This window comes from Vampirovibrio chlorellavorus (assembly GCF_003149375.1).
Taxonomy (GTDB): domain Bacteria; phylum Cyanobacteriota; class Vampirovibrionia; order Vampirovibrionales; family Vampirovibrionaceae; genus Vampirovibrio; species Vampirovibrio chlorellavorus_B.
In genome coordinates, this window is record NZ_QFWH01000003.1 from 114,533 (window position 1) to 170,931 (window position 56,399).

General features: G+C 54.3%; 54 protein-coding genes and 1 tRNA gene (2 of these 55 running past the window's edge). 25 read left to right on the forward strand and 30 right to left on the reverse strand.

Going from position 1 to position 56,399, the window contains the following annotated elements; all coding sequences use genetic code 11:
• From DF283_RS05085 to DF283_RS05100, 4 genes are all read right to left on the reverse strand, one after another.
• On the reverse strand, positions 1 to 175 hold the 5' portion of the coding sequence (locus tag DF283_RS05085) for a hypothetical protein (protein ID WP_303673645.1). The gene continues 155 nt to the left of window position 1, outside the view; 175 of the gene's 330 nt are visible here — the first part of the coding sequence; it begins with the start codon at positions 173 to 175; its stop codon lies off the left edge, out of view.
• Positions 176 to 344: 169 nt separating this feature from the next.
• A complete protein-coding gene (locus DF283_RS05090; protein ID WP_303673646.1) occupies positions 345 to 641 on the reverse strand; it encodes a YciI family protein in 297 nt (98 codons plus the stop codon).
• A 17-nt stretch (positions 642 to 658) separates the two neighbouring features.
• Complete coding sequence (locus DF283_RS05095) at positions 659 to 1,234, reverse strand: biliverdin-producing heme oxygenase (RefSeq protein ID WP_303673647.1); 576 nt, start codon at positions 1,232 to 1,234, stop codon at positions 659 to 661.
• 129 nt (positions 1,235 to 1,363) lie between these two features.
• Positions 1,364 to 2,131 (reverse strand): M24 family metallopeptidase, encoded by a 768-nt coding sequence (locus DF283_RS05100; protein WP_303673648.1) that lies wholly within the window; start codon positions 2,129 to 2,131, stop codon positions 1,364 to 1,366.
• A 147-nt stretch (positions 2,132 to 2,278) separates the two neighbouring features.
• Between DF283_RS05100 and DF283_RS05105 the strand changes: the two genes are divergently transcribed.
• Positions 2,279 to 3,409: an aminotransferase class I/II-fold pyridoxal phosphate-dependent enzyme gene (locus DF283_RS05105; protein ID WP_303673649.1), complete on the forward strand. Its 1,131-nt coding sequence runs from the start codon at positions 2,279 to 2,281 to the stop codon at positions 3,407 to 3,409.
• A gap of 79 nt (positions 3,410 to 3,488) precedes the next feature.
• On the opposite strand, the gene DF283_RS05110 is transcribed toward DF283_RS05105, so the two are convergent.
• The 6 genes from DF283_RS05110 to hisH form a co-directional block, all read right to left on the reverse strand.
• The gene (locus DF283_RS05110) at positions 3,489 to 4,505 is read right to left on the reverse strand and encodes a class I SAM-dependent methyltransferase (RefSeq protein WP_303673650.1); all 1,017 of its coding nucleotides are present in this window, start codon (positions 4,503 to 4,505) and stop codon (positions 3,489 to 3,491) included.
• A 14-nt stretch (positions 4,506 to 4,519) separates the two neighbouring features.
• Complete coding sequence (gene pseI / locus DF283_RS05115) at positions 4,520 to 5,596, reverse strand: pseudaminic acid synthase (RefSeq protein WP_303673651.1); 1,077 nt, start codon at positions 5,594 to 5,596, stop codon at positions 4,520 to 4,522.
• A complete protein-coding gene (locus DF283_RS05120; RefSeq protein WP_303673652.1) occupies positions 5,580 to 6,071 on the reverse strand; it encodes a GNAT family N-acetyltransferase in 492 nt (163 codons plus the stop codon). Before DF283_RS05120 ends, pseI begins: the two co-directional genes overlap by 17 nt.
• Positions 6,068 to 7,279 carry an N-acetyl sugar amidotransferase gene (locus tag DF283_RS05125; protein ID WP_303673653.1) on the reverse strand — a complete coding sequence of 404 codons (1,212 nt, stop codon included), beginning with the start codon at positions 7,277 to 7,279 and terminating at the stop codon, positions 6,068 to 6,070. Before DF283_RS05125 ends, DF283_RS05120 begins: the two co-directional genes overlap by 4 nt.
• Before the next feature lie 88 nt (positions 7,280 to 7,367).
• A complete protein-coding gene (hisF, locus tag DF283_RS05130) occupies positions 7,368 to 8,159 on the reverse strand; it encodes an imidazole glycerol phosphate synthase subunit HisF (protein WP_303673654.1) in 792 nt (263 codons plus the stop codon).
• On the reverse strand, positions 8,152 to 8,823 hold the full coding sequence (hisH, locus tag DF283_RS05135; protein WP_303673655.1) for an imidazole glycerol phosphate synthase subunit HisH: 672 nt from the start codon (positions 8,821 to 8,823) through the stop codon (positions 8,152 to 8,154). The genes hisF and hisH overlap by 8 nt, the downstream gene beginning before the upstream one ends.
• Before the next feature lie 285 nt (positions 8,824 to 9,108).
• On the opposite strand from hisH, the gene pseB reads away from it, so the two are divergent.
• The 5 genes from pseB (at position 9,109) to DF283_RS05160 (ending at position 15,182) form a co-directional block, all read left to right on the forward strand.
• Positions 9,109 to 10,095: a UDP-N-acetylglucosamine 4,6-dehydratase (inverting) gene (gene pseB / locus DF283_RS05140; protein WP_303673656.1), complete on the forward strand. Its 987-nt coding sequence runs from the start codon at positions 9,109 to 9,111 to the stop codon at positions 10,093 to 10,095.
• Positions 10,096 to 10,123: 28 nt separating this feature from the next.
• Positions 10,124 to 11,284, forward strand: coding sequence for a UDP-4-amino-4,6-dideoxy-N-acetyl-beta-L-altrosamine transaminase (pseC, locus tag DF283_RS05145; protein ID WP_303673657.1), 1,161 nt, complete (start codon positions 10,124 to 10,126; stop codon positions 11,282 to 11,284).
• Complete coding sequence (locus DF283_RS05150) at positions 11,281 to 12,024, forward strand: cytidylyltransferase domain-containing protein (RefSeq protein ID WP_303673658.1); 744 nt, start codon at positions 11,281 to 11,283, stop codon at positions 12,022 to 12,024. The genes pseC and DF283_RS05150 overlap by 4 nt, the downstream gene beginning before the upstream one ends.
• Positions 12,025 to 12,325: 301 nt before the next feature.
• Positions 12,326 to 14,068 (forward strand): ABC transporter ATP-binding protein, encoded by a 1,743-nt coding sequence (locus tag DF283_RS05155; protein ID WP_303673659.1) that lies wholly within the window; start codon positions 12,326 to 12,328, stop codon positions 14,066 to 14,068.
• A 49-nt stretch (positions 14,069 to 14,117) separates the two neighbouring features.
• Positions 14,118 to 15,182 (forward strand): hypothetical protein, encoded by a 1,065-nt coding sequence (locus DF283_RS05160; protein ID WP_303673660.1) that lies wholly within the window; start codon positions 14,118 to 14,120, stop codon positions 15,180 to 15,182.
• On the opposite strand, the gene DF283_RS05165 is transcribed toward DF283_RS05160, so the two are convergent.
• From DF283_RS05165 to DF283_RS05175, 3 genes are all read right to left on the reverse strand, one after another.
• The gene (locus DF283_RS05165) at positions 15,179 to 16,093 is read right to left on the reverse strand and encodes a glycosyltransferase family protein (RefSeq protein WP_303673661.1); all 915 of its coding nucleotides are present in this window, start codon (positions 16,091 to 16,093) and stop codon (positions 15,179 to 15,181) included. The genes DF283_RS05160 and DF283_RS05165 overlap by 4 nt on opposite strands.
• An 89-nt stretch (positions 16,094 to 16,182) precedes the next feature.
• Complete coding sequence (locus tag DF283_RS05170; protein WP_303673662.1) at positions 16,183 to 16,899, reverse strand: tetratricopeptide repeat protein; 717 nt, start codon at positions 16,897 to 16,899, stop codon at positions 16,183 to 16,185.
• A 285-nt stretch (positions 16,900 to 17,184) separates the two neighbouring features.
• Positions 17,185 to 17,901: an ATP-grasp domain-containing protein gene (locus DF283_RS05175; protein WP_303673663.1), complete on the reverse strand. Its 717-nt coding sequence runs from the start codon at positions 17,899 to 17,901 to the stop codon at positions 17,185 to 17,187.
• Positions 17,902 to 18,761: 860 nt separating this feature from the next.
• Here DF283_RS05175 and DF283_RS05180 point away from each other — a divergent pair.
• The 3 genes from DF283_RS05180 to DF283_RS05190 all read left to right on the forward strand — a co-directional run bounded on the left by DF283_RS05180 (position 18,762) and on the right by DF283_RS05190 (position 21,059).
• Complete coding sequence (locus DF283_RS05180; protein ID WP_303673664.1) at positions 18,762 to 19,103, forward strand: hypothetical protein; 342 nt, start codon at positions 18,762 to 18,764, stop codon at positions 19,101 to 19,103.
• A gap of 233 nt (positions 19,104 to 19,336) precedes the next feature.
• Positions 19,337 to 20,407 carry an AI-2E family transporter gene (locus DF283_RS05185; RefSeq protein ID WP_303673665.1) on the forward strand — a complete coding sequence of 357 codons (1,071 nt, stop codon included), beginning with the start codon at positions 19,337 to 19,339 and terminating at the stop codon, positions 20,405 to 20,407.
• Between the two features lie 157 nt (positions 20,408 to 20,564).
• On the forward strand, positions 20,565 to 21,059 hold the full coding sequence (locus DF283_RS05190; RefSeq protein ID WP_303673666.1) for a DUF2721 domain-containing protein: 495 nt from the start codon (positions 20,565 to 20,567) through the stop codon (positions 21,057 to 21,059).
• Positions 21,060 to 21,076: 17 nt separating this feature from the next.
• Here DF283_RS05190 and DF283_RS05195 read toward each other — a convergent pair whose 3' ends face one another.
• Positions 21,077 to 21,694, reverse strand: a complete 618-nt coding sequence (locus DF283_RS05195) for a retropepsin-like aspartic protease family protein (RefSeq protein ID WP_303673667.1) — start codon at positions 21,692 to 21,694, stop codon at positions 21,077 to 21,079.
• Between the two features lie 295 nt (positions 21,695 to 21,989).
• Entirely contained in the window at positions 21,990 to 23,846 is a 1,857-nt protein-coding gene (locus tag DF283_RS05200; RefSeq protein WP_303673668.1) for a ShlB/FhaC/HecB family hemolysin secretion/activation protein, read from the reverse strand.
• A 539-nt stretch (positions 23,847 to 24,385) separates the two neighbouring features.
• On the opposite strand from DF283_RS05200, the gene DF283_RS05205 reads away from it, so the two are divergent.
• Positions 24,386 to 26,314 (forward strand): autotransporter outer membrane beta-barrel domain-containing protein, encoded by a 1,929-nt coding sequence (locus DF283_RS05205; protein WP_303673669.1) that lies wholly within the window; start codon positions 24,386 to 24,388, stop codon positions 26,312 to 26,314.
• Positions 26,315 to 26,460: 146 nt separating this feature from the next.
• Here the strand turns inward: DF283_RS05205 and DF283_RS05210 are convergent.
• Together DF283_RS05210 and DF283_RS05215 are read right to left on the reverse strand one after the other, a co-directional pair.
• A tRNA-Ala gene (locus DF283_RS05210) sits at positions 26,461 to 26,536 on the reverse strand.
• A gap of 77 nt (positions 26,537 to 26,613) precedes the next feature.
• Complete coding sequence (locus tag DF283_RS05215) at positions 26,614 to 27,030, reverse strand: hypothetical protein (RefSeq protein WP_303673670.1); 417 nt, start codon at positions 27,028 to 27,030, stop codon at positions 26,614 to 26,616.
• A 310-nt stretch (positions 27,031 to 27,340) separates the two neighbouring features.
• Here DF283_RS05215 and DF283_RS05220 point away from each other — a divergent pair, with 310 nt between their 5' ends.
• From DF283_RS05220 to DF283_RS05260, 9 genes are all read left to right on the forward strand, one after another.
• A complete protein-coding gene (locus tag DF283_RS05220; protein WP_303673671.1) occupies positions 27,341 to 28,288 on the forward strand; it encodes an acyl-CoA desaturase in 948 nt (315 codons plus the stop codon).
• Complete coding sequence (locus DF283_RS05225) at positions 28,285 to 29,598, forward strand: NAD(P)/FAD-dependent oxidoreductase (protein ID WP_303673672.1); 1,314 nt, start codon at positions 28,285 to 28,287, stop codon at positions 29,596 to 29,598. Before DF283_RS05220 ends, DF283_RS05225 begins: the two co-directional genes overlap by 4 nt.
• Positions 29,586 to 30,425 carry a DUF1365 domain-containing protein gene (locus DF283_RS05230; protein WP_303673673.1) on the forward strand — a complete coding sequence of 280 codons (840 nt, stop codon included), beginning with the start codon at positions 29,586 to 29,588 and terminating at the stop codon, positions 30,423 to 30,425. The genes DF283_RS05225 and DF283_RS05230 overlap by 13 nt, the downstream gene beginning before the upstream one ends.
• Complete coding sequence (locus DF283_RS05235; protein ID WP_303673674.1) at positions 30,422 to 31,726, forward strand: SAM-dependent methyltransferase; 1,305 nt, start codon at positions 30,422 to 30,424, stop codon at positions 31,724 to 31,726. The genes DF283_RS05230 and DF283_RS05235 overlap by 4 nt, the downstream gene beginning before the upstream one ends.
• Before the next feature lie 25 nt (positions 31,727 to 31,751).
• The gene (locus DF283_RS05240) at positions 31,752 to 32,099 is read left to right on the forward strand and encodes a DUF1475 family protein (RefSeq protein WP_303673675.1); all 348 of its coding nucleotides are present in this window, start codon (positions 31,752 to 31,754) and stop codon (positions 32,097 to 32,099) included.
• Entirely contained in the window at positions 32,092 to 32,910 is an 819-nt protein-coding gene (locus tag DF283_RS05245; RefSeq protein WP_303673676.1) for a DUF1295 domain-containing protein, read from the forward strand. Before DF283_RS05240 ends, DF283_RS05245 begins: the two co-directional genes overlap by 8 nt.
• A 71-nt stretch (positions 32,911 to 32,981) precedes the next feature.
• Positions 32,982 to 34,070, forward strand: a complete 1,089-nt coding sequence (locus DF283_RS05250; protein ID WP_303673677.1) for an SAM-dependent methyltransferase — start codon at positions 32,982 to 32,984, stop codon at positions 34,068 to 34,070.
• 101 nt (positions 34,071 to 34,171) lie between these two features.
• Complete coding sequence (locus DF283_RS05255) at positions 34,172 to 35,479, forward strand: amidohydrolase family protein (RefSeq protein WP_303673678.1); 1,308 nt, start codon at positions 34,172 to 34,174, stop codon at positions 35,477 to 35,479.
• A 154-nt stretch (positions 35,480 to 35,633) separates the two neighbouring features.
• Positions 35,634 to 36,944, forward strand: a complete 1,311-nt coding sequence (locus DF283_RS05260) for a hypothetical protein (RefSeq protein WP_303673679.1) — start codon at positions 35,634 to 35,636, stop codon at positions 36,942 to 36,944.
• 32 nt (positions 36,945 to 36,976) lie between these two features.
• Here the strand turns inward: DF283_RS05260 and DF283_RS05265 are convergent, their stop codons facing one another.
• From DF283_RS05265 to secA, 3 genes are all read right to left on the reverse strand, one after another.
• The gene (locus DF283_RS05265) at positions 36,977 to 37,807 is read right to left on the reverse strand and encodes a hypothetical protein (RefSeq protein ID WP_303673680.1); all 831 of its coding nucleotides are present in this window, start codon (positions 37,805 to 37,807) and stop codon (positions 36,977 to 36,979) included.
• A gap of 112 nt (positions 37,808 to 37,919) precedes the next feature.
• Positions 37,920 to 39,464: a hypothetical protein gene (locus DF283_RS05270; RefSeq protein ID WP_303673681.1), complete on the reverse strand. Its 1,545-nt coding sequence runs from the start codon at positions 39,462 to 39,464 to the stop codon at positions 37,920 to 37,922.
• Between the two features lie 70 nt (positions 39,465 to 39,534).
• Positions 39,535 to 42,645 carry a preprotein translocase subunit SecA gene (gene secA, locus DF283_RS05275; protein WP_303673682.1) on the reverse strand — a complete coding sequence of 1,037 codons (3,111 nt, stop codon included), beginning with the start codon at positions 42,643 to 42,645 and terminating at the stop codon, positions 39,535 to 39,537.
• Positions 42,646 to 42,945: 300 nt separating this feature from the next.
• Here secA and DF283_RS05280 point away from each other — a divergent pair, with 300 nt between their 5' ends.
• Positions 42,946 to 43,158, forward strand: coding sequence for a hypothetical protein (locus DF283_RS05280; RefSeq protein ID WP_303673683.1), 213 nt, complete (start codon positions 42,946 to 42,948; stop codon positions 43,156 to 43,158).
• 161 nt (positions 43,159 to 43,319) lie between these two features.
• On the opposite strand, the gene atpG is transcribed toward DF283_RS05280, so the two are convergent.
• The 9 genes from atpG to DF283_RS05325 all read right to left on the reverse strand — a co-directional run bounded on the left by atpG (position 43,320) and on the right by DF283_RS05325 (position 49,775).
• Positions 43,320 to 44,258: an ATP synthase F1 subunit gamma gene (gene atpG / locus DF283_RS05285; protein ID WP_303673684.1), complete on the reverse strand. Its 939-nt coding sequence runs from the start codon at positions 44,256 to 44,258 to the stop codon at positions 43,320 to 43,322.
• 24 nt (positions 44,259 to 44,282) lie between these two features.
• Entirely contained in the window at positions 44,283 to 45,809 is a 1,527-nt protein-coding gene (gene atpA, locus DF283_RS05290; RefSeq protein WP_303673685.1) for a F0F1 ATP synthase subunit alpha, read from the reverse strand.
• A gap of 67 nt (positions 45,810 to 45,876) precedes the next feature.
• Entirely contained in the window at positions 45,877 to 46,431 is a 555-nt protein-coding gene (atpH, locus tag DF283_RS05295) for an ATP synthase F1 subunit delta (protein ID WP_303673686.1), read from the reverse strand.
• Positions 46,431 to 47,018: a F0F1 ATP synthase subunit B family protein gene (locus DF283_RS05300; RefSeq protein ID WP_303673687.1), complete on the reverse strand. Its 588-nt coding sequence runs from the start codon at positions 47,016 to 47,018 to the stop codon at positions 46,431 to 46,433. Before DF283_RS05300 ends, atpH begins: the two co-directional genes overlap by 1 nt.
• Before the next feature lie 29 nt (positions 47,019 to 47,047).
• Positions 47,048 to 47,494, reverse strand: coding sequence for an ATP synthase F0 subunit B (locus tag DF283_RS05305; protein WP_303673688.1), 447 nt, complete (start codon positions 47,492 to 47,494; stop codon positions 47,048 to 47,050).
• Positions 47,495 to 47,629: 135 nt separating this feature from the next.
• Positions 47,630 to 47,866, reverse strand: coding sequence for an ATP synthase F0 subunit C (gene atpE, locus DF283_RS05310; protein ID WP_303673689.1), 237 nt, complete (start codon positions 47,864 to 47,866; stop codon positions 47,630 to 47,632).
• 81 nt (positions 47,867 to 47,947) lie between these two features.
• Entirely contained in the window at positions 47,948 to 48,640 is a 693-nt protein-coding gene (atpB, locus tag DF283_RS05315; protein WP_303673690.1) for a F0F1 ATP synthase subunit A, read from the reverse strand.
• A gap of 210 nt (positions 48,641 to 48,850) precedes the next feature.
• The gene (locus tag DF283_RS05320) at positions 48,851 to 49,231 is read right to left on the reverse strand and encodes a hypothetical protein (protein ID WP_303673691.1); all 381 of its coding nucleotides are present in this window, start codon (positions 49,229 to 49,231) and stop codon (positions 48,851 to 48,853) included.
• A 25-nt stretch (positions 49,232 to 49,256) separates the two neighbouring features.
• Positions 49,257 to 49,775: an AtpZ/AtpI family protein gene (locus DF283_RS05325; protein WP_303673692.1), complete on the reverse strand. Its 519-nt coding sequence runs from the start codon at positions 49,773 to 49,775 to the stop codon at positions 49,257 to 49,259.
• A 299-nt stretch (positions 49,776 to 50,074) separates the two neighbouring features.
• On the opposite strand from DF283_RS05325, the gene DF283_RS05330 reads away from it, so the two are divergent.
• Positions 50,075 to 50,575: a YajQ family cyclic di-GMP-binding protein gene (locus DF283_RS05330; protein WP_303673693.1), complete on the forward strand. Its 501-nt coding sequence runs from the start codon at positions 50,075 to 50,077 to the stop codon at positions 50,573 to 50,575.
• 242 nt (positions 50,576 to 50,817) lie between these two features.
• Here the strand turns inward: DF283_RS05330 and DF283_RS05335 are convergent, their stop codons facing one another.
• On the reverse strand, positions 50,818 to 50,976 hold the full coding sequence (locus DF283_RS05335) for a hypothetical protein (RefSeq protein WP_303673694.1): 159 nt from the start codon (positions 50,974 to 50,976) through the stop codon (positions 50,818 to 50,820).
• Between the two features lie 461 nt (positions 50,977 to 51,437).
• Between DF283_RS05335 and rimO the strand changes: the two genes are divergently transcribed.
• The 4 genes from rimO to DF283_RS05355 all read left to right on the forward strand — a co-directional run.
• Positions 51,438 to 52,802: a 30S ribosomal protein S12 methylthiotransferase RimO gene (gene rimO / locus DF283_RS05340; RefSeq protein ID WP_303673695.1), complete on the forward strand. Its 1,365-nt coding sequence runs from the start codon at positions 51,438 to 51,440 to the stop codon at positions 52,800 to 52,802.
• Positions 52,803 to 53,120: 318 nt separating this feature from the next.
• Positions 53,121 to 53,489: a hypothetical protein gene (locus DF283_RS05345; protein WP_303673696.1), complete on the forward strand. Its 369-nt coding sequence runs from the start codon at positions 53,121 to 53,123 to the stop codon at positions 53,487 to 53,489.
• Positions 53,473 to 55,419: a peptidoglycan D,D-transpeptidase FtsI family protein gene (locus DF283_RS05350; RefSeq protein ID WP_303673697.1), complete on the forward strand. Its 1,947-nt coding sequence runs from the start codon at positions 53,473 to 53,475 to the stop codon at positions 55,417 to 55,419. The genes DF283_RS05345 and DF283_RS05350 overlap by 17 nt, the downstream gene beginning before the upstream one ends.
• Positions 55,420 to 55,504: 85 nt before the next feature.
• Positions 55,505 to 56,399, forward strand: partial view of a UDP-N-acetylmuramoyl-L-alanyl-D-glutamate--2,6-diaminopimelate ligase gene (locus DF283_RS05355; protein ID WP_303673855.1) — the 5' portion only. It continues 638 nt past the right edge of the window; 895 of the gene's 1,533 nt are visible here — the first part of the coding sequence; its start codon is at positions 55,505 to 55,507; its stop codon lies beyond the right edge, outside the window.

A 56,399-nucleotide genomic window follows, 5' to 3' on the forward strand; every position in this document is an offset into this window, starting at 1 on the left:
AATGTTCGCCCAAAACCTGCACCAGCAGGCTTTCCAGTGCGTCGGAATCGACCTCCCGGTTGCGATCCTCCAGCGGGAGGGTAACGTTCTGATAGAACTGTTCCAGGGCATCCAGGACACGCTCCCGTACTTTTCGCCGACGAAAAACGCTGAGCTTTACCAATGTGGCAACCATGGCCGCACCTCATCCTAACAATAGACGACTGTGATTTGTGCCCATCATTAAAGAACAGCCCGGGACCGGCAACCATTACTCATTGGTCTAGAATTGCCGGGGATGAATTGGAGTGGGGGTTGCTCATTGGTCTAATTTACAGCGGCTATTGTCCAGGCAACAGGCGGGTCTAGGTTTGCCCGCCCAGCCACTCCGCCAGACAGGGCTGGAATTTGGTGGGGGTAAATTCGTAAATGGCGTAATCGGCCACCCCTTCGGTTTGAAAGGGATCTTCCGCCAGAATGTGTTGCAGGTGTTCCCGTGAGTCTGCCTTGGCCAGAATCACCCCGCCCTGTGGGGGATTTTGTCGTCCTGAAAGTAAAAAGACGCCCTGCTGGTAGTACCGATCCAGATAGGCCCGATGGGCCGCCGTGTGGGCTTCCACCACCGGCAGGGGTTGCTTGTAGGTCAAAATTATGGCAAACATACAATCAGGAGTCCTTCTTAATGGTCACTGTCCATCCAGCGTTGCAGGCATTCAAAGGCCTGTGTGGCCGCTGCTACCACCACCGGCTCATCCGTTGGGGTGATGGTGGTATCCAGATAGTCCTTAAACGCTTTCCACTGGCTCATGGTCTGGGAGCCATAGCCCCGGTAGTAGCTTAATCCCTTGTCATCCAGCTGGAGTCTGGCCTGAAGCCGCTTGGCGATAAACTGGGCCCCGTGGGTGGAGCCTTCCATCACGTACATACAGCCCAAAGCCTGAGCCTCCGATTCCGTGGGCGGCAAGTCCTGGCAAAGGGGCAAGGCGTCCAGGGTCTCTTGACTGACGCCCAAATCGGTTAAATCCTGAATGAGCAGAGGCAACTTGAAGCGCTGCTGGTAATGCAGGGCGCTCATCAGGGTGGGGTGCAGACGAAACGCCGCTTCCAGCGGTTGGTAGAAGCCATAAAAGCGGGACAGCATCTCCACGTATTCATCCCGGCTAAAATCCTCACTGCCCAGACGGGTAAACCGCTTGGCGTTCTCAATGGCATCGTGGCAAGCTGCCGTTTCAACCTTCAGGGTTTCGCTAATCATGGCGCAGGGCTCTCTCTCACATTGAATTAGTACGGATAATTAGTACGGAGATAATCAGGACGGAGACGCCCTTACCTTACTCCCCGGCTCCGGTCGGGTCAAGCGGGATTTCAATCCGTCAGGCTGCCGTCATTCGGAAGGAGGGGACCCGGTGATAGTTTCCAGCCCGTGTTCGGTAACCAGCAGGGTGTCGGCCACATGGGCGGCCAGACTGCCATCCTCGGTCAAAAACGTCCAGCCATCCTCCGACACTTTAAACCGTGCGCACCCCAGCGAGAACATGGGCATCAGCGTAAAACACAGGCCCGGGGTCAGGGGAATTTCGGTGTTCAGATCGGCGGGATCATTGGGCACATCGGGGGCCTGATGAAGCTGTTTGCCGATACCCGAGCCACCCAGACCGGCGATCACGCTCAGTCCAAAGTCCTGGGCGGTTTGCGGAATGATGCCCAGCAGTGCGTTCAGTGTTTGCATGGATGGCCCGGCTGCCATCACCCGCTGAATGACCGCGGCGGTACCCCCCACCAAATCCGGGAAATCCGCTTGCGGGGTGGCCCCCACCCAAAAACTGCGGGCCGCCTTGGCGTGAATATTGCGATGCTCGGCGGCGGTGGCAATGCTGACCAGATCGCCCGCTTGTAGTTCCCGCTGGCGAGAGGGCGGGCCATTGACGATTTCATCGTTGATGGACACGCAAATGGCGTGGTTAAAGCCGTTGAAACTTTTAAAGGGGGCGGTGGACCGGTGCTGGGCCAGTAGCTGGTTGGCCAGTCGCTCCAGTTCGATCAGGGGGATACCCGGCTGAGCGTGGGCCTGCAGGGCGGCCAGAACCGTTTGGGTGATTTTTCCAGCCTGCCTGAGCGCCCGTAAATCCGACTGGTTTTTCAAAAGCCCCATGCGCCATCCTCCTGTCCGTGTTCGCCTGTTCTAAACGGGGCGTCCGGGCAAGGCCATCGTCTGGTCTGAAAACTTGTCAAGCGTCTCCAAATAATGATTGCCATTGCCCCTGAGCTTATCCCATGATGGTAACTGAAGTTGAACAAAATGCTCAAGCGCCATTTGCCCATGTTTGCCCCTTTTGAACTGGAACAATACCTTTTAAAGCACGAACCCCGGATGCGTGTTTCCTTGTGCGCCTCTGGGCTGGAAACTTGCTCCCTGTCGGAATTGCTGTCTTCGATGGACACCGAGTCAGAAGCGTTGTGGACAGAAACCAGCCTGGATTATACGCACCCGCAGGGCTCCGTCCCTCTCAGAGAGTCCATTGCCCAGCAATACGAGGCGCTGACGGCTCAGCATGTGGGGGTGTTTGCCGGGGCCGCCGAAGCCATTCTCTGTACCTTGCAGGGCCTGTTGACCCCGGAGGATCACGCCGTGGTGGTGACGCCCTGTTACCAGTCTTTGTTCTCCATTCCGGCCAGCCTGTGTCAGGTGTCCACGGTCAGTCTGCGGGAGGCCACCGGTTGGCAACTGGAGCCGGATCGGGTTCAGTCGGCCCTGAAGCCCAATACCCGGGCTATTATTATCAACTTTCCGAACAACCCTACGGGGGCACTGCCTTCGCTGGCCGTTCTGTCGGAACTGGTTGACATGGCCCGCCAGCGGGGAATTTATCTCTTCTCCGATGAGGTCTATCGCCTGATGGAGATTGATCCGGCGGATCGCCTGCCCCCCGTGGCCACCCTGTACGAGCGGGGCATCAGCGTGTCCAGCCTCTCCAAGGCCTACGGACTGCCGGGCTTGCGGATTGGCTGGGTTGCCTCTCAGGCTCCGGAAGTGTTATCAGGGGCCATTGATGTGAAGCACTACACGAGCATTTGTGTGACCTCACCCGGTGAAGTGCTGGCTACCCTGGCCTTGGGGCAGGGGGACGCCATTCTGGCCCGGAATCTCCAGCAAATGAGGGCCAATTTATCCGTGATGGATCAATTTTTTGAGCGCATGAGCGACCATTGCCGTTGGGTTCGCCCTCGGGGCGGTTGTCTGGGTTTTCCCCGGTATTTAAGGGCGGAAACGACCGATGCCCTGTGTCAAAGCCTGTTAGAGGAAACCGGGGTGATGATTTTGCCCGGCAGCCTGTACGGGCCTTATGCCAGTCACTTTCGGATCGGTTTCGGCAGAAAAGACTGCCAAGCGGCTTTGACCCAGCTGGAACATTTTTTGAGCAGGCCCTGAGCGTTTCTGGCTGCTCCGGTTTCTGTTCCCGGTATGAGGCTTCCGGCATTATTCCCGGTACTGCCGGGGAGAGGTTGGGTCAGCGTTTCTGGGCCACCAGCAGCATGTTGGAGGAAAGTTGATTTTCAATTAAAAAAGTCTGGAAGGCTTGGCCTTTGGTCTCCCAGTCATCAATTAATACCTGTTTCAGGAAAGGCTGCGCTTTGAGGCTGTATTTACCGTCCAAAACCTTGTTCCGAACCAGTTCCGCGTCTAACAGGCCCGGCGTTTGAACCTCAATAACCCGAAACCCACATTGTTCCAATAAAAGAGACAATGACTCCGGGTTAAACAGGTTGATATGCTCGGTGTCCACCGTGTCCGACACTGCGCCCAGAGTTGCCACATCAAAACCCAGCCCGTTGGGGCAAGTGAGAATTAAAATGCCGTCCTGATCCAGCAGACTGGCGCATTGCTCCAAAAATTGACGGGGGGAGAATAAATGCTCAATGACTTCAAAATTGGCAATCACATCAATTTTCTGCTGGTCCGTATTCAACTCATTGACCTGAATGTGTTCAATGGGCTTTTCAATAACCTCCAATCCGCGATCCCGGCAGGTTTGAGCCAGATTGGGCGTCGGCTCCACCGCGATGACCCGTTGAAAGCGGCCTGTTTTTTGCATTTCTTCACAAAACAGCCCAAAGCCCGCTCCGACTTCTAGTAGGGTGTGGGTGGGTAAGTGGTAACGGTCGCAAATTTCCAGCACCCGTTCCACCCGGGGCTTAAAAATCTTGTTACGCCGGACTTCCGCAGAAGCAGGAAAGATACATTCATTCCAGTAAGCGTAATTTTCCGATTCACGGTAATATTCATCCAGATGCTCTGGCAGAGGGCGAGGATTGGCGTATAATGTCTGGCACTGGGGACAAGTCTCAAACGTGATTCCATATTTTTCCAGCATGACAGTGCCCTTAGCCGATTGGCAAGCCGGGCAGGCCACCCGTTGAAAATCTTTTTGGTGGCGCATCAAACGGGCGATGTCGTTGTAATAGCGCTGGGTTTGTTCTGTCATCAAATGTTGAGGACGGATTTCATTTTCATTCAGTACAGTCATGTTGTGATTTCCATTCAGTCTGTTTCAATTAAATTCCAGGCTAGAGGGGTGCCCCGCTTGAGCGATGTTTTGGCTCGCTTACCCAGCACGGCGTCCCAATGCTTGGGAGGTAAACCCAGACCGGGGCGAATGGCTCGGATATTCTGCGGGGTTAGCGTTTCGCCCTTGGCAATATCGGCGGTCACATACAACGATCGGCGAAACACCAGATTCTTGCGCTCGTTCTCGGTGGGGCTGAGCCCCACGCCTCCCAAGGCCCGATGGGCCAGCCGGGTTTCATCCACCAGACGTTTTAACTCGTCTGGTTCCATCGAGAACGCTGAGTCCACGCCGCCTTCCGCCCGGGATAGGGTCACGTGTTTCTCAATGGCCACGGCCCCCAAGGCCACGCTGGCCACGGCGGCGGCGGTGCCCAGGGTATGATCCGACAGACCTGCATACACCCCGAAGCGCTCCTGTATGAAGGGAATGGTGCGCAAATTGCTGTCTTTGGGATCGGCGGGGTAGCTACTGGTGCATTTCAGCAAAATCAGGGGCCCACCGTTGGCCTGCTGAAAGGCTTCGACCGCCTCGGCCACTTCCTGCTCATTGGATAACCCGGTGGACATAATGGTGGGCTTGCCGGTGGCGGCTACCTTGCGAATCAGGGGAATGTCCACAATCTCAAACGAGGCGATTTTAAACAAAGGAACGTTCAGATCCTGTAAAAAGTCCACGGCGGTAGCGTCAAACGGAGAGCTAAAGCCGATCAATCCCTTTTCCCGACACCGATCAAAAATGGGCTGGTGCCAGTCCCATGAGGTATGGGCCTTCTGGTACAGGTTATACAAAGACTCCCCTTTCCAAAGGCTGGTGGGGTCCTCAATAAAAAACTCGCCCTCACTGAGATCGAGCGTCATGGTATCCGCCGTGTAGGTCTGGATTTTTAAAGCATCTGCCCCCGCTTCGGCCACGGCATCCACAATTGCTAGGGCTTTTTCCAGTGAGCCATTATGATTGCCTGACATCTCGGCGATGATCAAGGGCGGGTGATCCGGCCCCAGCGGGCGGGTGCCCACCTGAAAATTCTGCTGATTAGAACCGGTAGACATACTGTAAAACCCCCTGCGCTCCTTGTGGGGACACCGCCTGGTATCCCGCCTTTTCAAACACTTTAACCGAAGCCACATTGGCCGGTACAATCTGGGCGTTCAGTTGCCGAACCGCTGGACGATGAGACAAAAGCCACGCATGCCCCGCTACCAGCAATGGCGCTCCCAGCCCTTGCCCCATCCGTTGCGGCACCAGATACACCGACACCAGCGCTTCCGCCCCGTCGTAATCAGAGCCCGGCCCAGAATTCAGATCATAGCGCAGGACCCCCACCGGTTCACCATCAAGCTGTCCCAGCAGTAGCACCCGCAGCGGGTTTTCAAGCGTGGCTTGCAGCCACTGGCAATGGCTTTCCCTGTCAATGGCATCGGGTTGCAAGGCGAATTGCCTGACCGCTGGATGATTACGCCACTCAAAAAGACGCGATCCATCCTCTAGAGTGACCGGACGCAGGGAAATGGCGCTCTCTGTCACTGAGGAACCGCTTGTTTCTGGAATTCGCTCCATTCGATATTCGATTCCGTTAATGACGGGACGGGGTAGGCGGATGGGGTTCCCCAGATGTTTTCCTTCGTCCACTCGCCACTCGAATTCTTTTGCCAAACGCGGGAGTCTCTGAACGTATCGGCAATGGCGTCAAATTCCGCTTCGGACATGCCGACATACTGCAGCCATCGCAACAAATCCCGGGGTTTGACATGGTCGTATTTTCGCACCATTTCCACCCCTTCCTCGCGGGTCATTTTACCGCTTCGAATGTCCTTGCAAGCGTGATCAGAAGCGCGACCATACCCGAATTTTACAAATTTCAGGTAATCGTGAATGCCGTTCTCGTGCATGTCATCCAGGTTGGAAACCCGCCGATAGGTGCGATCAAAGGGAACCGGTGATTCTTCAAAGCCGAATTTTTTCATGAGTTCGGTTTGTTCATTGCCATCCCAGTTTACAAAATTCCCCAGATAAATGCCTCGGACCTCAATCTCTTCCAGCTCATCATCCGAAGGGTAGCGGGCCCACAGGAGATCTCTGGCTTGAAGTCCCTCTTCCTCCCCTTCTTCCCTATCTAGCATATCAAACCAGTCGTAGCCTCTTTGCGCGTGTTCCAAACGGAATTTGGCCGTCATCTCGATCAGGTCGTTCATGGAGAACATGCCGCCCAAATCGGTATAGCCGTGTTCACCCCATATAATTAACGGAATGCGGTATTTAACGGCCACTTGCACGGGGTAGGTGAAAATCCCGCAATGGGCATGCCAGTTCATGTCGCCCATTTTTTTGAAGCAAAGACGGTTTAACTTGATCAGCGTTTGAGGGCTGGGGGTGAAGAAGTGATGATCCACCCCAAATACTTCCCGCATGCGTTTTAAATTCCGCAAACCCACTTGCAAGTAGTTGTTGCTGTTGTAGGTGACTAGCAACGGGTTTAGTCCCAACACCTCTTTGGCGTACCAGGTCTGATACCAACTGTCTTTTCCGCCACTGACGGGGATGATGCAGTCATAATTGCTGCCGTCTGTTACCCGGTACTCATCGGCGATTTCCTTGATCCATTCTGCGCGTTCGGCCCAGTCAATGGTTTTCTTTTGATCATGAGCCCGGCAGCCCGTACAAACACCATTTTCATCAAATCCTAACGGGACAGCGGAAATGCTGGGGTATACGCAACGGGTACAGTACTGCATTTAAGCCTCTTTTTCTATTTAAACGGGCTGAGCTAAAACATCAAGAGACGGAACGCAAAAAGGGCATGTATTCTGACAGTGGCGGCGTTTAGTTCCTGACATGAATACCCGCCTTCAGCAATTCCTTGCGGGCCCGCTTTCCGCTCAGTTCCGTGAAGTGAAAAATATTTCCTGCGGCCACGGCGTCCGCCAGACCGTCATTAATTCCCTGAGCCAGATGCTTGAATTGCCCCACCCCGCCACAGGCAATCACCGGAATGGAAACCGCTTCGGCCACCTGTCGAATCAGCGCTGTATCGTAACCATTGGCCATGCCATCACGGTCAATGGAATTGAGGAAAATCTCACCAGCGCCGTACTGCTCGGCCTGTTTGGCCCAGGCAACGGGGTGTAAGCCGGTCGGTTGTTGTCCGTGATGGGAGTATACCTCATACTCGCCATTGGCGTTGAGTTTGACATCGATTGAAACCACGATGGCCTGACTGCCGAACACCATGCTGCTTTCAGTGATAAACGTGGGATCGGCCAGCGCCTGGGTATTAATGGTGACTTTATCAGCGCCCCGGCTGATGCGATCGTAAATATCCTGCAAAGTACGGATTCGACCGCCGAACGTGAGCGGCATAAAACAGGTTTTGGAAACCGCTTCCAGAATTTTAAGGATGTCGCTCTCGCTTTTCACCTTCATGTCATCCCGACGAATGTCGTAGTGATCGTCCCGGGTGATGTCGATGTAAATCAGTTCATCCACTTCCCAGGCGTTGAAACGTTCCACCTGATGAATGGCGTTTCCCAGCAGCTGATGCTCGTTGAAGCCCTGACTTCGAACCAGAAAGCCGTTTTTCAGGAACAGGCAGGGAATCAATCTTTTTTTAAGCATGTTCCAAAGCTCCCGGCCGAACTTGCGCTTCTGCGGCCACCATGTAATTTTTTAACAGCCCTAATCCGTTCTTCAGGCTTTTTTCCGGGTGAAACTGGGCTGCAAAGATATTGTCTCGCTGGATGGCCGCCGTAAAGTCCATCCCGTAATCACAAACGCCAATGGCGTCCTCAGGGTGGTTTGGCTTCATGTAGTAGCTGTGTACAAAGTAATAGGACTGCACAGTCCCTGCGGGGCCTAGCAACGGGTTGTCACGCACGGAGCGCACATCATTCCAGCCAACATGAGGGACTTTCAGGGGTTTCCCGTCGAAGGCAAGAGTTTCAGGAAAGCGAACCACTTCCGCATCGATCCAGCCCAGCCCGGTGACTGTGCCGTTTTCATGTCCGGTTCGGGCGAACAGCTGCATTCCCAGGCAAATGCCCAGGATGGGCTTTTTTTGCGTCAGAACCAATTCATTCAAGGTGTCAATCAACCCGAGTCGCTTCAGGTTTCTCATACCATCGCCAAACGAACCTACGCCCGGAAGCACCAGACACTCGGCACGAGACAGAGCTTCCGAATCCCGGGTTAAAACGACTTGAGCGCCCAGTGTTTCAAAGGCGTTGGATACCGAGCGGACATTCCCAAGCTCGTAGTCGATAATAGCGACATTGATAGACATTTGTTTTGTATTTGGGTTCTGTGTTTTTGTAGGGTTACGAGTTATAAAGGGCAACGTTCGTACAACGTGAGCTTATTATATGGGGATACCCGGTGCCAGGCAAGAGAATGCCGACAGGTCAGCTTGTCTTTTCAGGGGCTTTTTGAGTAGGATGAAGCCCAGCGAGCGATCAGAATCCGGCTTTAGCTGTACTGGATTGTAAACCCATAAAAACCGGACTTGAACAATTCATGTCATGCTGCCATCCACTTGGTCAGAGCGAGGTTAGAGACGAGGTTAGAAACATTGTTTAACGATAAAACCATTTTAATCACCGGCGGTACAGGCTCCTTCGGTAAAGAGGCCATACGCACCATTCTATCCCGTTTTACGCCTCGGCGACTCATCGTTTTTTCACGGGATGAGTTCAAGCAGTTTGAGATGCAGCAAACCTTCAATCACCCGGCCATGCGTTATTTTATCGGCGATGTGCGTGATCAGGGCCGTTTGATGCGGGCCATGCAAGGGGTTGACTTTGTCATTCACGCCGCGGCCCTGAAACAGGTACCTGCTGCGGAGTACAACCCCACTGAGTGCGTCAAGACCAACATTCATGGCGCGGAAAGCGTCATCAACGCGGCCATTGACTGCCAGGTGGAAAAGGTTATCGCTTTGTCCACCGATAAAGCGGCCAATCCGGTCAATTTGTACGGCGCTACCAAGCTGGTGTCCGATAAGCTGTTTGTGGCGGGCAATAGCTTGGTGGGCATGGGTAAAACCCGCTTTTCGGTGGTTCGTTACGGGAACGTGGTTGGATCTCGTGGTTCAGTTATTCCGTTTTTCAGGAAAATGATCGCGGAAGGGGCCAAAGAGCTGCCGATCACCGATCCTCAAATGACCCGTTTCTGGATTACCCTGCCCCAAGGGGTGGAGTTTGTCCTGAACTCTTTTTTGAGAATGCACGGCGGGGAAATTTTTGTGCCCAAGATTCCCAGCATGCGTATTACTGATTTGGCGGAAGCCCTGCATCCCGGTATTCCGCACAAGATAGTCGGCATTCGGCCCGGAGAGAAGCTGCACGAGGTAATGTGCCCGGCGGATGACTCTCACTTAACGCTGGAATTTGAAGACCACTTTGTGATTCAACCCACCATCAGTTTCACTGAAACCACAGGGTATAATGTGAACAGGCAAGGGCAAGCGGGAAACCCTGTCTCCCTTGGTTTTGAGTATAATTCCGCCAATAACCCGGATTTTTTAAATCCTGATCAGTTGCGCGCCATGATCGAATAAAATCGAAGAAAACCGAGAGCGAATCCCCATGCCGTCTTTTATCCCCTACGGTCGTCAAAGCATCAACGAGGCCGACATTCAGGCCGTGGTTGAGGTGCTGCGGTCAGATTTTATCACTCAGGGGCCAGCCATCGAGCGCTTTGAGCAAGCCGTGGCTCAATACTGTGGCGTAAAATACGCCGTGGCCGTCAGCAACGCCACCGCCGCCCTGCACCTTGCCTGTCTGGCCCTCGAATTGGGGCCGAATGACATCTTGTGGACGGCCCCCAACACCTTTGTGGCTTCCGCCAATTGCGGGCGCTACTGCGGGGCCAGTGTGGACTTTGTAGACACAAACCCGGCCACCTACGTCATGGACGTGACCGCTCTGGAAGCCAAGCTGAAAGCAGTCCAATCCAAGGGGCAAGCCTTGCCCAAGATTGTGATTCCCGTGCAGTTTGCCGGACAGTGCGTGGAAATGGATCGGCTGAGCCAGCTGGCTAATACCTATGGCTTTGCCGTGGTGGAGGATGCTGCCCACGGCATTGGCGGACAGTACCGTCAAAAGCCTATTGGGAGTTGTGAATATTCCGAAATGACCGTATTCAGCTTTCACCCGGTTAAAATCATCACCACCGCCGAAGGGGGCATGATCACCACCAACCGGGAGGATCTCTACCAAAGGCTGCTGCGCCTTCGCTCCCACGGGATTACCCGGGACGCACGTTTTATGCGCAACCCCGCCGAAGGCCCCTGGTACTACGAGCAGTTGGAATTGGGCCTGAACTACCGCATGACGGATATGCAAGCCGCCTTGGGGCACAGCCAGATGCAACGGCTGGATGAGTTTGTGGCGAGGCGTCACGCTTTGGCTAAACGCTATGACGCCCTCCTCGCTGATCTGCCGGTCATCTGCCCCCAGCAACACCCGGACAGTTACTCCGCCCTGCACCTGTATCCCGTACAGGTCAGTCGCCCGGAGTTGCGCAGGCCGGTCTTTGAGGCTTTTAGAGCGGCCCAGATCGGGGCGAATGTGCATTATATGCCTGTTTATCTGCAACCCTACTACCGGGATCTGGGCTTTGAGCCGGGCTTGTGCCCCAATGCGGAGGCCTACTATCAGCGGGCCATCAGCCTGCCACTGTACTACGATCTCACCGAAGCGGAGCAGGATCGGGTGGTGGAAACGCTGAAAGCAGCCCTGACATGAGTTGCGTGATTATTGTTCAGGCCCGCATGACCTCCACCCGACTACCGGGCAAGGTACTGATGCCGGTCTTGGGAAAGCCCCTTCTGGCTTACGAGCTGGAGCGCCTGCAACGCTGCCAGCAAGCCGACGCCCTGATGGTGGCCACCACCATCAATGCCAGTGATGACCCGGTGGTGGCTTTGTGTCAGGAACTCAACGTGCCCGTGTTTCGGGGCTCTGAGCAGGATGTATTGAGCCGGTATCACGGAGCCGCCCAGCAGATCAAGGCGGAAACCGTGGTTCGGGTCACTGCCGACTGTCCCCTGATTGACCCTGCCGTGGTGGATGCCGTGATTGCCCATTTTAAAGCGGCTCAAAAAGGAACACAAAGCGTGCTGGATTATGCCTCCAACACCCTGGTGCGCAGTTACCCCCGAGGGCTGGATGTGGAAGTTTTCTCGAGGTCGGCGTTGGAAATCGCTCATCAGGAAGCGATGGAGCCGGCTCATCGGGAACACGTCACGCCTTTCTTCTATCAAAATCCACAGCGCTTTCGTTTGGCCAGTCTGGAGGCTCCCAAAAACTGGGGGCATCACCGCTGGACGGTAGACACGCCCGAGGACTTTGAGCTGGCCCGGCGCATTCTTGAGGCCCTGTATCCGATCAAGCCCAACTTTGCCTGTCGGGATGTGCTGGCCTTACTGGAGCAACACCCGGAGTGGGTGGCCTTAAATGCCCACATTGAACAGGTGAAGGTCTAGTTATTTTTCCTGAACTCAATCTGCGTGGCTCGTGACGGCCACCCAAATGGTTTGTTCTTCGTCTGGCCTTTTGTCGCTGTGGATTTCTGGTGGCAGGGAGGCCTTTGGCGTCACTCCGGTTTTAGAAGGCGCAGTGCTATATGCGGGTGGCACCGTAGAAATCTGCACTTTGACAACGCACAAGCCATTCGAAGATAATAGAACTATTTTTCAGGTACATCGTGCTGTTAAAGTACGCGTAAAGCAAGGCTTTGTTATGGGTACTACACTTTCCGGGATTATGCGTGATAAAGACCTTTACATGAGGCTTTTTGCGTACTTGAATCCCTATAAAAAACGGTTTATCATCGGCTTACTGGCCACCGTCCCGGCTGCTTCCCTGAATGGGGCGCTTGCTTTCCTGATTGGTCCTTTTATTGACAAGCTGCTGAACAGCCATCAGTATAGCATCCTGTTTTTAGTGCCCATCGCCATCCTCAGCGCCAGTTTGCTACAGGGTGTTTGTGATTACATCAGCACCTATTACACCACCTATGTGGGCACCTCCATCAGTCAGGATATCCGCCTGCAGCTCTACAAGCATTTGTCCCGGATGGATCAACGCTACATCAACCAAAGTTCTCCGGGTGATTTATTAACCCGTTACTACTCCGATCCCAGCCGGTTGCAGCAGGCCATCGTCAATCATCTGCAAACCTTTATTCTGGAATCTTTCAGCGCCGCGTTTTTGGCGGCGGTGCTGTTCTATCGAAGCTGGCAGTTCGCCCTGGTGGCACTGATTATCATTTCTTTCATCTTCATTCCCATCCGTATTATCAGCCAAAAACTAAGGAAGCTGGACAATCAGACCCAGGAAATTATGGGGTCCATTTACGATGTGTTCAACGAATCGGTTTATGCTTCCAAGGTCATCACCATTTTCAAACTGAAAAAGTATCAATTGAAGCGTTTTGAAAAAGGCCTGGATGATTATTTTGGTGTGTCCATGCGCCTCACCCGGGCAGACGCCATTTTAAAGCCGGTGATGCAAATGATTACGGCGGTGGGTGTCTCGCTGATTATCCTGTTCGGTAGTTTTCAGGTGCAAAAAGGATTAATGACCCCCGGCGAAATGACCTCCTTCCTGGTGGCGCTGGTGCTGCTGTATAAACCCATCAAGAATGTGGGAACGATTATTGGTAAAATCCAGCGTATTTTCGCCCCGGCCGAAAGGGTTTTTGAAAAACTGGATATTGAGCCCAGCATTCAGGAAGTCCCGGACGCGCCGCGCGTGACTGATTTCCAGCATTTAAAGTTTGAAAACGTCAGCTTTGCTTACACTCCAGAGAAGCCCGTCCTCAAGCAGATTAATTTTGAAATCAAGGCGGGGGAGACCATTGCCCTGGTGGGAGAAAGCGGTGGTGGCAAGTCCACGCTGGTTGATCTGATTCCCCGTTTTATGGACCCTCAGGAAGGCCGGATCACGCTGAACGGGCTGGATCTCAAGAGTTTGTCTCTGGATTCGGTATGGGATTTGTTTTCTATTGTGACCCAGGAAACCATGCTGTTTGATGGCAGTATTCGGGAAAACATCCGGCTGGGCAAGCTGGACGCCACGGATGGCGAGATTGAGCGGGCGTTGCAAGCCGCCAATCTGAAGGAATTTGTGGACAGTTTGCCCAACGGCCTTGAAACGTCGGTGGGGACTCGTGGGGTGATGCTGTCGGGGGGCCAGAAGCAACGAATCGCCATTGCCCGGGCCTTTTTGAAAAACGCGCCGGTTGTGATACTGGATGAGGCCACCAGCGCGCTGGATAACGAGTCCGAGGCAGCAGTTCAGGAGGCTATTACCAATATTATGGCCGATAAAACTGTGATTGTAATCGCTCACCGATTGTCCACCATTCGCTTTGCCGATCGCATTCTGGTGATCAGCGATGGAAAAATCGCCGAGTCTGGCACCCATCAGGAGCTGTTAGACAAACAAGGGATTTACAGCCGACTTTATCATCTGCAGTTTCGTCATGATGTTGAACAATTGCAAGGCTTAAAAAATACGGTCTGACGAAACTTTTATCTGGTATAGGGTGTCATCTGGCATTAAGGGCAGTGGTATGAACCTTTTCTCGAAATCAACACTGGATGATTTTCAGCGCCAATCCTTGGAAGTCTTATGCCAAGATAAAGGCTTGGGAAACACAGAGATTTTTCAGCCTAATGGGTTTTATGGACACGCGGCGGTTCTGAAGCAACATGCTGGACTCCCTTTGAGCCGCCCCATGAAGGGGATCATTCAGCATGGTTATGATTTTTTAAGCGAAGATTTTATTTTTGGCGGGGAATTTGAAGCGCCACTGCCTGTTTTTTTTCCGCCTAACCCCACCAGAGCCTGTTTTTACGAAAGGCTTTCAAATGGTAAGCCTGCCATCCCAATCGGCGCTCCTTTTCTCTACGCTCGAGAAATTATAGACAATATTCAGTCTCAGCCAAACCGCACTGGGACTATCGTTTTTCCTGTCCATTCAACCCGATTTATTAAAGCTGAATTTGACCATGCCGATTATGCAGACAAACTGGCACAGCTACCTGAGGCATTTCATCCAATTTCAGTCTCTATCTATTGGCGAGATTACCAGCTTGGAGCGCACCTGCCTTACCTGCAACGTGGATTTGAAGTGGTATCGGCGGGCCATATGCTGGATCCAGGGTTTATCTTCCGTGTCTATTTAAATTGCCGACGTTTTAAGTATGCCTGCTCTAATGAATATGGGTCGTCTTTATTCTACTCTGTGGCCAGTGGTTGCTCTTATTTCTATTATCCATCCGATGATCTCTCTTTCAGTGCTGAGAGTGGTAAAACATTAATTCTGGAAGAAGTTTCAGAAACTCAAAGAAAAAAATTTGAACTTTTATTCAGTCAGCCGTTGCCACAGCCTTCTCAAGAGCAACAGGATTTTGTTTTCGAGCATCTGGGTCTCAGTTCTCTGAAAACGTCTCAAGAGCTGAGAAAGCTTCTTGTTTGGGCTGAATGGCTGGATAAAATCCGGTTTACGCCAATACCAGCGGTTAACAAGCCAGAGGGTTATCCTGACTGGTATCTGCGTTTGCCCTCATACTGGCGGCGTGCGTTAAGAGGTGACAAGTGGTTGAAAAAGCGGAAACAGGCAGTTAGAATCTAACAACCGGAACTGTTTTTCTGCTTCCATTCCAAGGAATCCAGTTTTGTGCTGATCTGCGCGATCAGTGAATCGGTGTCCCCGATTGGATCAGATGTAATCTGGATCATGGATGGATGCCAAATATCATTTGCAGTTCCGGGCCATAGCCGACAATGATTGGCCAGGTAGGGAGAGTTAATCACTCGCCAGGTTTTTTGACCCAAACCGCCAGCCAGCTCGGCAATGTTGGTATCTACTGAAATGACAAGATCAAGTGCTTCAATCAGTGCGGCCAAATTGTCAAAATCATTTTTTAAATCAAGATCAGTCAGGTGTTGTATCGATATGTTAGAGTCTTCAGGTTCTGGCTCAAGTTTATGAATCTCCTGTAGACCATCAAACATGAGGTTAATAAAGGTATAACCCTCTCTTTTCAGCAGTGGTAGCCAGTCTTTGAGTGCTGTATATTCTCTTTCTCGGTATAAAGCCTGGAATCCACTTCGCCAGCACAGGCCGATTTTAATGGTGTCTCCCATGTCATCCAATCGATTTTTCCAATAGGCTACTTTATCTCTATCATTGACTAGATACACTCCCTGCTTCTTGAAATCCTCCCAGCTATTGCGAAAATAATAACCAAGATCGCCAATAAAACAATAATAATCAATGTTGGGGAGTGTTCTAAATAAATCATCATAATTATCCTTGGCAGGAACCCCAAGAAAACTTCTTTGATATTGTCTTGAAAAGGGACGAATATCTACCGTGGGAAATGATCTTTTAAACAGCTTTTCATGCCTTGGATCACAGGTCAAAATGCAATTTTCCGCTATTGCGACCAGATCGTTAAAGGGCGCCAGAAAATAAAGCTCATCTCCTACTCCGCCTTCGGAATAAACCAGAATTGTTTTCCCCTTCAAGGGTTCAAGCATCCAGTGTTTTGCATTTGGAGGTGCTTTCCAGTTGGTGTTACGTCCTCTTGAACGATACGTTTTCCAGGCCTCCTTGAAATTTCCGGCTTTTAAGAGCGGGTATGTTCCAGGACAGAAGCCTTGCTTTTGGGATTTAGACTTAAAGCCTGATCGTAAACGAAAAGGGCCCGTTCATATGAGCCATTTTCTTCCAGTAGCGCTGCCAGTCTTAACAATATTTTCTCAGAGGAAACACGATTCGCCACGGCTTCTTCAAGTAACTGAAGCGCTTCTTTGTACATTCTATTGAGGAAGTAAGATTCGCCCAATTCCTCAATGATTTGGATATGAATATCTGATGACGTATTATGATTGGCCGTCAGAGCCTGTTCCAGATATAAAATGGACTGCTCTAGATGAGAGTGAGTGGCTTCTTCATAGACGCTGGTCGCCCAATATAAATAGGTTTTTCCAATTTCAAACAATAGGCGTGGATCCGAGGGTGCTGATTGCAATTCCCGATGAAAATAAGCGAGGGTTTGTTCAAAATAGAAATTGGCCTCCGCATACGCCTCGCTTTTGAGCGTGGTCTGAATCAAGATTAATAGAGGGCTTTCACGACGTTCGGTAGAATCCCGGAACAAATAGGTTCTGGAAGCCTTTCTTCCTTTCGATAGCCTGATGAGCAGTCTGAAAATTTTCTCTGCGGCATTTTTATTACCTTGCTGTCGCAAGGTACGGACCCATTGGCTTATAACGTTAAAAGGCTTCAGGGCTTTACGGATGCTTTTCAGGTTTTGTTGAATACGTTTCAAAGATTGCGGCATTTGCTGATAGACATTTCCTGATAGAACCTGATAGAAAAAGTTTCTGGCACCTAGATTCCTAAGAACGCAAATAGGGCCAGTTCAAATACCTTTATTCTGGCTTGAATTTCCGGGAATGACAAGAGCCAACCCCTCGGGGACGTTGTTTCATCGACTGGCACTGCCACGGTCCCGAACCGAAAAGCGTTTATCTAATGATGGGGACATCCACGGTGGCGTCTGTCAACAGGGACGACCCAAATTCCCGGGCTTAAGCCAGGCGACCCCTATTACTCTCCTGCAATATTATTCTCCTGCAATCAAGCAATCGACCAGCCGATCACTGATGGGGTAGCCGGTCACTTCTTCATCGTATACAAATACCGGGGTGGGGTTGCCTTCAAAAAACACGTACTCCTGCTCCGGTGTCCGACGCAGGTCAATGCCCGTAAAAACCAGATCCAGGGTGCGGGCCAGCTTCAGGCAGTCTTCGGCAACGGTGGGTGGTAGATCGATTTTGACGCGGGGAGCCTCCGGGTTCTCCCGGAAGTCCAGTGTGCCGCTTTGGATTTCCATGGCGTAAATCTCGTCCCCCAGCACATAGGCACGAATGTCCGTACCCGGAACAAATTCCTGTAACTTGACCGGGGAGTGCGAGAGCCCGGCCAGGCGCTCTGGCGAAAAATCCGCTTCGGTCAGCATTTCCGTATGGGCCCAGCCGCGTACGGGCTTATAAATCACTTGCCTGCCCTGCTGCTCGTAAAATTCTCGCAAGCGTTCAGGATGGTTTGTAATCAGGGTGTCGGGTACCCGGATGCCAGCCTGCTTCAGTAATTTCAACTGGTAACCTTTGTATTTGTGCATTTCGGTGGCTTCCTGGCGGTTGATCCACAGGCAGTCGAAGCAGCGAAAAAAGCTGCCAATGGCCGATTCCAGATTCCAGTAGATCGCTTCCTGCAGCACCGGATCGGTTTCTGATGGTGCCAGGTCTGTGATTCTCCAGCGTTCCAGACAACGATACATATCCGGGAAAGTCCCCTGAGTTAAGCGTTATGACCGCTTCACCCAGTGTTGATATCTGATGGGCAACCCTGTCCGTATGAATATCCTTTGGGCCCAGAATGAGTATCATTGTGTCTTACGGCGCTCCTGAAAAATAGCCAGCCTTTGTTGCCGGTTCGCTTAATCGAGAGTGGTTCGGCAAAACCCGGTGGGAGAATAAACGTTTCGGACAACCGCTGTCACTGCTTGCGGCATTGGGAATTCATCTGCAATATCCGCCTTTGAACTATCGGCCGACGCTTCAGAAACTTGAGGGGTTTGGGTCATATTCTTAAAATGTATTCACCAAATTGCGGAACAGCATCCCCAGACCCGCCATTGGCTTATTCCCGCCACTGGTCCGTGGGGCTTTTTTACAATGCCTGTGTTTTTGGCGACTGTATCTTTTTCGGGACGCCATTCAACACAGCGCAGCGGAAATTAGATTGGCTAATTAACCGGTTTCAGTTAAAATCTCGTTAAAATATCAACGTTTTAAATTGTTATTCCTCCTAAATTTAAACCAGCGTCCTTAAAACTTCGCGGAATGAGAGCCAAGGAATTTGCGCCTTTATAAATAACCGGTCCACATCGATGCCAAGCCTGCTGGCTAAATTCAACCCCGTACGGATGGATCAAGCGTTTCGCAACCGACTGGCAGAGGAGGGCCTTATATCTCCAGCGACCGGTATCGTTTGTCAGCCTCCCGCATTTCGGCACTCGGAAAAAATGAAAAGAGGAGAAGCGTTAAAAGAAGATAAGGGGGATAAGACTCACAGGGCGGGCGATTGAGCGTTTCAACCTTTTTTAGAAGCAGAATCCCAGAGGAGTTTCAGTGATTTATGGCCATTAAATTTGATACATTGGACGAGTTAAAGGCATTTTGCGCCCAGTTTCAACTCATCGAACACGGTGTTGAACCCGCCGGGGTTCCGAAGAAGCGGGGACGTAAACCCGGCAGCAAAAATAAAGTCATCCTGCCCGCAACGCGGGATGCGGTTGAAGCCCCAGCCACAGGGGCACCCAAAAAACGGGGACGCAAGCCCAAGCTAACAGCCAATCTGGAGACGCTCTCACCCGGAACTCCCAAAAAGCGAGGCCGAAAGCCGGGTTCCGTGAACAAGGTAAAACGGGTCAGCGCCGGAAAACGGGGTCGAAAATCTGCCGTGGCCGGAGATCGTTGATACTTCCCGGCCCTTGCTAGGTGAACGTGCTTTTTGGCCATCGTTTGGCGGTGTATACTGCCTGAAATCACCTCGCCTAAAGGGCATGTTGGTTTTTCCTGCCTTGAAAGCGCTTCGTCCACAGGGTCTGTGGGCTGCGTCTTCGCCTTATGCAGGGGCTTGAGGTCTCCCGCAAACAGGCCTGACTGTATTAGAATGGGAACCATAGCCCCCTTCAATTGGATGGTGAGCCCGTGAGTCAATTTCGTCAGGACGTGCTTTGGACAGTCGGACTGGTTCTATTGGGGTGTCTGCTGTTTGTAGCCCGGGAAGCGCTGGTGGTGGTGTTTGTGGCTTTTATTTTCGCCAGCGCCCTGTTGCCGGTGGTCGAGTTTCTGGATCAAAAGCTGCCCCGCTGGTTGTCGGTACTCATTCCCTACGTGGTGCTGTTTGCCCTCTTTGTGGGCCTTATTATTCCGGTGGTCACCATCACCTGGAACCAGTTGAACGTGTTTATCAGTGATTTGCCGCACTATCTGGACGCCATGATCAACTGGGCCGCACAGTGGAGTTTTATCAGCCGACGCTATCCCTTGCTGACCAGCTTTAGCCCGGAGCTGTTAATGCGGCATCTGTCCGCGCAAAACGGGCTGGTCCTGTCCGGGTTTACCGGGATGACCCTGCTGGTTTCCCAGGTGGGGCTGGATTTAATCAGCGCCCTCATTATCAGCATGTTGCTGTTGCTGGATCGGGAAAAAATTGAAGGGTATTTCCTGCACTTTCATCCCGCCCGTCACCACGAACGACTGCGGGCCTTGATCGATCACCTCATCCGCAGTACCGGCGGGTTTGTGTCCGGGCAAATCCTGTTTATGGCCACCTTTGGTGGCTTGATTACGTTGGGCCTGTCGGTTATTGGCGGCCCTTTTCCGCCCTTTGCCGTTTTGCTGGGCGCCCTGAGCGGCCTGCTCACCCTGATTCCCATTTTGGGGCCCAATATCGCTATGGTGGTGGCGCTGGTCATTGCCATTTTCAGCCCCATTGGCTGGTGGGGGGCGTTTTGGGTGCTGACCCTGTTTGTGGTGGTGCAGGCTTTGGCCAACAACATTATCGGCCCGCTGATTATGGGCCGGGCCGTTGGTTTGCATCCGCTGGCCATTTTGGTGGCCCTGATGGTGGGTGGGCTGGTGTTTGGACTGGTGGGTCTGGTGCTGGCCATTCCGGTGGTTGCATGTCTCAATATCATTCTGGAAGAATGGTTTATGGACCCCGAGCAGCGCAGCCCGAACCTGCTTTTGCCGCCCGGTGTTTCCCCGCCCCGATAGTTTGGGACACGCCCGTTTTCTTGAGTTTTGTGTTTCCATTTTTTAGCCCCGCTCTGATTTGAATACCGCTCCGTATCCCCCTGAAGATGATCCCCCCGCATCGCCCGTCCCCCATAAACCCGTTTATTCGCATCGCCTGACAGTTGAAAGGTCTTTCATGATTCCCCCCAATGACATTATCACGGAGTCCCTGGGCCCCGCCGTGGCCATAACCGGCATTGCCCTGTTGTTGAATGGCATTAGCGCCCGCTTTTCCATCGCCTCCACCCGGGTGCGGGAATTAAACCGGGAATTGCTAACCACCACCGATCAGGATCGTATTGCCAACATTCAGCGGCAAATTCCCTTTTTCATGGAGCGGGTTTACCTGATTCGCAACGCCATGTTTATCCTGTTTGGGGCATTGGGTATGCTGGTGTTTACGGCGGTGTCCATCGCGCTGGCCAAGCTGCATTTTGTGCATTGGGAGATGGTGCCGGTGTGGTCGTTTTTAAGCGGGCTGGTACTCATGCTGATCGCGGTCATTCTGGAGGCCTACGAGACCACCATCAACCTGCGCACGCTGGATTTGGACGTGGATCACAGCTTCAGCCGCCTGAGTGAACAGGTGCTGAACGCGGAGCAAAGCAACGCCGATAATAGCGGCGACTAGTCGCTGTTGGCTTGTCTTTAGCGGCTGATGACCAGCTTGTCCTGCTTGAAGGACAGATCCATGCCCCGGAAGAAGCTCATGCCCAGCAGGCCCGATAGTTGCGGGGTGTCTCCCAGATCGGTGATCACCGCTTCCACGTTGTTGACCTGCATGCCGCCCAGAGTGACCTGTTTGAGGGTGACCACCGGGGCGTTCAGGGTGCCGTTGGCCGTGGTGACCGGCAGGGTGGGATGATCCGCCGGGATGTGAATGCCCAGCTCCCGGGCCATTTGCGGGGTGATTACGGTGTAGCTGGCCCCGGTATCCACCAGAAAGGTGGCCATGTGCCGACGGTTGACCAGGGCGGGCACCACAAAGGTGTTATCGCTTTGCGGTAACAGGGTCACTTCCGCCCGATTCCGGGTGTCGCCTGGGCGGTTGGCCTGGTTGTTGTCGTCAATTTTTTTCAGGCTTTCCTCGGCCATACTCACGATAAGCGGATTTTTGGAGGTGGAGGCCAGATGGGTGAAAAAGGCCTTGGCCTCTCGCAGTTCTTTGCCACGGACGGGGTTCACGTCAATGGCGTCGCAAATTTCAGGAACGGCCCAACCCATCAGGGCTGCCATCAGAATCACCAGAAGCCGATTTCTGTTCATGCCAATTCCCTCACTTCCCTTTTTTAGTCCCCAATGTCTGGCAAATCGATGCAGGGCGCATCTATCTTCCAGTTTCCAGTGTCCCGTTTTGATCCGAGCAGTACATCCTACAGATTCAGGAGAGCCTGTTTATTAATTTATGAATTAATAAACAAAAATAGATTGTATTCAGTGTATCAGTTTTTTAAATTCCGGGTATGCCCACACAGCTAAAAATTGCGAATCAAGTCAAAAACCCCCCGGCAACAGGTTGCCAGAGGGTTTCATGTGGATTTAAAGTTCCCAGCGTCAGTGCTTATCGAATCCGGGGTTTCAGCAGATCAATGGATTCCAGGGTCGGATCGGCGATATCGGTTTGCAGATCGCCAGTCTGGATGGTTCCAACGCTGCGTACCCGAGGGGCATTGGCCTTGATGGGGGTGACTTTATCAGTACGGCTCTTGTAATCGTTGGGCAACAGCTCGCTACGCACCCCGAAGTGAATGCGGGCGGTGGGCTGGTTGCGGAACGGTTCCTCGTTTTTGCGGTTCAGCAAACCAAAGGCCACATCCAGAAAGCCCTGGGCATAGTCCGTCAGGTGAGCCCGTAGACCGAAACCGGCGCTAAGCAGAGAGGTTGCGGCGGCGCTGCTGTAGAAGGGACTGCTTTTGTCACGCCAGACCTGACCGTAATCGGCAAACAGGGCGCCTTGCAGGCGTTCGCCCAGCCAGGGGCTGACACGGGAGAGCAGGGGCAGCGGGTAACGCCATTCGGCGCCCACATTGTAGCCTCTGTCCCCAATTAGTAGGCCCTGGGTGTAACCGCGCACGCTATTGATACCGCCCAGCTGGAACTGCTCGATGGCGGGCAGGGCGTCGGGGCTCCACTGGGAGTAGGCCCGCAGGATGAGCAGGTTGTTTTTGGGCAGGCGGGTCACCCGGGTCAGGTAGTTTTCCAGCTTGAAGAAGCTGGTGTTGGCCCCCAGCCATTCCGGGGCCAGCGTCACTTGCGCCCGGGAAAAGGAGCGCCCGTAGCGATCGTATTTATCGTAGTTCAAGCCCAGGGCCAATGAGCGAATGTCATCGGTGCCCGTCCTGTCGCCATCAAAAAAGCTGCTGACCCGGCGGGCGTTCAGGCCCAGGTCGGTACTCCAGACGCGCTCTTTGCCCAGCGGCTGGGTGACCAGCAGGCCGTAGTTGTAGGCGTTCCCAATCAAATCGGGCTGGTTGGGCAAGCGCAAGTCCACGTTCACGTGGCTGAAGCCAAACAATCCGCTGATTTCCGTGCCCTTGCTGCCCACCGGTAAGGTGTAGGAGGTTGAAGCAATGGTTGACCCGGTGGAGCCGATGTAGCGCAGGTTAAAGCGATCGCCCCGGCCCGTGACATTGCGGTTGGTAAACTCAGCACCCCAGCGGTATAAGCCGATGAAAGGACGACCGGCGTTATCAGACGTCAAAGCCAGCTGGAAGGGCTGTTGCTCTTTGACATCCAGTCGGATTTTGGTTTCCCCGGTGCGCTCGCCGGGTAACAGGGTTGCTTTGACCCGGTAGGGCTCTTGCCGGTTGATGCGCAGCAATTCCTGTTCCAGAGCGGGAATGTTCAGCGGCTGGCCGGGGGTTTCGCTGATGCGTTTCTCAATGACCTTGGCCTTGAAGTATTTGTTGCCACTCACTTCCATATCGCCCACGATGCCTTCCAGCACCTTCACGGTAATGGCGCCCCGCTCCAGATTCTGGGGCGGGATGAAGGCCAGCGAGGTCAGATAACCCCGTTTGCGGTATTCCTCGTTAATGCCTTGCACCAATTGAGCCAAGTCTTCGGGGCTCAGTTTCCGGCCTTCGTAACCCACCACCAGTCGGCGCATTTCCTCGTTGGAAACGATGGTGTTGCCTTCCACATCCACCCGATCAACCTGGAACAGATCGCTGGTCACTTGCACGATGGGCGGTTGGGCTTCCACCCGGATGCCGCCGGGTTCGTTCTCTTGCAGGGTGTCCGCCTGGGCGGGAGCGGCGGTGGGGACTGACTGGAAATAGTAAGGAGATCCGCTTTGCGGGCCCAGCAGCGTTCCCGGGTTGGTTTGGGCGGGAAACACCTGGGCCATGGCTGCGCCCGGCAACAGGGTAAGGACACTGGATAGAATAATGGCCTGACGGTGGAAATCGGATCTCATAGGGGACGGCATCCTTTTTGGATTGAGTGCTGGTTTTGTGTGAGGTGCAAAAACATAAGGTATAAATGTGGGGGAGGGTGGGACAAATGGTTGTAAACTTGGACGATTGGCGGAGCTTTGAGGGGAACCGGGATCTTACTATAGAAACCCCCATTGGCAGTGGCAGTGGCAGTGGGATTCTTATATAAGGAAGGTGACGCCAGCTGGATCTGTGGAGTCCGTTGGGACGCATGGGGGGAGAAGCGTTCAGGAAGATCTTTTTAGGTCTAGCGTATTATAGGAAATCAAAAATAAAAGTAAATTAAAAAAGCAAGAGACAAAGAAAGATTACGAAAGCTATATCTTTCGGACACACGGACTACCCCCAATTCGACGGCCAGCATGGAGAATCCAGCCCGGCAGTTGCTATCAAAAATTTTTAATGTATGATTCACACTTGAATATTCTTAATAAAAACCATTCAAAGTTTTTTCCCTTTTAAATTTGATCCTCACCCGCTTTTGGCCACCCCTTTCCACTTTCAAGGAGTATTTTATCCGATGGCTTTGTCGACACGTCCCAATGGCCGCTTTCTGGTAGCGTTGTCCCTGACAACCAGCTTGCTGCTTGCCAATTCCCCCCTGTCATTCGCTGGCCCCGGCGACACCAACAGCACCAATTACGGTGAAAATGTGGCTGGCGGCACCTACTACAACACGACCGGCAACCGAACCACCTTTACCAACAACGGCAACATGATTGTTGGGGCGGGCACCACCGTGCGGGGTCTGGAAGTGAACAACAACGGTGACCTGACCGGCAACGGCGGACACCTGCACTTTGACGCGCGGGGCGGGGTCATGCGGGTAGATGGCACCATTGACGCCAGCGCCGCTCTGGGCCAAAACGGGGCCTATCTGGGTAATGGCGGTAAAGTGACCATTGACGCGGGCGCTCTGGTTCAGAACGGTAACATTTTCGCCAACGGGTTAAATGGCGGAACCATCGTATTCAACGTGGGTCAGCTCACCGTGGACCCCGGTTCCCGGATTGAAGCCCTGGCCACCGGGGCAAATGCCTTGCCCGGCCAAATCAATATTAACGCCACCGGGCAGGTGACCATCCCCAATGGGGCGGTCATTGACGCCTCCGGCAACTACGTTGGCGGCTACAATGCCAATGTCATCCAGATTTCCGGTAGTGTGGTCAATCTGGACGGTGTGGTCATGGCCAACGGTCTGAGCGCCGGGGCCAAGGGTGGGGCCATCGGGATCTATGGTTCCGAGATTGCCCTGGGTAGCAACGCCAAAGTCACCGCCAATGGGGCTGAAGGCGGTCAGGGTGGGGCCATTAACGTTGCCGCCACTGAAAAAATTGCCATCAGCAGTGGTGCTGAAATTACCGCCAATGGCGGGCTAGGCGCCAGCGGCGGGGCTGTCCTCGTGGGGGCGGCTCTGGATTCCAGCGGAAACGTGGGGCTCCTGACCAAGTCAGTTGAGAACAACGGTCTCATTGCCGCCAATGGGGGCGATGGCGACAGCGGCGTGGATGCCGGGAACGGTGGCGTGGTCGTCGTATTGGCGTCCAACAGCGTTAGTAACACCGGTCGCATCAGCGCCGACGGCGGAAACGGTTTTAACGGCTACAACCCCAGCAATGGGGGAAATGGTGGCAAGGTTGGCTACGGCTCGGATGGCGACGTAGGCAACAGCGGCAGAATTACCGCCAATGGCGGTAATGGCGGCACCAATCCCAATGTCGAGCAAGGTCCTGTGAGTGAAACGCAGGACGAGCATGGCAATGTCAGCTACCAGCAGGTCTCTCTGGGTCAAAACGGTGGCCGGGGCGGCAATGGTGGGGAAGTCCGGGTGGCTTTCAATACCAACATCCGCAACGACGGCAGCATTGAAGTGGTCGGTGGCAATGGCGGCAATGGTCAGGAGGCTCAAGCCAATGAGACCGACTATCAGGGCCAGCCGGTTCATCAGTACGCGCTGGCCGGTAATGGCGGCGACGCCGGTAACGGCGGTAAGGTTCTGTTCCACGGTGAGCCCGGACAGGACGTGTTGAACAACGTCAATGTCAACGGCGGCAGTGGTGGCCAGGGTGGTAACGCTTCCACCAGCAGTGCCTGCGGTTGCGCTACCCCGGGTGCCGGTGGTGCCTGCGGGGCTCCCGGTGAGATTCATGTAACCCCCAAACCGCCGTGCGCCGGGGGCGGCACTTGCTCCCCGCCGCCCAAGCCCCCGGAGAATCCTTTATTCCCGCTGTACCCCAAAGAGTATGGCACCCTGGGCGATACCCTGCCCCCCAACGCCGGTAACGTGCTGAGCTACAACCGTTCCATCTTCCTGGCCCGCTCGCCGCTACCCATCATTCAGAAGAAGACCCCTCCGGCGCCTCCGCCACCACCACCGGCTAAAATCATGCTGGTCAAACCCAAGCCGAAGCCGCCGCAGAAAAAAGTACCGGTGCGTGGCTACTGGTAAACGGTACGCTCACCCCGAAAATTGTTGCTCCAAAACAACACCTCCTTTCGTCCTCGGGCGGAAGGGGGTGATTTTTTATGGGGGCGCAAGTTGCGCCAAGAAAAAAGCCTTTCTACTGGAACGCAGAAAGGCTTTTCAAATCTTAATGGTGGAGGCGACAGGAATTGAACCCGCGACATCCTGCGTGCAAAGCAGGCGCTCTACCAACTGAGCTACGCCCCCAAGGCGTGTTTAATATATAGCACACCCTTTGCTCGACTGGCAAAGGTTTTTTACGGCAAGCCATCGTTTTTAAAGGCTTAAGGAATCAATCGCTTCACGGAATCCACCATGCCGGGCGTGGGGGCCGCACTTTTTTTCCACAAAACCTGCCCCTCGGGCCCCAGCAGGATGAAGGCGTATTCCTCCTGCTGCAGGCCCAGCGATTTTTTAAACGCCTGCGAATTGGTGTACAACGGGTAAATGCGTCCCATCAGCGGCTTTTCATTCACCGCCTTGCGCATAAAGGCTTCCACGGAAGGCTTGAAGCTCTTGTACTTGGGATCGATCACGGCCACTTCCAGCACCTGAACGTTGGCCCCCGTGGCTCGCAGACCATCGAAAAGCAACACGCCCTTCTCCAGCGTGGACTGGTGTCGGGGATGAAACCCCACGGCCAGCAGCACCCGCTTCCCCCGAAACGCGTCTGGCAGTTGCAGGCGACTGGCGCCATTCAAACTGACCAACTCCTCCCGGGGCAAGGGTGAGGCCAAACTTGTCGCTTGCGTATAAAGCCAAAAGCAAGCAATATAAAGTAGAACAAAGGCAGTGTTTCGAGGTGTTCGCCAAAGTCTGATCATAAGGATGCCTGCACCTCCATTCATGCAACGTCTGCCCATTTTACAACATTCAGCATACTATTTTGTATACCAAAAGGTATAAGTTTCTAAACCATTCAAAATCGAAGCAAGAGGGATATATTGAAGTTTCATTTGACAGTCAAAGCGGTTCCGTTAAACTTAAATAGTCTACCATTCGGTATATGATATGAGTACGATTTTAAAAATTCTGGACAGTGATTACGCGCTCAAAGGCCGTGCCCCCCTCGCCCAACCGTCCAATACCTCCGAGTGGTCCCGAGAGTGGTCGCGTTGGATTCCCTTTGCCTTTTTGCACGCGGGGATGTTGGGTGTGTTCTTTTGCGGATGGTCCCCTTTCGTGGTGGGTCTGACCCTGGCCCTGTACTGGGTGCGCATGTTTGCCATTACCGCCTTTTATCACCGCTATTTTTCGCACCGCACCTTCCAAACGGGTCGTATACAGCAATTTATTTTTGCCGTGTGGGCCATGACCTCCGTGCAGCGGGGGCCTTTGTGGTGGGCCTCTCACCACCGACGTCATCACCGTTATTCGGATCAGCCCGGTGACCCGCATTCCCCGGTTCGGGAGAGTCTGTTGCAATCGCATATTGGCTGGATGACCGTGCCCGGAAATTTGCAGACCGATTACTCCCTGATTAAGGACTGGGCCCGTTTCCCGGAGCTGGTGTGGCTGAATCGCTTTGACTGGGTGGTGCCAGTCCTGTACGCCATCGCCTTGTATGCGCTGGGTGCTTGGTTGGAGTCCGCCTTTCCGGGCTTGGGCACCAATGGCCTGCAATGCCTGATCTGGGGCTTCTTCGTCAGCACGGTGATCCTGTTTCACGGGACCTGCACCATCAATTCCCTGTCCCACAAGTTTGGCACCCGGCGCTACAACACCCCGGATGACAGCCGCAATAATCCGTGGCTGGCCATCCTGACTTTGGGAGAAGGCTGGCACAACAACCACCACTTCTACCAGAACTCCGTGCGTCAGGGGTTTTACTGGTGGGAGTATGATGTGACCTACTACATCCTGAAGCTGATGTCCTGGGTGGGTCTGGTGCATAGCCTCAATCCGGTTCCCGCGGAAGCCTACCAGTCCAGTCCCAAAAGCAGGACCCGGCAGTCATGAAGAAGCGTCTGGCCATTATCGGCAGCGGAATTTCCGGGCTGGGGTGCCTGTATTTTTTGCATCAGCAGTATCAAATCACCCTCTACGAGAAAAACGACTACGTGGGCGGGCACACCAACACGGTGGAAGTGGAAGAAGACGGCCAGCAACTGCCCGTGGATACCGGGTTTATGGTCTTTAACAAAGTCACTTACCCCAACCTGCTGAAGCTGTTTGAGACGCTGGAAATTCCCATCAAGCCCACCGATATGTCCTTTAGTGTGCGCCACGATACCCATGGGCTGGAGTGGAACGGGGCCGGGCTGAACAAGCTGTTCGGCCAGCGTAAAAATATTTTCAATCCCCGTTTCTGGCGCATGGTTCAACAAATGGATCGCTTCACCAAAGAAGCCCTGGACAATCTGGACAACCCCCGCTACAACACCCTGACCGTGGCGGAACTAATCGCCGAGCGGGGTTATGGGCAGGATTTTCTGGAGTTGTTTATGGTGCCCATGAGTTCCGCCATCTGGTCCACGGCCCCCCACAAAATGCTGAAGTTCCCGGCCCGCACCCTCATTCGCTTTTTCCACAATCATGGGTTTTTGGGGCTGGATACCCACTATCAGTGGTACACCGTGGATGGCGGGGCCCGCACCTACGTGCGCAAATTGCTGGCCCTCTGTCAGCCGGAAATTTTACTGAACCGCACGGTGCAAGCGGTCACCCCGCATGCCGATGGTACGGTGCGTGTGCAAGCCCAAGGCCCCGATGGGCAGACCGAAAGCCGGGACTTTGACGCGGTTATTCTGGCCTGCCACGCCGATCAATCTCTGGCCGCGCTGAGCCAACCATCCGACTTGCAACAGCGCTTGTTGGCCCCGTTTCGTTATGAAAGCAACCTGGCCACCCTGCACACCGATGCCTCGGTGCTGCCCAGAACCCAACGCTGCCGGGCCTCCTGGAACTATCAAATCAAATCGGCCAAACCTGATCCTCACAATCCAGAAATTTTATACGACGCCGCTACCCACTACTGGATGAACAGCCTGCAAGGGGTGTCTGAAAAACAGGATTATATCGTGTCTATCAACGGGCAACGCTGGATGCGCCCGGACAGCATTCGGCAAGCCATCGCTTACGAGCATCCCATTTTTGATGAACCCGCTGTGGCCGCTCAGGATCAACTGGCTGAGCTGAATGCGGAAGGGCAGCAAACCCATATTTATTTTTGCGGCAGTTATTTTAAGTACGGCTTTCACGAAGACGCCTTTACCGCCGCCCTCAACCTGAGCGGCCAACTGGTGGAGACCCTGACATGGCGGCGCTGAATTCCTGCCTGTACGAGTGCCAGGTCTATCATCGTCGGCTGGCCCCCAAAACGCATGATTTCCAGAATCGTACCTTTTTCTTTTATCTGGATCTGGATGAGCTGCCCCAACTGGAAAATCGCTTTCAGTGGTTCAAGATTGGGCGTCGGGCGTTTTATGAGTTTCGAGAATCCGATCATCTGCCCACCCCGGTGGGGAGATCGCTGAAAGAGCGGGCCGTTCAGGCCTTTCAGGAACACGGACTTCAGCAGCCCATCGCCAAAATTGGATTGCTGACCAATATGCGCACCCTGGGCTATGTGTTTAATCCCATCAGCCTGTACTTTGCCTTTGATGACGCGGGGCGTTGCATGGGCAGTCTGGCCCAGGTGGAGAATACCTTTCGGGAAATGAAAGTGTTTCCGATTCTCAATCCTGCACAGAATGCCACCGAAGATCAAACGTATTCATTTTCCAGTGAACGCATCAAGTATTTTTACGTCTCTCCCTATTCTCAACTGGATCAGCGGTTTCGCTTTCAGGTCAGCCCGCCGGGGGAGCGCATTCATTGTCAGGTGTCCAGTTTGGCCGGTGAGCAAACATTGCTGGACAGCGGCTTTCGGGGCGAAAAACACCCGTTGACCGACAGCCAGCTCCTACGGCTCAGTCTACGTTACCCGTTGATGACCTGGCAGGTGATTGCCCTGATCCACTGGCACGCCTTGATTCTGTGGCTCAAGCGCTTGCCGCTTCACTTGAAAGAGGCCCAACCGTTTAACCAGCGGCAAGTCCTGCGACCCAGACACGATTTACAGCAATTTTACGCACAACAGGAGGCCCGGCCTTGAAAACCCTGGAACGTCCAAGCACCTTGAAAGCACAGGGAAAAGCGCATCTGCACGCGGTTCCCAGCTTGCCCAAAAACCTGTCCTGGTCGGCTAAAACGGTGGTCAAGCTGTTATCTGCCATGCGCAAAGGACAGCTCACCCTGTACTTCCCTGATGGCAGCGTGTACCCCATCGGGCAGGAACCGGACAGTTCCTTTCAGGCCGCCATTCAGGTGAATGAGGATCGCTGTTTCAACCGCATCATTCAGTATGGGCACATCGGTTTTGCCGAAGCCTATCTGGATGGGGAGTGGGACACCCCCGATCTGGAGGCGGTCATCGCCTGGTTCATCCTGAATATTGAAGATTCTACGGTGCTGGAAGGCTCCAAAAACAAAGTGTTCTGGGTGAACCTGCTGGGCAAGCTGAACCGGCTCTATCACCTGCTGCGGGCCAACAACGTGGACAACAGCAAGAAAAATATCCACGAGCATTATGACTTGGGGAACGAATTTTTCCAGATTTTTCTGGACCCCACCATGACCTACTCCTCGGCCCGCTTCACCCATCCGGAGCAATCGCTGGAAGCGGCCCAAATCAGCAAGTACGATGCCCTGTGCCAAAAATTGCAATTGCAGCCCAGCGATCGGGTGCTGGAAATCGGCACCGGTTGGGGGGGCTTTGCCATGCACGCCGCCCGTAATTATGGTTGCACCATCGACACCACCACCATTTCCGAAGAGCAATTCAAGCTGGCCACGGCCCGTATTGCCGCAGCGGGGCTGAGTGATCAAATTACGGTACATTTGCAGGATTACCGCAAACTGAGCGGGCAGTACGACAAAATTGTCTCCATTGAAATGCTGGAAGCGGTGGGGGATGCCTATCTGGATACCTATTTCGCCCAATGCTCCCGCTTGCTCAAACCGCACGGGCTGTTGGGCATTCAGTACATCACCTGCCCGGACAGTCGGTACGAACTACTGAAAAACAACGTGGATTTTATCCAGAAACACATTTTCCCAGGCTCCCTGTTGCCCTCCGTGGGACGGGTGAATCAGGCCATCAACCGCACTGGCAATCTGTTCCTGCACGATCTGGAAGATCTGGGCAACAGCTACGCCAAAACCCTGCAACTGTGGTACGACGCCTTCAACGCCAACCTGAGCGAAGTGCGGCGGCAAGGCTTTGACGAGCGGTTTATCCGCAAGTGGAATTACTACCTGATGTACTGCAAGGCGGCCTTCCGCATGCGTAACATCAGTGTGGTGCAGGCCATTTATACCAATCCCAATAACCTGTCCCTGTGGCAGGCCTTGTAGGGCCACCGGAAAGGAGCCTCCCGCCATGTTAATCTGGAGTTTGCGCATCTGGTTCTTGCTGGTGTTTGTGGTGCAAACCACGGTCGTGACCCAAGCCATGCTGCACGAGTCTCTGTTTCAGATCCCGCCGGTGGTCAGCAGCGATGTGTGGTTTATCGCCACGGTTTATGACGCCTATTTCGCCATTATCGCCTTTGCCCTGTGGGTGTGCGCCCGTGAGCGTACCTGGGTCAGCCGTGTGGTTTGGTTTTTACTGATTGTGGTGTGGGGCAACGTGACCATGGCCCTGTACATGCTGATTCTGCTGTTCCGTTTGCCCACCACGGCCACCGCCGAGGATGTGTTTCTAAAGCGAGGTGAACCGCATGTTTGATCTGTTGAGCGTTTCTCAAGTCTGGCCCCTGCTTAGTAGCGCCGCTCTGGTCATTCTGGGCCTGATGCTGATTGTGACCGCCATTGCCAACCCCCTGAAAAACGCGGGCATTGTGGATGTGGCATGGGCTTTTGGCTTTAGCCTGATTGCGGGCACTTACTATGTCCTGGGGCAAGGGGCACCGGTGCAAAAAACAGTGATGCTGCTGATGGCCACCGCCAGCAGTTGGCGACTGGCCTGGTACTTGCTGAAGCGGGTCATTGCCACCCACCCGGAAGAGGATGGCCGCTATCACGCCTTACGGGAACTGTGGGGTCCCGAAAAATCGCCGTGGCTGTTTTTCGCCGTGTACCTGTTTCAGGGTGTGCTGATGTTGATCGTCTCCAGTCCGTTTTTATTTGCCGCCCAAAACACCAGCCCTTCTCTCAGTCCGCTTCAATGGCTGGCCTTGGCGGTGTGGGCGGTGGGCCTGATTTTTGAAGCGGTGGCCGATCAGCAGCTCAAGCGCTTTAAAGATCAGCTTGAGAATAAGGGCAAAGTCTGCCAAAGCGGCCTGTGGGCTTATTCCCGTCATCCCAATTACTTTTGTGAGTGGTTGCAGTGGATGGGCTATTACCTGCTGGCCCTGGGCGCGCCCGGTGGATGGACGACGATCTATAGTCCCATGATTATGCTGTTGTTCCTGACCAAATTCAGCGGGGTGGGCGCCACCGAGGCTCAGGCTCTTAAAACCAAGGGCGAGGCCTACCGTCGGTATCAGGAAAGCACCAGCCCGTTTATTCCCTGGTTTCCCAAGCGGAAGCCCTCATAACCCGGAGGCCTGTATACTTCCGGCTCACTTACTCCATTTTTAACACCCAGACTGCATAAGGATTTTAGCCCATGTGGATTTATAAATTACTGGAAACCAATCTTGTTCCCGATGCGGTCATTCGCTGGGGCATTCGCAACATGCTGGCCCAAAAAGTGAAGGAGGAAAGCAAGTCCTCCTGGGAAGCACGGCAACAGGCGGTCATGGATTTTGTGGCCGAGTTAAAAAATAGTCCCATCGCCATTGAAACGGATGCCGCCAATGAGCAGCACTACGAAGTGCCCAGCGAGTTTTTCGATTTGGTGCTGGGGCCGCGTAAAAAATACAGCAGCGCTTACTGGACGGAATCCACCCGCAACTTGGGAGAGGCTGAGGAAACCATGTTGGCCTTAACTTGTCAGCGGGCCGATTTGCAGGACGGGCAAACCATTCTGGAACTGGGCTGCGGCTGGGGCTCCTTGTCTTTGTGGATGGCCGAGCAATACCCCAACGCCACCATCGTGGGGGTGTCCAACTCTCGCAGCCAAAAGGCCTTTATTGACGCGCAGGCCAAGGCCCGTGGCTTGAATAATCTGGAAATTCTGACGGCCAACATTGTGCATTTTGAAACGGATCGCCAGTTCGATCGGGTGGTGTCCGTGGAAATGTTTGAGCATATGAAGAACTATGAAAAACTGCTGGCCAAAATCAGCCGTTGGCTGAAGCCAGAGGGCAAGCTGTTTGTGCATATTTTCACCCATCCCATTTTTACCTATCATTACGAAGATAAAGACGGCACGGACTGGCTGACCCGCTACTTTTTCACCGGCGGCACCATGCCGTCGAATGATCTGTTGCTGTACTTCCAGAAAGATCTGGCCATTGCCAACCAGTGGATTGTGAATGGCACCCATTATGAAAAAACAGCCAATGCCTGGGCCGAGAATATGTACCAACATCGCCCGGCGGTGGAGAAAATTCTGGCCCAGACTTACGGGGCGGAAAACCTGACCAAATGGTGGGTGTACTGGAAAGTCTTCTTCCTGGCCTGCGCCGAATTGTGGGGCTACAAAAACGGCAACGAGTGGATGGTGTCTCACTATCTGTTTGAGAAAAAAGCCGTGCCCCAAAGCGCCCACGCTGATGCCTCAGGCTTGGGCGCCGCTCAGTTGACCCAGTAACGCCAAAATCCAGCTTGCTTGCTGCGGACCTTTGTCTGCTGCTTGGTGATTTGGTGCATAATAAAATCATCTCGTTTCAGCGTTGAGAGGATTGCTTGGCCATGCCCATTTACACGGCGGATTGTATGTACGTTCAAGGGCAGTTGCAAACGGGCTGGGCCCTGCACGTGGAAGGCCATCAGATTGCTCAGGTGTTGCCGGTGGAAACCTTGACGACTGAGCAACAAGCGCAGGTCATTCATTTTGAGAACGGCTTTCTGATTCCCGGTTTGGTGAACTCGCACAATCACTCGTTTCAATCGCTGCTGAAAGGGTTTTGCGATGATCAGGATTTTTTCACCTGGCGGGATCAGGCCCTCTATAAGTACGCCAAAATCCTGAGTCGGGACGATATTTACACCGGGGCCCTGTTTGCCTTTGGGGAAATGCTGAAGTGCGGCATCACCACGGTATGCGATTTTTTCTACATTAACGATCAGGCCAATGAGAACGCCCGGGCCGTGATTCAGGCAGCGCTAGATGTGGGCATCCGCATGGTGATGGCCCGCACCCTGTACGACTGGAAGGGGGCTCCCGCCCGCTTCCGGGAGACGGTGTCTCAAGCCTGTGAGAATACCCGGCAGTTGCACGCCGAATTCAAGGCGCATCCGATGGTGCAGGTGTTGCCTGCCCCCCATAGTTTGCATGGGGCCAGTCCGGAGATGATTCTGGCCGGGGCGGAACTGGCCGAGGAACTGGACTCCCCCTTCCATATGCACATTGCCGAAGGTCAGTACGAAAGGCAAATGATCGAGCAACAACACGGCAAGCCGCCGGTGGCTTATCTGGATGAACTGGGGGTGCTGAACGATCGGTTGGTTGGCATCCATTGCGTTTGGCTGGATGACGCCGAGATTGAACTGATGGCCCAGCGGGGCACGGGCTTGTCTTATAACCCCTCCAGCAACATGTTTTTGGGGGATGGCATCACCCGCATTCGGGAAATGCAGGCCGCCGGGGTGTGCGTTTCTCTGGGCACCGATGGCGGGTGCAGCAACAACCGGGCCTCCATTATTGAGGAAATGCGCATGACCAGCCTGCTGCAAAAGGTGAAATTCCACGATTCCACGGTGACCACGGCTGAGGAGATGATGGTGATGGGCACCCTGAACGGGGGAAAAAATCTGGGCTTGCCCATCGGGGCCCTGGCTGAAGGATATGCCGCTGATTTTACGGTGCTGGATCTGAATGACCTTTCCATGCAGCCCCGCCAGAACGCCCTGAAAAATCTGGTGTACGCCAGCCAGCCCTCGGCCATTCGGGCGGTGTATGTGGCCGGGAAAAAAGTGCTGGAAGCGGGTCGGATTTTAACCGTGCCGGAAGCGGAAATTGTGCGCCGGGTGCAGTTGACCACGGCGGGCTGGGACTGAGGACAGGCCCGGGTCTGCTTGATTGAGAACTAATTTTGTAGTAACTAATAGACAATTCAAGTTCCGGTTTTCATTGGTTGTTTGAAGGCTCGGCTTTTGGCCGTGTTTTCTTTTTTTGTAACTCGTTTGTCCCTTGCCTGGAGTGATCGTTTGCATGCTGTCCTCACTGTTTTTGAATAACCCGTTTGAAAAGCCCAAATCGCCCTTAAAACAAAGCTATTGGGACAACCGGCGACGAGAGCAAGGGGCCCGCACGGATCAGACTACTCTGGAACCGGTCACCCCGGTTTTTTCTCAAGCGCCGGCGGAAGATACGTTTTCCCTGACGCCCTTGCCCTTGTTTGAGTCGGAGCCGCCCTTTCCGCTCTTGGAGCGTGCTGAGTCTCTGGCGTTCAGCCTGCCTGCCCCGAATTTCTCTCCCGACTCCGACAGGGGGAAATCGTCAGCGGAACCGGCGGACGAAGCATGGGTTTCGCCCTTTTGGGCCGATTGGCTGGGCCTCTCCGCCCCAGAGCAGTCCCCGGACGCTCCAGCCAGCGCCGCACAGGCCCAGCCAGCCAAAAATAAGGCCCCCAAAAAGCGGAAGGCTTCCGCTTTCTCCGCTCAGGAGCCGGGCGGGGTGCGAAATCAGCCACGCCGACAGGCCAAGGATGATCATTATTTGAACTCCCTTGCGCTGAAAGAGGACCTGAGGGAGTCCTCGCAGTCACCGCCGACCGGTCGCTCTATTCAGGAGCCCCTGTCTCCCCGGGCCCTGGATGCCAAGGCGGGCTCCAGGACTGCCTCCCGATCGGTTTTCAGGGCGGGGCGTCAATCTTCCCCAAAGACAGGTCAGCCTGCCGGTTCATCCCCTTGGGCCTTAGCCCCTCAGTCGGCGGGGATAACAGCCAATTCCCTTCGCGCTGAAGTGAGAGCCTTGTTGGCCACAGATGCCACTCCCTCTGCGCCATCGTCTCAGCCCTCATCCCAGCCTTCGTCTGAACCTTCCCTGTTTGAGCCGGGGCGTCCCAAGCCCGCACTGTCGGCGCTGGCGCAACAACGCGCTGCGTTGAAAGCCAAAAAGGCCTTAGTCCTTGAGGCCTTTTCCCAGGGACAAACCGATGGGAAAACTCTGCTTACTACCTATCAAGTAACGCCCAAGCATCTGCGAACCTGGGTTTTAGAGTTTCGTCGGCAGCAGGAGGCCAAGGGGGTGCAGTCTCCCCGGTTGAGCTGGTCCCGCCCCCAGCATGCTGAAAGTCGCTTGAAACGAAACGCCCCCACAGAAAACGTCCTGACAGAAAGGGCGCTGAAACGAACCTCCCTGAAACGAAAGCCGGAAGCGAGCTTGGATCTTGAGGAGCAGCCAGTAACCGGGCCCGCCAAACGGAAATCGCAGACCCAGCAGGTATCCCAAAATGCTCAAAGCGGCCAAGCCTCCCGCCGCCGGGGAGAACTGGGGCGGTTTGTGCCCATTACCCAGTAGCCCTATGCCCTGCCGGAGATCACAGGGTCGTCTCAGGCAAAGGTCAGCTTTCCTTGGGTATCGACCGCAATACGGGCCAGATCGAGCAGTTGGCCCAGTACTTTTCGACGGGCGCTGTCGGTGGATGTTCCCAGATCGGTCTGGATTTTTTGCAACAGCTTTTGCACGAACGCTTTGCTCTCGTTGCTTTCCGGTTGCCCCAGGGCTTCCAGCACAAACCCAATCAGGCGGGTATTGGGCTGGTTATTTTGCTGGGTCAGCCCCGCCCCACTGAGGGCGGACAACAAAATGTCCTGCCGCGGTGCTGGCAGTTGTTTGAGGTAGTCGGCTTTTAAAAACGCGGTGGGGTTTATTTCTCCGCTGTCACTCAGATCCTGAATGAGCTTTTGTACAGCGGGCTGGTACTTGTCGGCCCCCTTGGCCAGTGCAGACATCAGGGCTTCTCCCAGCGCCTCCCGGGTGAAGACCCCGGTCTTGAGATCCGCCCTCACCGCGGCCACATCCTGCTCGGTCAATGTGATGGTTGTGGCTGTGGGATCCTGCTGCCCTGCTTTTTTGGAAAAGTAATTTTCCAAAGCGCTGAGCGCCGGGTTTTGGGATGGGGTACCGGGTAGGCCCGGCACGCCTGGTACAAAGGACGAGGGCAACTGGGCCAGCAAGTCCGGCGGGAGCGGCTGACCGGTCATCTGGCTCATCATTAGCATCAGCATCATGAGCATCATCTGGTTTTGAATGGCCCCGGGCTGCGCATTGCTGTCCGTGCCCGTGACGCCACCGCCATTTTGTAAACTCTTGGCATAGCGCGCGTAATCGCCCAGTGTTTTTTGGGTGTTCTGTCCAAACGCGCTATTGAAAAAGTCCATGCCGTGGCCTCAGTCGATGACTAGAGGATGTATCGGTATTTTCAAAAACAACTTTAGGATTCACCCTGAAGTATAAAGATATGTGAATGCAGTAGCCCGGGCCTGAACGGAATCAAGGTTGGGCAGGCGGATCCCACCATGCCCGCAGGGGGCGACGGAGCCCTTCTCCCAGACTTTGGGGGATGAACTGGCTGACGGCGTCATCCAGGTACAAGGCGTCTTCCGGGCGGGGCAACTGCTGCCGAGCCTGGGCCTCATAGCGTTTATCCGCCTGGCGGATGGCTGCCGGGGATTCAAAAGCGTCGTAGAAAGTGTCCCCATCCGGGTCAATCACCAGCTGGCGATCGGCTTCCAGCGCTTTTTGTTTGTGCAAATCCCGGAGTTCCTGAGCGGGCTTTTTTCCCTGAGTATGCAGGGTTTCCACTTGAACCTGGGCCTTTAGCATTTTTTCGGCGTTGCCCTTGCCCAGTTCCTGCCCGACTGAATGGGAAAGCTGGTATTCCGCCTTATGAACCTGCGCCGCATGGAACAGCGGTTTTGCCCCTGCCCCTTTGGGGATACGGTGATGGGCCATGTGCCCCAGCACCACGGCGGCTTCCCTGGGTTGATTGAGGGCTCCCCGCAGGACATCGCCCGCCGTCCCGGTTTGGTAATAATCCCGTTCCCGAATGGCGTCATTTAAAGCGGCGGGATCTTGCTGGCGCAATTCGGCATCCAGCTGATGAATCCGTTGATCTCGGGCCTCCAGTTGCTGATGGGCTTTCTCCCGTGGAGAAAGTTCGTTGCCGAATAACGGTTCCCGGTTCGGTTTGGGCAGTCTGGCCGGGGCTGCTTGCGGGAGGAGTCTGGCGGGTTCTGGGGCTTGCAGCCGGGTGGCCTTGGCATTAATCTGCTGTGGCGGCAGGGTATTTTTCAGCAGGGCCGCTAAATCCTCCGCCGATTCCGCCTGAAGGGAGCCCGATTTGAGTTGACCCTTCTGGTAGTTTCTCAGTTCTCCGTGTTTGTGGGCAAGATCCGCCAGCTTCACGTCTTTGAGTTGCCCGGTTTTTTGCTCATACCGCTCCGCTTTGCGGGCCACCTTGGCCTGACGGTGGCCCAGGGCGGCTACCTGCGGGGTGGCGGATAACACTTCCGTGCCCGTTCGGGTGTAATCGACGGGATTGGGCGTGGTGTATTGCGAGGGATTCAATCCTTTTTTCAGGCCCTTTTGGGCGGCGAACCCGTCGATCAAGCCCCTGCCCAGTTCACTGCTCAGGCCCAGGGGCCCAAGTTCCTCAGCCAGGGCCCTGGATACGACAGGCCCTTGCAGTTCACGCTCGGCCACGCTAATGCCCACCCGCTGGATGGAGCTTTTGCTTGCGACGTCCACCAATTTTTCGGTCAGGGCCGTTTGGGTTTCATCACGTTTTTCAATGGCCTGTACCAGCTGGTTATGGGCTTTAACCTGCTTTTTTTCCGCCTGATACACATCTTCGCTTAATTCGCGCCTTAATTTTCGCTCGGTGGGCTGTATACCCTCAGAACGTTTGAACTGCCCCTTGCCGCTTTTTCTAGTGCCGGTTTTGGTGCCCAGTTTAAACGGCCATTTGAATGACCATCGTGTCCCTTGTCCGGTTTCCACAGAATGATTTTTCCACGCTTTGTGATGTGCATGCATAAACGCTTTATTTGTTTATTTTGTGCGTGAAAATATTAATGTGGAAAGACCAATGACCGGGCAGACGCTCCTAGAAGGGGTTAATCTTGCTGGGCTTTTTCCGGGAGCGATTTTCATCGGTACCCTCGCCCGGCTCGGTGGCGGAATCGGCTTCCGCCGGGGAGGGGAGTTCGGCCTCAATGAAGGTGGTGGCCGTAGTCATTTCCGGAATTTCCTGAATATGCTCCAGCGCTTCGGTCAATGGGGTGTGGTGCATCTCCTCGTCCACACTCAGCACCGGTTCTTCCATCTGGCGCTGCATCTGGATTTCAATGCGGGTGTTGAAGAGAATCATCACCGTATCCCGCTGGATTTCATAAGTCAGGTTCTGGAACATTTCAAAGGCTTCCCGCTTGTATTCAATCAAGGGGTCCTTTTGTCCGTAGGCCCGCAGGCCAATGCCCTCTCTCAAGCCGTCCAGGTTGTGCAGGTAGTCAATCCAGCGGTTGTCGATGACCGAGAGTAAAACATCCCGCTCAATGCGGCGCAGCGGATGCTTGATTTCAGCCACTTTCTCCGCGGGAAGATTGGCCAGTTCCGCGCTGACCTGTTCGTCATCTTCGTCCAGACCGGCCAGATTCACCCCGTGGGAGGCTTCCAGTTCTTGAGAAATGCGGCTGAGTTCGCTTTCCAGCGTGTCGTAAACCTTGACGCCTTCGGTTTTTACAAAGTCCAGCACCTGGGCCTGACTTTTGCCGCTCAGGCTTTCCACGGTGACGATTGGCCCCAGTTGCGGGCAAATGCCATGAATGGTGTTCAGCATTTCGGCCAGCACGTCCTCGGCCCAGTCTTCCGGGGTGGTGTTGGGCGGCAAGTGGGTGGTTACAATCCGCTCCATGGCCTGTTCCACCATGTGCCTAACGGAATCCCGCAGGTTTTCCCCGTTCAGCACCTTTTTGCGCTGATCGTAAATCAGTTGGCGCTGCTCGGTCAGCACGTCGTCGTACTGCAAAATGTTCTTGCGGATATCGAAGTAGTAGGCTTCCACCTTGCGCTGGGCCCCTTCAATGGCCCGGCTGACCATCTTGGCCGAGATCGGCATGGTCTCATCCACCCCCAGCATGTCCATCATGCCCGAGATGCGATCGCCGCCGAACTTGCGCATCAGACCGTCTTCCAGCGACAAAAAGAAGTGGGTGGAACCCGGATCCCCTTGACGAGCGGCCCGACCCCGCAACTGGTTATCAATCCGCCGAGATTCGTGGCGTTCTGTCCCGATGATGTGTAAACCGCCCTGGGCCTGCACTTCTTCCTTTTCCACATCGGTCAGCAGCTTCTTGCGGGCAATGGCCGCTTCCAGTTCTTGCGGGTCCACGGCGCGCCAGTCCATGCCCATCAGTTCAAACTCGCTTTTGGCCATTGCATCGGCGTTTCCGCCCAGCAAAATATCGGTACCCCGACCGGCCATGTTGGTGGCGATGGTAATGGCCCCCTTACGACCGGCTTGCGCCACGATCATGGCCTCTTGCTCGTGATGCTTGGCGTTCAGCACCTGATGGGGCAGACCGTTCTGAATGGCGATGACCGTTTTCAGGGTTTTGGCCAGCCCTTCCAGAAACACCGCCAAATCTTCGGGCTGATCCTTGGCCAGTTCGGTGAAATCTTCCGGGCGGGCCGCTTCCGGGTTGCGCAATTTGCCAGCCATTTTGTTGTACAATTCGGCGTCCTTATTGGCATCCAGACTGTTCAGCAGGCGGGCGGCCTTTTCTCGCAGGTGCTGGGTCAGGGTGACCGGCTTGGATAGCAGGTGGGAAATCTCTTCGGACTTCTCGATGGACACTGTGCCCACCAGCACCGGGCGACCCAGTTGATGGTATTCCACGATCTCTTCCACCACCTTGAGCATCTTGATGCGCTCATTCTTGTAAATGGTGTCCGGCAGGTTGTTGCGCTGATCGGAGCGGTTGGTGGGGATGGTGGTGACACTGAGGTTGTAAATCTTGCCAAATTCTGCCTCTTCGGTCTGGGCGGTGCCGGTCATCCCGGAGAGCTTGGGATACAGGCGGAACAGGTTCTGGAAGGTGATGCTGGCCAAGGTCTGGGTTTCATCCTGGATGGCGACACCCTCCTTGGCTTCCACGGCCTGGTGCAGGCCATCGCTCCAGCGGCGTCCATCCATCAAGCGGCCGGTGAACTCGTCCACAATGACCACTTCGTTGTTTTTGACTACGTAGTCCACATCCAGCCGGAACAGTTCCTTGGCTTTCAGGGCCTGCAGCAGGTGATGGGCCATGTTGTGCTGAATGTCAAACAGGTCGTCCACTCCCAGGATTTCCTGAGCCCGATCGATGCCCTCTTCGGTTAACACCACGTTGCGACCCTTTTCGTCCACGGTGTAATCCCGTTCCGGCTGCAATAAGGGGGCAATCCGGGCCATGGTTCGGTACATATCCGCCGATTGCTCCAATCGTCCGCTGATAATCAGCGGGGTGCGGGCTTCATCAATCAGGATGCTGTCCACTTCGTCGATAATGGCAAAGTTAAACGGACGCTGAACCAATTGGCTTTTGGAACCGGCCATATTGTCCCGCAGGTAGTCGAATCCAAATTCGTTATTGGTGCCGTAGGTAATGTCTGCGGCGTAAGCGGCCTTTTTATCGGCGAAAGCGTTGAAACTGCGCTGCTGGGACAGCACCATGCCGGTACTCAGTCCCAAAAAGTTGTAGACCTTGCCCATCCACTCAGCGTCCCGGCGGGCCAGGTAGTCGTTTACGGTGATGACATGAACCCCTTTGCCGGTCAGGGCGTTCAGATAGGCGGGCAGGGTGGCCACCAGCGTCTTTCCTTCCCCGGTTCGCATTTCAGCGATGCCACCATCGTGCAATACCATGCCGCCCAGCAATTGCACGTCAAAATGGCGCATGTTCAGCACCCGGCGGCTGGCCTCCCGCACCACGGCAAAGGCCTCTGGCAAAATCATGTCCAGCATCTCTTTTTCCAGCTGGCGATCCCGCTTTTCGGTTTCCCCACGCTCCCGTCCCGCCAGCATTTGCCGAAAGTAGTCCGTCTTGCCTCGCAGGTCATCATCGCTGAGGGCTTGCATTTCCGCTTCCAGATCGTTGATATGATCCACGATGGGCTCACGGGCTTTGATTTTACGCTCGTTGGGATCGGGCAGGATCTTGCGGATTAAGTCGAACATGAAGGGGTCTCTCTGACTTTGGGCATGCTGTGACGGGCGCTGACCGCTCAAATTCAGGCGGGCTTTGCTGAAAACTCTTAATAGTATACGCAAAATCCGCCCGGATTGTCATCGCTCTGCCAAAAAGCCTTATCGGGCTGGCGCCCAGCGGGCTTCATAAAAATTTTCATCGGGGTGTTTACAAAATTCTATCAGGGTGTTTTAATGACACTAACCTAAGTGTTTGAAAGACAAAAACCTGACTCGTCTACCAACTTTTTCCCTGGAAGGAAACCAATTTCAGAAAGTGAGTGTTTTCGTATGAATGCCTTTGGAGCCGCCCTTAAAACCCTCCTGAACCCAGTGGTCAGTCAACCCGCCCGGGCCATCACTCCGACGTTCAAAGGCGCCACCGCCAGCGGCAGTGCCAATCTGTGCGTGGACACCTTTAACGGAACGCCCCTGTTCACGGGCTCCAGTTCCCTGGCGAAATATCAAACCCACAGTTTGGGTCACCTGGATACCTTTGCCTGATTGCCCTAACCTGATTACCCTGAATCGTGTGACGCAGGTTTCATTCATTCATTGTTTTAACGCAATCTAAAATCCCGAAAAACACATATTTCCCCTCAGATTTTACCCATCAAAAAACCGGCCGAGCGTGATGCCTAGCCGGCTTTTCTTTTTGAGCTTGTTTATTTCAGCGCTTCGGCGCCACCGACGATTTCCAGAATTTCCTGGGTAATGGCGGCCTGGCGAACCTTGTTGTACTGAATGGTCAGGCGGTTGATCATGTCTCCGGCGTTGCTGGTGGCGTTGGACATGGCCGTCATCCGGGCGGCTAGCTCGCTGGCGGACCCTTCCAGTAACAACGTGTACAGCAGATTGCTGACAAACATGGGCACCATTTTATCCAGAATGCTGACCGCATTGGGCTCCAGCAACAATTCAGGCTTCAACTCGCTGGGAGAGACGCTGTAGTGGCTGTCATTCAGGCTGGGAATCAGCTCTGGCTCCCAGTCGATAAACGAGCGCACCGGGATGACCGGACTGATCTGGACCTTGTAGGAAATCATGGACACAAAATGTGTGGATAAGACATCGATGGTGTCAATTTTTTCATCCAGAAACGCCTGGGTCATGGTCTGGGCAATCAGGTTGGCGTCTTCCACGGTGGGAGCCGCGGAGATACCGGCGCTCCGCCCTAGAATCTCCGAGTTGGAGTATCGGGCAAATGCCTGAATGGCCTTGTTACCCACCAGGTAGAACTTGGGGGTTAAGCCACGGGCCTTGATCTCCTTTTCCAGGCGAAACGCCTGACGAATGACCGCCGAGTTGTAGTTGCCGCACAGGCCCCGGTCAGAACTGATCACCACGATGCCCACATTGTGAATTTGCCGGGATTGCAGCAAATCCGCGTAGCGAGAGCCACTGATGTCCTGATTGTGGTTTTTCAGCGCATTGAAGACATCACTGAAAATCTGGCGGAATTCCGACGCGTAAGGGCGCGCCGCTTTCACGCGGTTTTCAGCGCGCTTGACCTTGGCCGCGGCCACCATGCGCATGGCTTGGGTGATTTTTTGGGTACTCTTGACGCTTTTAATCCGGCGTCGGATGTCTTTCAGGTTGGGCATGGGTTGCTTCCTTCGCTGACCTTCCTACGCTTTACCGCCGGAGAATACGGTATCCCGAAACTTTTTAACGGCCTCGACCAGTTTGGCCTCCTCGGCGTCATCCAGCTTGTCGCCCTTGTTCAACTTGGCTTCAATGTCGGACACGTTGGCGCTGAAGTAGGAGAACCACTCCGGCTTGAAAGCGGCCAGCTGGCTGGTTTCCAAGTCATCCAGCAAGCCCTTGTTTGCGGCAAACAACAGGGAAACCTGCTGAGCCACGGACAGTGGGCTGTATTGCGGCTGCTTCAGCACTTCCACCATAATTTGACCCCGACGCAGTTGATCCTGGGTGGCCTTGTCCAAATCGCTGGCGAACTGGGCAAACGCTTCCAGTTCCCGGAACTGGGCCAGTGTCAGGCGCAATTGACCGGCTACGGCCTTCATGGCCTTGGTTTGGGCGGCGCCACCCACCCGGGAAACCGAGATACCGGCGTTGATGGCCGGACGAATCCCGGCGTTGAACAAGTCGGACTCCAGGAAGATCTGTCCGTCGGTAATGGAGATTACGTTGGTGGGAACGTATGCGGAAACGTCACCGGCTTGAGTCTCAATGATAGGCAAAGCGGTAATACTGCCAGCGCCCAGACTGTCGTTCAGCTTGGCGGCACGTTCCAGCAAGCGGGAGTGCAGGTAGAATACATCCCCCGGATACGCTTCCCGGCCCGGCGGACGACGCAGCAACAAGCTCATGGCCCGGTAAGCCCAGGCGTGCTTGGTCAGGTCATCATAGACTACCAGTACGTGCTTGCCTTGGGCCATAAAGCCTTCAGCGATAGTAACGGCACCAAATGGGGCCAGATACTGCAGAGGAGCCGGATCGGTGGCGGAAGCGGCCACCACGATGGAGTAGTCCATGGCCCCGTTGTCTTCCAATGTTTTTACAATCTGGGCTACGGAGCTGGATTTTTGCCCGATGGCGCAGTAAATACAAATCACGTCCTGACCCTTCTGGTTCAGGATGGTGTCAATGGCCACAGCGGTTTTACCGGTCTGGCGATCGCCGATAATCAGTTCGCGCTGGCCACGACCGATGGGAGTCATGGCGTCAATGGCGGTGATACCGGTTTGCAACGGCTGGTGTACAGACTTGCGGGCGATGATACCAGGTGCCTTGCGGTCTACGGGCAGGTATTCTTTGGCTTCAATGTTGCCTTTGCCGTCAATGGGCTGACCCAGTGGGTTAACCACCCGACCCAGCAAATCCTCGCCGAACGGCACGGAGGCAATACGGCCGGTGGATTTGACCATCTGGCCTTCCTGAATGTGGGTGTACTCACCCATAATTACAACGCCGACGTTGTCCTCTTCCAGGTTCAACACCATGCCCATGGTGTTGTGTCCATCGGCAAACTCCACCAGTTCCCCGGACATGGCGCCACGCAGACCGTAAATACGGGCAATCCCGTCGCCAACTTCCAGCACGGTGCCAACATTGCTGACAGACACATCGCTTTCGTAGCTGGCTAATTTTTCTTTCAGTATCGAACTAATTTCTTCCGCACGTAATGCCATTGGTTCGTTCCTTTTTACTGTGTGTTCAAACTTTAAAATCTTGTTTAGGTAAATCGGCAGGACTGGCTTATAACGTTTGTACCTGTTTACGCAACGCTTCCAGACGTCCCACATAACTGCCATCAATGACTTGATCCTGAATCTTGATGATGGCGCCGCCCAGTAACCCCGGCTCTACCCGGTTGTGCAAATCAACCCGGCTAAAGCCCATGGTGGACTCCAGTGTCTTTTGAATGCGGTTGCGCAGTTCCTCTTCCAGTTCCACGGCGGTAATAACCTCGGCGCTGGTGCTGTTTTCAGCTTGATTGCGAAATTCGCTGAATTGATCAACCAACGCCGGAATCACCCCGGCCCGGTGGTTGTCCACCAGTAACTTGAGTAAGCGATGGATCCAGACTGTGACCTTGGGGCCGAATTGCTCATCGATAAACTGCTGCTTGTCGGCCTGAGGTACACCAGGGTTTTCCAGAAACGCTGCCAGTTCGGGCACTTGTGAAAGCAGATCGCTGACAGTGCGCAAGTCTTCGTGAACCCGGTCCACTTCACCACTTTCCTGCACGCTTTCAAACAGCGCCTTGGCGTAGCGGGAGGCAACTTTGTTGTTTTCCAATCGGTTGCTCATCAGCGCTGGCCTCCCTTGATTTGTGACAGTTCATCCAGAAAACTTTCAACGGAACGCTTTTGGTCAGCGGCGTTTAATTGAGCGGCCAGCTCGGTTCGGGCATCGGCCAGCGCGTCACTCAACAAACGGCGCTCCAGATCCTTGATGGCTGCCCGGCGCTCCAGTTCCATCCGCTTTTTGGCGTTTTCCACAATTTTGGTCGATTCGTTACGGGCGTCGCTCAGAATCTGGTTGGACATGGCCTCCGCCGAAGTGCGGGCTGTGGTTAAAATTTCGTTGATCTCATCGGTCAAGGCGCCGGTCTTCCGCTTGGCCTCTTCCAGTTGGGCCAGGGCATTCTTTTTTTGCAACTCAACGGCCTCGACTTCCGCGGCCAGTTTTTGGCGCTGGGCGTCAATGCCCCCGAAGAGATTCAGCTTTTTGGCGACAAATCCCAGAATCAGCACTACCAACAGGACGTTGAACACATTGGAGTGCTCCAGTTGCTGGAGGAAGGTCATGGGGTGTTCACCGCTCTCGTGGTGCGCCTGCAGCCAGAACACGGAGGCTTGCTGCAAGAAGGGATTGATTGTTTGTGTAAGTAACATTCCTGCTGTACTCGCTCCTGTGTGGATGACTAACTACCCGTGGCGGAACCGATTTTTCCACCGGTTTTGACTTTGGCAATGACGGCTCGGGTCAGGGAGGCGCGTTCCGATTCCAGCTCTCCGTAAGTGTTTTCCCGCCAGATGGATAGATCCGCCATTTGGCGATCGGTTTCCCGTTGGGCGTCATTACGGGCGTGAATCACCAGGTGTTGGGCCGAGGTCTTGGCCTCCTGACGAATTTGCTGGATGAGTTGATGGGCTTCCAGACGAGCCTGTTTGATGCCAGCCTGATACTCGCTGTGCAGTTTCTCAAACTGCTTTAAAAAATCTTTCGCGGATTGCTCATCCTGGGTCAGTTTGCGCTCACGCTCATTTTTAATGGCCATAATCGGGTCGAAATAAATGGCCTTCATTAAGGCAACAAAAATAGCAAAACTAAGCAGGACGAAAAGAAATGTGGCGTTAAAAGTGGGCATAAGGGAAAGGGTTCCTGTGGCGCAAAGCTGAACTTGAAACTTCCGGTTACACGGTTTGATGGGTGGTTGTAGCCGCCTGTCTGGCTGGGAGCATCCAGCGGACTGACAAGCGGCTACAAGTCAGAAACGCTTTATTTAGCCGCCGAACTTCTGGAACAGCAGGAAAAAGGTTACGAAACCGAACAAACCCAGCAATTCCACAACACCCAGGGTGATGAAATATTGGGTGGTGATGTTGCCCTGAACTTCGGGTTGACGGGCAACGCTGTTGAAGAAGGCGGCGGTCATCAAACTGATACCGATGGCGGGGCCAATGGCGGCGATCCCAACGGCGAGGGCACCAGCTAATAACGCGACTGCTGCTGTTTCCATTATTTAGAGTCTCCTTTATCTATCAGGGGGAATAATACAAACCAAAATCAAGTGTTGTGGAATCGGGGAACGAAACCGGCTCTAGTGATGGTCCTCCGACAAGAGGCTGATGTAAACCGAACTGAGGATGGCGAAGATGTATGCCTGAACCACGGCCACAAACAGCTCCAGGAAGATGACAAAGCTGGGCAGTACGTAGGGCGTGACTCCCAGCGCGATGCCCGACAGGATCTCTCCAACCAGAATGTTGAAATAGAGTCGGACCAGCAAGGAGCCGGGACGGGTCACATCTTCTAAAATGTTCATGGGCAGGAAGAATAAACCGATGTACCACGGGTCTGGAGAGATGTAGTGCTTGAAGTAGCGGGGGCCCTTCTTGAAAAGCCCGTAACCGAAGTACATCAGTACGGTACAAATGGCCAGGGCGGATGTGGTATTGATATCGGCAGTGGCGGCCTTCAGTTCGCCCGCCGGGATGTGGAACAGCCGCAGGGGCAGCTGGCCCATCAGGTTTGCCGTCATAATGAACAGAAAGAGGGAGCCCACAAAGTACAGGAAACCATCGCCTCGCTTACCGGCGGTGGCCATGGTAATGCCCCGGCAAATATCGTAGAACCCTTCGCCCACTACTTGCAGCTTACCGGGAACCACACTCAAGTTGCGGGTGGACAGCCAGGCAGCCGACAAAACCACCGCCATACCCAACCAAACCATGATCAGGGTGTTGAGGTTGACTGATTGACCAGCGAGTTGAATGACCCATTCGTGTTCCATGACAATCCTTTAATACCTTTAAACTGATTTAAAAGAAGCTGACGCAAATCGTGGTTTCTGCGCAGACCCGGTAAAGAACCGGGCAGACAGAAGCGCTTGGGGCTGTTTTGTGAATCCTACCGTATTCCTGTCCGTTTTTGTGAATGCCTACCGTCCTGACGAGCGTTTTTTCAAGCCTGACCAGCGTTTTCAAGAGGCTACCAGAAGCGGTTATGAAGGCGTTTCAGCGGAAATGTCTTCTGCCTTTACCAATGCCTTGCCAAATAATGCCCATAGTGCCTGAATTGCGCAATCCACGGTAAGAATCACTTTGTAACTTAAAAATCCGCCAATGACAATAGCAAGATCGTTGGCCTTGCCGTGAGATACCTGAACCAGTGCGTAGGCGAATAAACAGGCTCGAATGGTTGAAAACGCCATCTGGATGCCTTTTTTGGGGTTTTCGGCGTTGAAGGTCAGGCTCCACAGGTAGCCAAGGCCAAGCAGCATTCCGGTTGAGCCCAGCTTCAGCCACTGTGGGTAAAACAAGGTCAAAGCAAGCAGCAACACGGCGTTCAGGGTTAAAGTGCCAAGCCAAAGCCTTTTTTTCATCGCCAAAAAAGGTTTGCTGATTACCTCAGCGCTCGGAGGGGGGAGATTTGGGGTCGTGGGTCGGGTCATCACGGTTCAGTTCTGTGTCCAGGTTGGGTGGAAGGTCGTCATTCTCTTCGGGAGGGGCGTTCTCGAGTTTCTGGTACAATTCATGCAGGGCATTCAGTGTGGTGTTGGCCCTGGCGGGAGGCGGACTGCTTGACTGGCCTGTCTTTTCTGGTTGGTGCTGTGGATCAATCGTCTTGGGGGTGTCATCCGCTTCCGTGTGGGAGGACAGATTCGGTTCCGCCCTGGGTGCCTGCGTTTTTCTCAAGGATTGCGGCGGGGGGGACGGGGTGGCGGACTTCTTCCGGGTTGGCCAGCGCTCTTTTTGCAGGGCTTGTTCGGCCAGGCTGCGCTTGTACAGGATGCGAATGCCCATAACCATGCCCAGGATGCCTAGTAAAACTGTCCACAGCGGAGAGATGCCATAGGTGCGGGTTAGCCAATTTCCCAGCAGAAGGCCACCAAGAATGGGTAGGATGAGCTGGATGGCGTATTCCATGGTGTGTTTGACCTTGCACGTTCCGGGTGGTGGGCGCCGCTGACTTTAAAGCTGCGGAGGCGTATTGTTGCGGGTATTTTTGGTCTACAATCAGTCAATGTAATACAAACCGTTTGGCTTGTAAAAATGCTCGTCGCTTTGGCTGATTACCGAAGCCAATATGGCAGTCGGCCTGATTGCCGCCTGATAGTGCATTCTAGCTTGTGCAATCTCTTGTGGCATCTGATCGGATCGCGCGTCGGGCATGGATTGATTTTTGTTTTTTGTTTTGAGTGACCTTTGGAAAGGAGCCTGCCAATATGGCCAAGGATGCCAGCTTTGATATTGTTTCCGAATTCGATCAGCAGGAGTTGGTGAACGCGCTGGATCAAACCCGCCGGGAAATCGCTTCCCGCTTTGACCTGAAAGATTCCGGCAGCGATGTGGAGATGGAAGAGGGCAAGAAAATCGTGGTGACCACCACGGATGAATTCCGGGCCCAGAATATCTATGATATTTTAGAAGCCAAAGTGGTTAAGCGGGGTCTGAGTCCCTTGATTCTGGATCGTCAGGAGCCGGAAGCCGCTTTGGGCGGGAAAGTCCGTCAGGTCATCAACCTGAAGCAGGGCATTGAAACCGATATGGCCAAGAAAATCGTGGCCCATATCAAGGAAGCCAAGCTGAAAGTGCAGGCCAGCATTCAGGGCGATCAGGTGCGGGTGACCGGCAAAAGTCGAGATGATCTGCAAGAGGTTATCAAGCACGTGCGAGAGTTCGGCGATCGCCAGAGCATGCCCCTGCAGTTTACCAACTATCGCTAGGGGCAGGCTTGGCCCGTTTCTCCCTCTTATTCTCCGGTCTTGGCTCCTCTGGATTTTGTTTTGCCTCCAAAAAGAAAAGCCGTCCAGCCGTTTGGCTAAACTGGACAGCGGGGTAGTACGGAATTGGTAGGAAGGAATAAAGACAGGAGAGAGTGTTGTGTTTAAATTTTGACTGCGCCACAAGGGCTGGCTGAATTTGAGTGCTAAATGAGCCCTAGGGAATGACTGTTCAGGCAAAGCGGTCAGGCATAAATACCCATAAACCAGATAGTACCGGTGACAAACAGCCCGGCCAGTGATAGTTTGCCCAGATTCAGGGCCAAATCCTGCCAGGCGTGCAGGGTGCCGATGGGCTGCGAATTTGAGGCTGGTGTTTGATAGTGGGTTTTAAATTGCAGCATGATAAAATTCCCGTAAGTAAGACACTGCCTGACTGGCAGCAGTAACAGGATGGCGTATTGCTCTTTGCTTAAGGTCTGGATCCGTACCGAACGGTCAGCCTTGGGCCGGGTTGGCTTTTATAGCGTGGCGTCCAGCGGAATTCTCAACAAACGCCGTACTTTTCCAGCACCCTGATTGTGACTTTCTTGTTGATTAATGACGGTCAGGTTTGAGTTTGTTCCCAATTCGCTCAAAGCGGCATCACAGAAGGAGGAAAACGCAGTGGCCCTGGGGGAGTCGGCTCTGCAATCCGGCAGGTCAACTCGTGCGAATCTTTTGTTTTTAGTATCCTGTTGTATGTATTCGGTTATATCGAGACACGTGTCTCGAAACACGGACCTCCCTTTTCCTAGGATTTTCTACTCCAATCTTTGTTTTAAAGTTCTTTTTTAATGCCCAATATAAGCACGGTGGATAACGCATGACTCCTCCCTCCCTCACCTCAGACGCTCCCACGACCGAAATCCCTCAGGCCGGTAGCTGCGGCAAGAAAAAAGTGGGCTTTGTCCATTTAGGCTGCCCTAAAAATCTGGTGGATACCGAAACCATGCTGGGCATTCTGGATAAAGACCAGCACCAGATTGTGGCCAGCGAGGAAGAGGCGGACATTGTGCTGGTCAACACCTGCGCTTTCATCGACTCCGCCCAGAAAGAGTCGGTCAGCGTGCTGGCCAATCTGGCCGAGCAGGGCAAGGAGCTGTTGATCACCGGCTGTCTGGCCCAGAAGTTTCAGGGCGAGCTGCTGGATTTGTTCCCGGAAGCCAAGGCCGTGGTGGGCATCAACAACGTGGCCGAGATTGGCGACGTGATGAAGCGGGTGGAAAGTGGCGAGCGGGTGCTGGCCATGCAGCAGGATCCCACCTATATATTGGAAGAAGACACCGTGCGGCGGCACATTACGGTGGGTTCCTACACCTATCTTAAAATCGCCGAGGGCTGCGATTACAAATGCTCCTTCTGTATTATCCCCAGCATGCGGGGCGCTTTCCGCAGCCGCAGTGTGGAAAACATTGTGGAAAACGCCCGGGAAATGGCCCAGCGGGGCGTCACCGAAATCATTCTGGTGGGGCAGGACACTACCAGCTACGGCAAGGACATCGGTTCCAGTCTGCCTGCCCTGCTGCGGGCCCTGAACGAGGTGGAAGAGATCGAGTGGATTCGCTTTATGTACGCTTATCCCAATCTGGTCTCCGATGAACTGCTGGAAACCATTAACGACTGTGACAAAGTGGTGAAGTATCTGGATTGCCCCTTGCAGCACAGTCACCCAGACGTGTTAAAGCGCATGCGCCGCCCGGTGACCGATCTGGTGGAGTTTGCCGCGCGGGCTCGGGCCAAGATCAAGAACGTCAAGCTGCGCACCTCCTTTATTGTGGGCTTCCCCGGCGAGACGGAAGAGCATTACCAGCACCTGAAAGAAATCATTGAGCAGGTGCAGTGGGATCGCCTCGGTGTGTTTGAGTATTCCGACGTGGATACCGCCCACAGCAAGACGCTGGACGGTAAGGTCAAGAAGAGTGTGATCAAGCAGCGTCGTAACGAGCTGATGGCCTTGCAGCAGCAGATCGCCTTCGCCAAAAATCAGGAAATGATTGGGCAAACCGTGGATGTGTTGATCGACATGGTCAACCAGTACGGCACTCTGATTGGGCGCACCCAGTGGGACGCCCCGGAGGTGGATAATACCGTGCAGGTCAAGGGGCAGGCCGTCCCGGGTGAGATTGTGAAGGTCAAAATCACCCATGTCACCCCCTACGATTTGAAGGGCATTATCGCCGCCGAGTAGCCGGGCTATTTACGTTTCCCGGCGTTGGGCAGGGTCTGCCCGCATTGGGCTGCCCAAACTGGAAATGGCTTTTTTGCCATCTGGTGCGGTGGTGTGCTTGGGCCCTGATGGAATTGGCGCCATGATGGGATTCAATCTTGTGTAACGTTGTGCTTCAACTTTCGCGTGACGACAGGGCCGGAAGGCTAATATAATAAAGTTGTGTCTGTCGTAGTCTGGTGTATTGCTCGTATTTTTCAGCAACACCAGCCACACGCCGCAAAGCCGAACCCAAGCGCTATCCGGGGCAATATCCGCATGAGAGAGCAATCCAGGCCCATGATTATTCAGGGAAATTTTAAACCGGCCAGAAGTGGCTGGCTGCTCAGGATGTCCAGCCGGGTACTGTCCCTGTTTCTGGGGGTTTTGGTCATTGGGGCCCTTGGCTCCTATGGGATCAAGGTGCAGTTTGAGGACTCGATCAACAAGCTGGCCAAGCACACCCGGGATATGAACGAACAGAACAAGGAATTGCAGGTCAAGCTGAACCACATCCGTTCCTACAAGAACGTGGAAGCGGCTGCGGCCCGGGTACCCCATCTGCACATGCCGGAAACGGTGATTGATGTGCCGCCATCGGCAACGGTGATTCAGTTGCCCGCTCTGCCCCCTGTCAAGCAGGAGTTTCCACGTGTCTACGGGTACTAGGGACGGTTACCGCCAGCGACAACGGCAGCATTTGCAGCAGCGACGCACGTCATCGCCGCCGCGTCCTCCCCGTGAGCCCCGGTCCCGGGATACTTTTTCTCCCAAGCGCTTCCGCATTTTATTGCTGATTCTGGGCTTTATCCTGATGGCCATGATCGGCAAACTGTTCTACATCCAGCTGATTGACGCCAATCACCTGAAGAAGAAGGCGCAGCTATCACGCAATCAGGCCCTCACCCTGTTCAATCGGGGGCGTATCGTGGATCGGGGCGGTATGGTGCTGGCGCAGGACACGGTTCTCTACGATTTGTTCGTGCATCCCAAGTATTTTTTCAAGATGCCGGTGGCGCAAATTGCCACAGCATTGGCTCCGGTGCTGGAGATGGATGAGACAAAGCTGCTGGAAAAACTTTCGGAGCCTTACACCACGATCGGGGTGAAAAAGAACCTGACCAAGCCCCAAATGGAAGCCATTCTGGCCGTGCGAACCCCCGTGGTGGCCCAGGACCCCAAGACTAAAAAGTTGATTCTGGATGACAATGGCCGTCCGGTGGTGCGTCAGGTGCGCTTGCCGGGTCTGGATTTTGTGAAAAAGAACGTGCGGAACTACCCGCAGGGCAATCTGGCGGCTCACGTGCTGGGTTACGTGAATGATGAGGCCCAGGTCAGCTCCGGGGTGGAGTCTTCCGCCGCTAAAATCCTCAAGAAAAAGCCCACTGACCTGAACAATACCTATCTGGACGGTCGGGGCAACGTGGTGGACCTGGGCAAGCTGGATCCCAAAAATCTGGTGACCTTGCCCAAGGCGCAGGACGTGCAATTGACCATTGACGCCCGTCTGCAATACGTGGCCGAGCGGGAACTGGCCGCTGGTTTGGCCCGTAGCCACGCCAAGCGGGGCACGGTCATTATGATGGATCCCCGCACCGGGGAGCTACTGGCCTTTGCCGTATTGCCCACTTACTCGCCGGATCGTTTCTACAAGGCTTCCGCTGAGGAATTGAAAAACTGGGCCATTACCGATGTGTATCCCCCCGGCTCCACGTTCAAGATTTTGACGGTGGCTTCCGGTCTGGAGCTGGGGAAAATCAGCCGGGACAGTCGTATTCTGGACACGGGCAAGATGAAAGTGGGTGGCTGGACCATTCAGAACTACGATTACGGCAAGCATGGCGCTCCCGGCATGATTGACCTGACTTACCTTCTGATGCACTCCAGCAATATCGCCAGCGCCAAAATCTCCCTGATGCTACCCGCTCAGCAGCATCATGCGATGCTGAAACTGATGGGGATTGGCTCCAGAACCGGCATTGATATTCCCGGCGAGTCGGCAGGGATTATTCTACCGCCCAAGTCCTGGGATGAATCCACGCATGCTTCCATTGGCTACGGCTACGGCATGGCGGCCACCCCCCTACAGATTGCGTCCGCGGTGGCGGCGATTGCCAACGGGGGGATCTGGAACTCTCCGCATGTTATGAAAGGCTCACCGGTCACCCATCGACGTATTTTCAGTGAAAAAACCTGTGCCGATATGCGCTACCTGCTGACCCGCAGTATTCAGGACGCCAAAACCTCCACCGTGCGGGTGGATGGCGTGGAAGTGGCCGGAAAAACCGGAACCTCTCGTAAGCCCCGAGCCGAAGGCGTTGGCTACAGCCCCGATGTGTACACCTCCTTTGTGGGCTTTTTTCCGGCCAAAAGTCCCAAGGTGCTGATTATGGTGGTGGTGGACAGCCCGCAGATGGCTGAATCCTGGGGGAGTACCGTGGCTGGGCCCATTTTTCGCAATATCGCTCAGGAAACGGTCAGCTATTTGGGCCTGAATGCTGCTAAAATAGCACGTACAAGCGTTGCTTCTACCAGCGGATTGGGGGGTGTTCACTCGATGGCCGGGGTTCCGGTGCCCGCATCGACGCACACCCACTGATTTCAACCCCGGAAGGTTTCAATCGGCATTGCCACAGAACGCATGCCACCAGAGTTACGGTTAACGCACTGAGAGACATAACGTGATGAAATTGACCGATCTTTCCCAGTACCTGTCAGAGCCCAAGAGGGTGACCCCGGATTTGTTCACCCGACAAGCGGAGCAACCGATTGACGGGGTGACCAGCGATTCGCGTCAGGTCAAGGCGGGTACCGTGTTTGTGGCGCTTGGGGGTAGCCGTACGGACGGGCATCAGTTTTTACAGAGCGCCGCCCAGCAAGGCGCGGTGGCCCTGATTATCGAGCAGGATCGTCAATCCGGCCTGTCCTTGCCTGCCAATATCCCGGTGATTGCCGTCCCCAACACCTACAGGGCCCTGGCTGAAGTCAGCGCCGCCCTGCACGACTTCCCCGGGCGCAAGATGCGTCTGGTGGGGGTGACCGGCACCAATGGCAAAACCACCGTCACGCACCTGATTGAGCAGATGCTGGCGGATCAGGGTGAGAAAGTGGGGCTGATTGGCACGTTGGGGCAAAAGACCAGCAAGCGCCAAGCGTACGACTCTACCGGGCACACCACGCCTATGGCCACTGAATTGCAGGAAATTTTGCACGAGATGAAGGACGAGGGCAACGACTACGTGGTCATGGAGGTCAGCTCTCACGCTTTGGACCAGTACCGGGTGCATCATTGCGACTTTGAAGTGGCCGTGTTGACCAACCTGACCCAGGATCACCTGGATTACCACAAAACCATGGAGAATTACTGGAAGGCCAAGGCCCTCCTGTTTAGTCGTCTGGAAGTGGCTCCCGACAAGCCCCGGGCCGCGGTCATCAATCTGGATTCCGATTATGCCCGGGAGTTCATCGCCGCCTGCCCGGAAGGGGTGACCCTGTATACCTACGGCATTCACAGCCCGGACGCCAACGTGCGCATTGAGAACGCCGACTACAGTATCGCTGGCTCCTCTTTCACCGTGG

Excerpts from the sequence above, each read along its gene's own strand:
- DF283_RS05090 (WP_303673646.1), bottom strand. The coding sequence starts at position 641 with ATGTTTGCCATAATTTTGACCTACAAGCAACCCCTGCCGGTGGTGGAA.
- DF283_RS05095 (WP_303673647.1), bottom strand. The coding sequence starts at position 1,234 with ATGATTAGCGAAACCCTGAAGGTTGAAACGGCAGCTTGCCACGATGCC.
- DF283_RS05100 (WP_303673648.1), bottom strand. The coding sequence starts at position 2,131 with ATGGGGCTTTTGAAAAACCAGTCGGATTTACGGGCGCTCAGGCAGGCT.
- DF283_RS05105 (WP_303673649.1), top strand. The coding sequence starts at position 2,279 with ATGCTCAAGCGCCATTTGCCCATGTTTGCCCCTTTTGAACTGGAACAA.
- DF283_RS05110 (WP_303673650.1), bottom strand. The coding sequence starts at position 4,505 with ATGACTGTACTGAATGAAAATGAAATCCGTCCTCAACATTTGATGACA.
- pseI (WP_303673651.1), bottom strand. The coding sequence starts at position 5,596 with ATGTCTACCGGTTCTAATCAGCAGAATTTTCAGGTGGGCACCCGCCCG.
- DF283_RS05125 (WP_303673653.1), bottom strand. The coding sequence starts at position 7,279 with ATGCAGTACTGTACCCGTTGCGTATACCCCAGCATTTCCGCTGTCCCG.
- hisF (WP_303673654.1), bottom strand. The coding sequence starts at position 8,159 with ATGCTTAAAAAAAGATTGATTCCCTGCCTGTTCCTGAAAAACGGCTTT.
- hisH (WP_303673655.1), bottom strand. The coding sequence starts at position 8,823 with ATGTCTATCAATGTCGCTATTATCGACTACGAGCTTGGGAATGTCCGC.
- pseC (WP_303673657.1), top strand. The coding sequence starts at position 10,124 with ATGCCGTCTTTTATCCCCTACGGTCGTCAAAGCATCAACGAGGCCGAC.
- DF283_RS05150 (WP_303673658.1), top strand. The coding sequence starts at position 11,281 with ATGAGTTGCGTGATTATTGTTCAGGCCCGCATGACCTCCACCCGACTA.
- DF283_RS05155 (WP_303673659.1), top strand. The coding sequence starts at position 12,326 with ATGAGGCTTTTTGCGTACTTGAATCCCTATAAAAAACGGTTTATCATC.
- DF283_RS05160 (WP_303673660.1), top strand. The coding sequence starts at position 14,118 with ATGAACCTTTTCTCGAAATCAACACTGGATGATTTTCAGCGCCAATCC.
- DF283_RS05165 (WP_303673661.1), bottom strand. The coding sequence starts at position 16,093 with ATGCTTGAACCCTTGAAGGGGAAAACAATTCTGGTTTATTCCGAAGGC.
- DF283_RS05170 (WP_303673662.1), bottom strand. The coding sequence starts at position 16,899 with ATGCCGCAATCTTTGAAACGTATTCAACAAAACCTGAAAAGCATCCGT.
- DF283_RS05175 (WP_303673663.1), bottom strand. The coding sequence starts at position 17,901 with ATGTATCGTTGTCTGGAACGCTGGAGAATCACAGACCTGGCACCATCA.
- DF283_RS05180 (WP_303673664.1), top strand. The coding sequence starts at position 18,762 with ATGGCCATTAAATTTGATACATTGGACGAGTTAAAGGCATTTTGCGCC.
- DF283_RS05190 (WP_303673666.1), top strand. The coding sequence starts at position 20,565 with ATGATTCCCCCCAATGACATTATCACGGAGTCCCTGGGCCCCGCCGTG.
- DF283_RS05195 (WP_303673667.1), bottom strand. The coding sequence starts at position 21,694 with ATGAACAGAAATCGGCTTCTGGTGATTCTGATGGCAGCCCTGATGGGT.
- DF283_RS05200 (WP_303673668.1), bottom strand. The coding sequence starts at position 23,846 with ATGAGATCCGATTTCCACCGTCAGGCCATTATTCTATCCAGTGTCCTT.
- DF283_RS05205 (WP_303673669.1), top strand. The coding sequence starts at position 24,386 with ATGGCTTTGTCGACACGTCCCAATGGCCGCTTTCTGGTAGCGTTGTCC.
- DF283_RS05220 (WP_303673671.1), top strand. The coding sequence starts at position 27,341 with ATGAGTACGATTTTAAAAATTCTGGACAGTGATTACGCGCTCAAAGGC.
- DF283_RS05225 (WP_303673672.1), top strand. The coding sequence starts at position 28,285 with ATGAAGAAGCGTCTGGCCATTATCGGCAGCGGAATTTCCGGGCTGGGG.
- DF283_RS05230 (WP_303673673.1), top strand. The coding sequence starts at position 29,586 with ATGGCGGCGCTGAATTCCTGCCTGTACGAGTGCCAGGTCTATCATCGT.
- DF283_RS05240 (WP_303673675.1), top strand. The coding sequence starts at position 31,752 with ATGTTAATCTGGAGTTTGCGCATCTGGTTCTTGCTGGTGTTTGTGGTG.
- DF283_RS05245 (WP_303673676.1), top strand. The coding sequence starts at position 32,092 with ATGTTTGATCTGTTGAGCGTTTCTCAAGTCTGGCCCCTGCTTAGTAGC.
- DF283_RS05250 (WP_303673677.1), top strand. The coding sequence starts at position 32,982 with ATGTGGATTTATAAATTACTGGAAACCAATCTTGTTCCCGATGCGGTC.
- DF283_RS05255 (WP_303673678.1), top strand. The coding sequence starts at position 34,172 with ATGCCCATTTACACGGCGGATTGTATGTACGTTCAAGGGCAGTTGCAA.
- DF283_RS05260 (WP_303673679.1), top strand. The coding sequence starts at position 35,634 with ATGCTGTCCTCACTGTTTTTGAATAACCCGTTTGAAAAGCCCAAATCG.
- DF283_RS05265 (WP_303673680.1), bottom strand. The coding sequence starts at position 37,807 with ATGGACTTTTTCAATAGCGCGTTTGGACAGAACACCCAAAAAACACTG.
- DF283_RS05270 (WP_303673681.1), bottom strand. The coding sequence starts at position 39,464 with ATGCATGCACATCACAAAGCGTGGAAAAATCATTCTGTGGAAACCGGA.
- secA (WP_303673682.1), bottom strand. The coding sequence starts at position 42,645 with ATGTTCGACTTAATCCGCAAGATCCTGCCCGATCCCAACGAGCGTAAA.
- DF283_RS05280 (WP_303673683.1), top strand. The coding sequence starts at position 42,946 with ATGAATGCCTTTGGAGCCGCCCTTAAAACCCTCCTGAACCCAGTGGTC.
- atpG (WP_303673684.1), bottom strand. The coding sequence starts at position 44,258 with ATGCCCAACCTGAAAGACATCCGACGCCGGATTAAAAGCGTCAAGAGT.
- atpA (WP_303673685.1), bottom strand. The coding sequence starts at position 45,809 with ATGGCATTACGTGCGGAAGAAATTAGTTCGATACTGAAAGAAAAATTA.
- atpH (WP_303673686.1), bottom strand. The coding sequence starts at position 46,431 with ATGAGCAACCGATTGGAAAACAACAAAGTTGCCTCCCGCTACGCCAAG.
- DF283_RS05300 (WP_303673687.1), bottom strand. The coding sequence starts at position 47,018 with ATGTTACTTACACAAACAATCAATCCCTTCTTGCAGCAAGCCTCCGTG.
- DF283_RS05305 (WP_303673688.1), bottom strand. The coding sequence starts at position 47,494 with ATGCCCACTTTTAACGCCACATTTCTTTTCGTCCTGCTTAGTTTTGCT.
- atpE (WP_303673689.1), bottom strand. The coding sequence starts at position 47,866 with ATGGAAACAGCAGCAGTCGCGTTATTAGCTGGTGCCCTCGCCGTTGGG.
- atpB (WP_303673690.1), bottom strand. The coding sequence starts at position 48,640 with ATGGAACACGAATGGGTCATTCAACTCGCTGGTCAATCAGTCAACCTC.
- DF283_RS05320 (WP_303673691.1), bottom strand. The coding sequence starts at position 49,231 with ATGAAAAAAAGGCTTTGGCTTGGCACTTTAACCCTGAACGCCGTGTTG.
- DF283_RS05325 (WP_303673692.1), bottom strand. The coding sequence starts at position 49,775 with ATGGAATACGCCATCCAGCTCATCCTACCCATTCTTGGTGGCCTTCTG.
- DF283_RS05330 (WP_303673693.1), top strand. The coding sequence starts at position 50,075 with ATGGCCAAGGATGCCAGCTTTGATATTGTTTCCGAATTCGATCAGCAG.
- DF283_RS05335 (WP_303673694.1), bottom strand. The coding sequence starts at position 50,976 with ATGCTGCAATTTAAAACCCACTATCAAACACCAGCCTCAAATTCGCAG.
- rimO (WP_303673695.1), top strand. The coding sequence starts at position 51,438 with ATGACTCCTCCCTCCCTCACCTCAGACGCTCCCACGACCGAAATCCCT.
- DF283_RS05345 (WP_303673696.1), top strand. The coding sequence starts at position 53,121 with ATGATTATTCAGGGAAATTTTAAACCGGCCAGAAGTGGCTGGCTGCTC.